Origin of the sequence: Thalassovita aquimarina (assembly GCF_018219815.1) — a bacterium.
In the GTDB taxonomy this organism is placed as follows: domain Bacteria; phylum Pseudomonadota; class Alphaproteobacteria; order Rhodobacterales; family Rhodobacteraceae; genus Thalassobius; species Thalassobius aquimarinus.
The window spans coordinates 1-55,517 of record NZ_JADMKU010000002.1 but is presented as its reverse complement, the minus strand read 5'-3'; the positions used below and the strand labels follow the sequence as shown (position 1 = coordinate 55,517).

Sequence of the window (55,517 nt, the reverse complement as noted above, 5' to 3'; positions counted from 1 at the left end):
CGTCCAGCACTTTTTGATCCACCACGCCATCGACATAAAGCAGCGCGATGGCTTCGCCACCGGTTTTTGTGCGGCCCAGGGTGAAGTTGGCGATATTGACGTTGTTCTCGCCCAGAATGCCACCCAGGGTACCGATGATGCCCGGCACGTCTTCGTTGGTGGTGTAAAGCATGTGCTCACCCACTTCGGCGTCGATGTTGATGCCCTTGATCTGGATGAAGCGAGGCTTGCCGTCGCTGAACACGGTGCCGGCGATCGAGCGTTCGCGTTCCGGGGTCACGACGGTCACCTTGATATAGCCTTCGAAGGCGCCGGATTTATCCTGGTTGGTGGTCGAAATCTGGATGCCGCGTTCCTTGGCGACGACCGGGGCCGACACCATGTTCACGTCCGGGTTCACCTTCTTCATGATCCCCGCCACCACGGCGCAGTTCAGCGCCGGCAGGTTCATTTCCGAAACCACACCGTCATAGAGGATGTTGATCGCCTTGACCGGTTCGTCGGTCAGCTGACCGATGAAGCTGCCCAAGTGACCGGCCAGGGCAACCCAGGGGCCCATGACCTTGGCTTCCTCGGCGGTCATCGAGGGCATGTTCAGCGCGTTTTCGACGGCGCCGTCCAGCAGGTAGTTCGACATCTGCTCGGCCACCTGCAGGGCGACGTTTTCCTGCGCTTCGGTGGTTGCCGCGCCCAAGTGCGGGGTGCAAACCACGTTGGGCAGGTTGAACAGCGGGTTTTCCTTCGCCGGTTCTTCCGAGAACACGTCGAAGGCGGCGCCTGCCACGTGACCCGATTTCAGCAGTTCGGCCAGCGCTTCCTCGTCGACCAGGCCGCCGCGGGCACAGTTGATGATGCGCACGCCCTTCTTGGTCTTGGCCAGGTTTTCACGGCTCAGGATGTTGCGGGTAGTGTCGGTCAGCGGCACGTGCAGGGTGATGAAATCGGCGCGCGCCAGCAGGTCGTCCAGTTCGACCTTTTCGACCTGCATCTGCTCGGCCTTTTCCTGGCTCAGGAAGGGGTCATAGGCGATGACCTTCATCTTCAGGCCGCGGGCGCGGTCGCAGACGATGCCGCCGATATTGCCCGCACCGATTACGCCCAGCGTCTTGTTGGTCAGCTCGGTGCCCATGAATTTCGACTTTTCCCACTTGCCGGCATGGGTCGAGGCGCTGGCCTCGGGCAGCTGGCGGGCGGCGGCGAACATCATCGCGATGGCGTGTTCGGCGGTGGTGATCATGTTGCCGAACGGCGTGTTCATCACGATCACGCCCTTTTTCGATGCGGCGTCCTTGTCGATGTTGTCGGTGCCGATCCCGGCGCGGCCGATCACCTTCAGGTTGGTGGCGGCGTCGAGGATGGTCGGGGTTACCTTGGTGGCCGAGCGGATCGCCAGGCCGTCATACTGACCGATGATTTCGGCCAGCTTTTCCTTGTCCTTACCCACGTCGGGCAGGAAATCCACGTCGATGCCGCGATCACGGAAGATCTGAACGGCGGTTTCGGACAGTTTGTCGGATACGAGTACTTTGGGGCCCATCGGGGCTCTCCTTCAAAGATGGTATGTCAGGGAAGGGTGGCGGGAACGTGGCCCGCCACCTGAATCAGGCGTGATCAGGCTTGCGCTTCGATCTCGGTCTGGAAGGCCCATTCGAGCCAGGGCAGCATCGCCTCGATATTCGAGAGCTCAACCGTGCCGCCGCACCAGATGCGCAGACCCGCCGGAGCGTCGCGGTAGGCGCCGATATCCAGCGCCGCGCCTTCGGCTTCCATCCGCTTGGCCACAGCCTTGGCGAACGCCGCGCCGTCCTTGATCCGGTCGTCGGTGAACTTCAGGCAGACGGAGGTGTTCGACACGGTGGCCGGGTCATGGGCCAGGAAATCGATCCAGTCGTGCATTTCGACGAAATCGGCAATCGCCTTGGTGTTGGCGTTGGCGCGGGCGATCAGGCCCTGCAGCCCGCCGACCGAACGCGCCCAGTCCAGCGCGACGAGGTAATCTTCCACGGCCAGCATCGAGGGCGTGTTGATGGTTTCGCCACGGAAGATGCCTTCGATCAGCTTGCCGCCCTTGGTCAGGCGGAAGATTTTCGGCAGCGGCCATGCCGGGGTGTAGCTTTCCAGCCGTTCGACAGCGCGCGGGCTGAGGATCAGCATACCGTGGGCTGCTTCGCCGCCCAGAACCTTCTGCCAGGAGAAGGTGGTCACGTCGAGCTTGTCCCAGGGCAGGTCCATCGCAAAGGCGGCCGAGGTGGCGTCGCAGATGGTCAGGCCTTCGCGGTCATCGGCGATCCAGTCGCCGTTCGGCACGCGTACGCCCGAGGTGGTGCCGTTCCAGGTGAACACGACATCGTTGTTGCAATCGACCGAAGCCAGGTCGACGATTTCGCCGTATTCGGCGGTTTTCACCTCGGCGTCGATTTTCAGCTGTTTCACCACGTCGGTGACCCAGCCCGAGCCGAAGCTTTCCCATGCCAGCATTTCGACCTTGCGTTCGCCCAGAAGCGACCACAGCGCCATCTCGACCGCGCCGGTATCCGAGGCGGGAACGATGCCGATCTTGTAATCTGCGGGGATACCCAGGATTTCGCGCGTACCTTCGATGGCCGCTTTAAGCTTGTCCTTGCCCACGGCGGCGCGGTGCGACCGGCCCAGTGCGGCGTCGGCAAGCTTGTCCAGGGTGAATGTGGGGATCTTGGCGCAGGGGCCAGAGGAAAAACGCGGGTTGGCCGGCCGCGTTGCCGGTTGTTCAATAGCCATGAATGCTACCCTTCCAGATAAGCGCCTCTCGTTGGGGAGAGGTGTCCCGCTGCCGGAAATAGTCGCGTTGATCCGCTTTCACAATAGCTAAAATGCCGCTATAGCGCCGCTCGAGCGTCGATTTGCGACCCCAAACAGCTACGATCGGAAACTTTCACATGTATGTCGTGACCCTCCTGAGCAATCCCGATGAGCCGCATCTGCAGGCCTCCTTGCTTGATTCGCTGCGCAATGCCTGGGGTGGTGGTGACGTGGTCTGGCTGGCCCCGGACGAGGCGGCGGAATTCGAAATTCCGCAGGTGCCCGACAACCGCTGGGACGTCTGGGAGGATGTCCAGCGCATGGGGCTGGACATGGTGGTGCAGCCGGTCGCGGGGCGCCGCAAGACGATGCTGCTGGCCGATATGGACAGCACCATGATCCGGCAGGAATGCATCGACGAGCTGGCCGACGAGGCCGGCGTCGGCGAACGGGTGTCGGAAATTACCGCGCGCGCGATGAACGGCGAACTGGACTTCGAAGGTGCGCTGCTGGAACGGGTCGGGCTGCTGAAGGGGCTGCACGAAAGCGTCATCGACAAGGTGCTGAAAGAGCGCATCACCTTCATGCCCGGCGGGCGTGAACTGATCGCGACGATGAAGGCGGCGGGCGGTTACGCGGCGCTGGTGTCGGGCGGCTTCACCGCCTTCACTCGCAAGGTCGCCAAAGAACTGAATTTCGACGAAAATCACGCCAATATCCTGCTGGCCGAGGATGGTATCCTGACCGGCGACGTGGCCCGCCCGATCCTGGGGCGCGAAGCCAAGGTCGAGGCGCTGGAACGGATTTCCAAGCACCTGCAGATCGAGGAAAGCGATGTCATCGCGGTGGGCGACGGGGCCAACGACCTGGGCATGCTGGGCCGCGCCGGAACCGGCGTGGCGCTGCACGCAAAACCCACCGTGGCGGCACAATGCGATGTGCGGATCAATTTCGGCGACCTGACTTCGCTGCTTTACGTGCAGGGCTACGCCAAGGCCGAATTCGTCACCAAGTAATCGGTCAAACACGCCCGAAAGGCAGCGGCGAAAGCCCCCGGCCAGGACCTGACCGGGGGTGAAAATCAGGCGGCCAGTTGCGCCCGAGTCTTGCCGATCATCAGCGCCGCCCGGGCCGCTTCGCGGCCCTTTTCCACGAAATGCACGCGGTAGACCGCGTTGTGATGCTTGGTTTCCTGGTACTGGTGCGGGGTCAGCGACACCGACAGAACCGGCACGCCGCTATCCATCCCGGCGCGCATCAGCCCGTCGACCACGGCCTGGGCCACGAAATCGTGCCGGTAGATGCCGCCATCGACCACGAAGGCGGCCGCTGCGACGGCGGCATAGCGCCCCGATTCAGCCAGGTCGCGCGCCACCAGCGGCATTTCGAAGGCGCCGGGCACGTCGAACACGTCGACCTGGTCTGAGGAAATCAATTCGGTAAACCCGACAAGCGCCTGATCGACGATATCGGAATGCCAGTTCGCCTTGATGAAGGCATAGCGGGTGAGTGTCATGCGTTTTCCTTTCCTATCGACACATGTCACCCAAGGCGGCAGACGACAGGAAAGGGCCGGGCGACCGGTCCTCTGTCGTTCTCTTCCATCCGGACTGTGACCGTCGGCTCTGGATTCGCACCAGATCTGCTGACCCTTGGCGGCAACCGCCAAGGCGCTCGCGGGCTTGGGGTTTCCCCCTTACCGCCGGTGGGGAATTTCACCCCGCCCTGAGAACGGGGTGACAATGCCAAGCGTCGCGGCGTTTGGCAATCAGTTCCGGCGCAGTTTTTTCAGGATGCTGAGCGAAGCGTAGCCATCGGGTTCCATCCCGATCGACCGTTGGTATCCGCGCACCGCCTGGATCGTCAGCGGCCCGATCTTGCCGTCGATCTTTTGGGTGTCAAAGCCCTGCTTGGTCAGCCGCTTCTGCAGTTCCTTGCGTTCGGCGAAACTCAGCGCGCGGTCGCCGCGCGGCCATTTCGATCTGAGTTTCGGCCCACCCTTCAGCCGGTCGCTGAGATGCCCGACCCCGATCACGTAGGCGTCGGCGGTGTTGTAGCGTTCGATCACCGAGAAATTCTTGAAGATCAGGAAGGCGGCGCCCTGCGCCCCTGCCGGCAGCAGGACCGAGGCCGCACCGTAATCGCGCACCGGCCGGCCATTCATGTCCTTGACCCCCATCCGCGCCCATTCCGAGGGCATTTTCTGAATCTTGCGGTTGGCCAGCGCATAGTTGAATCCACGCGGCAGCTGTACCTCGATCCCCCAGGGCTGTCCCTTTTTCCAGCCATGCCGGGCCAGGTAGGCGGCAGTGGAGGCCAGCGCGTCGGCGGGATCGTCGGACCAGATGTCACGCCGCCCGTCGCCGGTGAAATCCACCGCGAAGGCCTGGTAGGATGACGGAATGAACTGGGTATGGCCCATCGCGCCCGCCCAGCTGCCGGTCATGTTGCGTGGTGACGTGTCGCCCGATTGCAGGATTTTCAGCGCGTCGATCAGCTGCGCTTCGAAGAACCGCCCGCGCCGCCCGTCATAGGCCAGTGTCGCCAAAGCCTCGATCACGTTGGTCGAGCCGCGATAGGTGCCATAGGCGCTTTCCAGCCCCCAGACGGCGGCGACGACTTCCTTGTCGACGCCGTACTTGGCCTCGATCGCGCGCAGGGTGCGGCCGTGCCGCTGCAGCGCCTTGCGGCCGTTTTTCACCCGCGTGTCCGAAGCGGCGCTGTCGAGGTATTCCCAGATCGTCTTGGTGAATTCCGACTGGTTGCGGTCCTTCTGGATCACGTCGGCATTGTACTTCACGCCCCGGAAGGCGCGGTCCAGGGTGCGGTCGCTGATCCCGGCTGCGTGAGCACGTTTGCGAAAGCCCCTGATCCAGCGTTCAAAGCCAAGGTTCTTGCTGGAAACCCGCGCCGCGTTTCCATCCAGCGTGACGGTCGCCTGCTGCAGGCTTTCGGGTCTCGGTTGCGGCCGCAAGGATTGACCCAGCGGATTCGCCAGCGCGCCCTGTCCCAGCAACGCCAAGCCCGCGATACCCATCATAAATTTGCGTGTATTCATTGCCCGTGCCCTGTTCTATTGCTGAACTTGACTGCGATGGTAACTTGCTATCGCGGCTTGAGGAAGATGCCGTGATCGGGGCCGCCGAATTTGGCGGAACTGTGCTGGCGCAGGGGGCTGGGGCGGAGATGAGATATCCTTTCGACAATAGCGCGGTCAAAGACGTGATCGACAGCTATCCCCCGGCTGCGCGCGACGGCGTTTTGCGGCTGCGCGAACTGATCCTCGAAACCGCCGCCGATCTGCCCGGGATCGGGCCGGTGGAAGAGACGTTGAAATGGGGGCAGCCGTCCTACCTGACGCCGGTCAGCAAATCGGGATCGACGCTGCGGCTGGGCATCCCGAAAACCGGTGGCTTCGCCCTGTATGCCCATTGCCAGACCACGATCATTTCCACCTTCGCCGCGACGTTCCCGGGACAGGACCGGATCGAGGGCAATCGCGCAATCCTGTTCGACCGTACCAGCCAGATCGATCCCGAGCGCCACGTGCTGCTGATCCGACACGGGCTGACCTATCACCTGTAGCGGGTCAGCGCCGGGTCCGTTTGACCTTGCGCTTGATCTTGTCCGCCTTGCGCTTGGCCTTGACCGCGCGGCGCTTGGCTGGCTTGCCCCGGCCGCGGGCCGGGCCGCGCGGGACCGTTTCGCCCTCCAGGCTGACGAGCTCCAGCGCGATGCCCCCGGTGACCGGGGTCGCCTCGGTCAGTTTCACCGTCACCCGCTGGCCCAGTGACAGGGTCAGCCCGGTATCAGCCCCCATCAGGGTTCCCGATTCGGCGTCGAAGTGGAAATATTCGCTGCCCAGGGTGCGGATCGGAATCAGCCCGTCGGCGCCGGTATCGTCCATCCGCACGAAGACGCCGAACTTGGCCACGCCGCTGATCCGGCCGGTGAATTCGTTGCCCACCCGTTCCGACAGGAAGGCGGCAAGATAGCGGTCGGTGGTGTCGCGTTCAGCCATCATCGAACGGCGTTCGGTTTCGCTGATATGGGTTGCGGTCTGTTCGAGGATCTCGGCATCGCCGGGGCTGAGCCCGTCCTTGCCCCATTTATGCGCCGTAATCAGTGCCCGGTGCACGATCAGGTCGGAATAGCGCCGGATCGGCGAGGTGAAATGCGCATAGGCCTGCAGCGCCAGCCCGAAATGGCCGAAATTGGCCGGGCTGTAATAGGCCTGCGTCATCGCCCGCAGCGTCGACATGTTGATCAGTTCGTCGTAGTCGGTGCCTTCAGCAGCGGCGAGAAGCTGATTGAGATGCCGGGTCTGCAACACCTGCCCCTTGGCCAGCACCAGTCCCGAGGCCTGGGCGGTTTCGCGCAGCGCTTCTAACTTTTCGGGGCTCGGTTCCTCGTGCACACGGAACAGCAGCGGCGAGCGGCGCGTGACCAGCGTTTCGGCGGCGGCGACATTGGCGAGGATCATGAATTCCTCGATCAGCTTGTGCGCATCCAGCCGGTCGCGGAAATTGACGCTCAGCACTTTGCCTTCGTCGCTCAGCACCACTTTGCGTTCGGGCAGGTCCAGGTCCAGCGGCTGGCGCCGGTTGCGCGCCTTGACCAGCAGCGCGTAGGCCTCGTAGAGCGGATCGATCACGTCTTCCATCAGGGGGGCGCATTGGTCGTTGGGCTTGCCGTCGCGGGCGTCCTGCACTTCCTGGTAATTCAGCGATGCGGCCGATCGCATCAGCCCGCGCACGAAGCGGTGGCCGATCTTGTCGCCCGCGGCGTTGATCTGCATCCGCACCGCGATGCAGGCGCGCGGCACGCCTTCATGCAGTGAGCACAGGTCGCCCGACAGCCGGTCGGGCAGCATCGGCACCACCCGGTCAGGGAAATAGCTGGAATTGCCGCGCTTGCGGGCCTCGCGGTCCAGCGCGCTGCCCGAGGTCACGTAATGGGCCACGTCAGCGATGGCGACCCAGATGACATAGCCGCCTTCGTTCTTCGGATCGTCGTCCTCATGCGCCCAGCAGGCATCGTCATGATCTCGCGCATCGACCGGGTCGATGGTGACCAGAGGCATGTCGCGCATGTCCTCGCGGCCCGACAGGCCCGCCGGTTTCATCTTGTCGGCCTCGGCGATCACCTCGTCTGGGAAATCATCGGGGATGCCGTGCTGGTGGATCGCGATCAGCGACACCGCCTTCGGGGCGGTGGGGTCGCCCAGCCGGGTCACGATGCGCGCGCGCGGCAGGCCCATCCGGCCCTTGGGGCCGCTTTGTTCGGCTTCGACCAACTCGCCATCCTTGGCGCCGCCGGTGGCACCCGCGGGCACCTGCCATTCCTTGCCGTCGCCCTTGTCTATCGGCAGGATGCGGCCGCCCTCGGCGGTTTTCTTGAACACGCCCAGAACCTTGTGCGGGTTGGTGCCGATGCGGCGGATCAGCCGGGCCTCGTAATGGTGTTTCTCGCCCTTAACCTCGGTCAGCCGGCCAAGGATGCGGTCGCCTTCACCCAAAGCCGGGTCCGAGGCACGCGGGATCACCAGGATGACGGGTTCCTTGCCCTCGCCCTGCCATTCCATCGGTCGGGCGTAAAGATCGCCATCGGCATCCGCGCCGGTGATCTGCAGCACGCTGACCGGGGGCAGCTTGTCGGGATCGCGGTAGGTCTTCTTGCGTTTCTGCAAATGTCCTTCCGCCTCAAGCTCCTTCAGGATGCGCTTGAGGTCGATCCGCGCAGCGCCCTTGATGCCAAAGGCCTTGGCGAAATCGCGTTTCGAGGTGAGGGTCGGGTTGTCCGAAATCCATTGTAGGATTTCGTCCTTGGTTGGCAGCTTGCTCATGGTTTTGGCGTAGCATGGCGCGGGCGTGGCGTCACGCGGGAAAACAACCGCCAGCCGGCTGGTTCGGGCTAGTGCCGATGCGGGTTGTGCCCTGTGGCCAGTGCAAGGTGGTGGCCCTGATGATGCATTCCGAAACTCATCACCCCGAAGAAACCGAGCGCCCTGATTTTCGCTTTATCCCCGGCGTCGCCCGTGAACTCCATTTCAGTACCGGTGTCGAGAGGGATCGCGGTCATCCGCCAGCCGGTCACGCCATCCATGGTCCCCGCATGGGCACTGATCATCCGGGTAATCGACCCGGCCACGGATGGGTTTGGCGAGGTCACGGTGAACCGCGCGCCGCCTTCGATCGCCTCAGCTTTCACATCGGCATGTAGGGTGACATTGTCCATATCGACAAGGTGGCCGCGTAACGCGTCGATATTCACCTGATCCCAATCTGTATCGGGATCGGCCATCAGCAGGTTCACGATTTCCTGGATCGCGGCAAAGGCGGATTGGCCGGGTTCACGAGGGCCGGAACCGTCAACCTGTCCCATCATGTGGCCGTTGTGTTCATGTTCGAAGACACGGCCCATCGGTGCCTCTGCTTGATGTTGGCCGTGCATCATGTGTTCGCCATGACCTGCGTGATCCATCGGCATCGATTGCTGTGCCGAAACCGGTGTTGCAAGCATCGCGAAGGACAGGAAAAGGAAGTGGGGTCGCATGATGGGCTCCATTTGATGATCGCCGGGACCTTGCCGCAGGAGTCTTGCAGGCGATATGATAATGATCATGTCTGATACGATTTCACGCTTATTTGAAACGGCACAGCCGGTTGTCGTCGCTGAAGGCGAAAGTCTGTTTCATGTCGGCGATCCGGTGCAGCGGGTCTATTGCGTTTCGGTGGGGTGCCTTGCCTTGCGGCGGATGGCCGAAACCGGTGCCGAAATGATCATGCAGACGGCCCGCCAAGGCGCCGTTCTGGCCGAGGCGTCGCTCTATTCAGACACCTATCATTGCGACGGGATCGCGTTGGAGGCCAGTTCCTGCAAGGCAATGCCCAAGCCCATTTTCCTCGACATTCTGAACAGGGATGAGGCGCTGAGGAACGCGTGGATCGCCCATCTTGCGCGTGGCATTCAATCGGCCCGGGCGCGGGCTGAAATCCGTGGGCTGAAGACGGTGGCACGACGGCTGGACATGTGGCTGACGCTGAACGGGGACCTGCCGGAAAAGGGCGGGCGCAGCGCGCTGGCCGCGGAACTGGGCGTCAGCCGCGAAGCGCTGTACCGGGAAATCGCGCGGCGGCGCGGTTAGGCGGCGAGGCAGCCCGTCAGGGCAGACGAGCGGCGTCCAGGTCGGCGGCACGGTCCACGTCGCGCAGCGTGTCGATCCGCGCGATGCGCATTCCGGGCAGGGTCGCGATGGTGTCGGCCAAGGCGTATTCGCTGGACCAGCGCACATCGCGGAACAAGGTGGCGGGTGGTGGCGCAACACGTTTCAGCCCGACCAGCCAGTAGCCGCCGTCCGGCGCTGGGCCGAACACCGCGTCGTGATCGCCAAGGGCGCGGAAGGCGCGGGCTATATGGGCCGATGTGATGCCGGGAATGTCGGCGCCGATGATGCAGACGGGGCCCGGCGGGCGCGAACGGAACACCCGCGCCATTCGGTCGCCCAGATCGCCCGCGCCCTGCGGCATCCGTTCCAGATGCGCGGGCCAGATGCGCGAGGACAGGCCTTCGTGATCAGGTGCGACGGCCAGCACCAGATCCCAACGCGGATCCTGCAGACGGCGCAGCAGGCGGGCGGTCTGATGGCGGAACCACCAGGCGGCTCCTATCATGCCGATATCGCGGCCCAGCCGGGTTTTCACCCGCCCCGGGCGCGGTTCCTTGATCATGACGACCAGTTGCGGCCTCACGCCGGGCGCTCCACGTCGCGATGGGGAATGCCGGCATCGTCATAGACCGGGCCGCAGACCGCGAAGCCCAGCTTTTCGTAAAATCCGATCGCGTGTTGCTGCGCGCCGAGCCGGATCGTTTCGATCCCCGGCATCGCTGACAGCCGGTCGATCCCCGCCCGCACCAGCGCCGCGCCGAGCCCTGTGCCGCGCTGCGATTTCACCACGCAGATGCGGCCGATCTTGCCGATGCTCCCGTCAGTCAGCAGCCGCGCCGTGCCCACCGGCACACCGCCGACCGTGGCCAGCAGGTGCTGCGCCCGACCGTCCAGATCGTCCCATTCATCTGGTTCGGCAATCCCCTGTTCCTCGATGAACACCTCGCGCCGCAATGCGTGGCAGGCGGACAGGTCTTGGCTTTCCGAGATGTCCCAGTTCATCCGAAGTATTCCTTCAAGATGCGGCTGTAGATCGCCTTGAGCTGGTGGATCTGTTCGACCGGCACCCGTTCATCGACCTGGTGCATGGTCTTGCCCACCAGTCCGAATTCGACCACCGGGCAGTGATCCTTGACGAAACGCGCATCCGAGGTGCCGCCCGAGGTCGACAAAACCGGGATCACACCGGTTTCGGCCTCGACCGACTTGGCGACCAGATCGGAAAGTGGCCCCGGCGGGGTCAGGAAGCTTTCTCCCGATACCTTGATTTCCATGTCCACCTCGACGCCGAATTCCTCGGTGATCCGGTTCGCTTCGCCCTGCAGCCATTCGCTCAGGCTGTCGCTGGAATGGGCGTCGTTGAAGCGGATGTTCACCGTCGCGGTCGCGCGCGCGGGGATCACGTTGGTGGCCGGGTTGCCGGTATCCATCGTCACCACCGCCAGCGTCGAGGGGTCGAAATGATCGGTGCCTTCGTCCAGCACGTGAGATGACAGCCGGTCCATCAGCCGCGCCATCGCGGGCAGCGGATTGTTGGCCCGGTGCGGATAGGCGGAATGGCCCTGAACGCCGGTGAAAGTGTACCAGACGGTCATCGATCCGCGGCGACCGATCTTCATCATCTCGCCCATTTCGCTGGGGCAGGTGGGTTCGCCGACAAGGCAAGCGGACATCGCTTCGCCCTGCTCCGTCATCCAGTCGAGCAACGCGGTGGTGCCGTCCAGCGCATCGCCTTCCTCGTCCCCGGTGATGGTCAGGATGACGGCGCCGTCGGGCGGCGTGTCGCGGACGAAATCAACCGCCGCCGCGGCAAAGGCCGCAACGCCCGATTTCATGTCGGTGGCGCCGCGGCCCCAGATCATGCCGTCCTTTTCCGTGGCGCTGAACGGGCCCACCGTCCAGGCCGCTTCGTCCCCCACCGGCACAACGTCGGTATGGCCGTTGAAGCCGAAACTTTTCTCATGTGCCTTGTCGCCCCAGCGGGCGAAAAGATTCGGGATGCCTTCGCGATCGACCCTCGTGCAGGTAAAGCCGGCGTCTTCCAGCAGCGCCTGCAACAGCTGCAGCGCGCCACCTTCTTCCGGCGTGACCGAGGGGCAGCGGATCAGGTCGGCGGTCAGTACCGCGGGATTTACGGGGGAAGGAAATTTCTGGGTCATGGCGGGCTCCCTGGCTTGGCGATATGGGGTAGCGCGAAATCTGGAAAACCGCAATCGGCCGGGGTGCGGCTGTTACCGGATTGCATCTGTCCCGCTCGGGCGGGGATTGGCGATTAACAAATACTTAACGTGGTATACTTTAGGGTATATACCGTCGGAAAATTGACCCGAGGCAGGGCGCATAAACCCGAAGGCCAAAAGGCCCGGAGAGCAGAATTTCGAGAAACGAACCGGCGTCGCTGGTTTGCTGCCGTGTATGTGCGCTGCCGCAAGAGGATTGGGGCGGAGCATGCCAACGGCGCAGGAACTTACGATCGACACCAGTGCGTCCGCTGTCGAGATGGCGGAGGAAATCTTCGGCGACGGCGTCACGGTCGTCAGCGCGACCTATTCCGGCGACAGCCAGTCGTCGGGCATCTATTCAGATGGCGATAGCGTGGCGGCCGATGTCACTCCTGGCGATACCGGGGTCATCCTGTCCACCGGTCATGCCACGGATTTTACCAATGGCAGCAGCAATCAATGGGGCGGTTGGAACGGTTTGAACGGCTGGGGCAGCAACGGCAACTCCGGCAACTGGGGAAATAACGGCAACGGCAATGGCGGCAACTGGGGCAATGCCGGCAACAGCACCGACACCAACCAGGCCGCCGACACCTCGACCAATACCAGCGGCGTCAACAACAACGCCGATTTCAACGCGGCCGCCGGGACCAATACCTATGACGCCTCCTTCCTGGACGTCGAATTCATCCCCGACGGCGACACGATGACGTTCCAGTTCGTTTTCTCGTCCGAGGAATATCCCGAATTTACCGAAAGCCTGTACCAGGATTTCATCGGTGTCTGGGTGAATGACGAATTCGTCCAACTGGGAATCGGAGATGGCGATATCGATCCCGCCAACATCAATGGCGGCAACAACCAAAGCCTGTTCATTTCCAACCTGAACGACGAATACAACACGGAAATGGACGGGTTCACCGCCACCATGACCCTGACCATGTCGGTCAACCCGGGCGAGGTGAATTCGATCCGGATCGGCATCGCGGACGTGTCGGATTCGTCCTACGATTCCAATCTTCTGATCGCGGGCGGCAGCATTCAGACCACGCTGATCGCCGCCGACGACGTGGTCGATATCGCCCCCGACGGCAGCAAGGCCGTCGATGTGACCGCGAATGACGATGGGCCCGCGGGCAGCAGCCTGACCCTGACCCATATCAATGGTCAGGCGGTCACGGCGGGATCGGTGGTGACCCTGTCGAGCGGACAGGAATTGCAGGTCAACGCCGACGGCACCATCACGGTGATCGCCGATGGCGACGAGGAAAGCGCAGTTTTTTCCTACACGGTGGAATCGGATACCGGCGTGTCCGACAGTGCCTTCGTCACCATCAACCAAGTGCCCTGTTTCGTCGCGGGTACCTGCATCCGGACACCGGATGGCGGCGTTCCGGTGGAGCGGTTGCGCCCGGGCGATTTGGTGATGACACGGGATAACGGTGCCCAGCCGGTCAGTTGGGTCGGGTCGCGCGAGGTTGCGGCGCGGGGCGATTACGCCCCGGTCCGGATCGTCCGCAACACCTTCGGCAATCACCGCGAAGTCTGGGTGTCGCCGCTGCATCGCGTGTTGGTGCGCGACAGCCTGAGCGAGCTTCTGTTCGGCGATCGCGAGGTTCTGGTCGCCGCCCGGGAACTGGTCAACGGCCATTCGGTGCAACAGGTCGAAAGCGAAAGCGTGACCTATGTCCACGTCATGTTCGACGAGCATCAGATCATCTGGTCCGAGGGGCTGGAAACCGAAAGTTTCCTGCCGGGGCCGCAGATGTGTAACAGCTTCGAACGCGACACCATGACCGAGATCTGCGAATTGTTCCCCGAGCTCGATCCCGAAAGCGGCGAAGGCTACGGTCCGGCGGCGCGGCGCACCCTGCGCGGCTACGAGGCCCGGCTGATCAGCCGGGGGCTCGAGGTGGCCTGAATGAGCTGGATCGCGCTGTCTGACCAGAACCGACAGATCTTCGACCTAAGCGGTATCGGTGTTGGGAACCGCGGCCGGGTTCGGCAGGACCTGACCCCGAACAGCCTGCTGGTCAGTGGCAGCATCCTGTTCGAAACCAAGCTGCCGGGCGACGGGCGGCCCCGAAAATTGATCGGTTATCACCGCGAACACCCATGGGTCAGCAGCCTGTCGGTGCAGGAATTGCCCTCGGGCGGGATCGTTCTGGTGCTGGCGCAGGGCAAGGACGTGTTCCACACCGTGCTGGAACATGGCGCGGTGTCACAGGCCGAAACCTTGCGGGTGACCTATTCCTGGGACGCCCCGGCACGTTGGGGGCGGTTGGCGGTGGAGCGGATCGCCTCGGGACAGGTTTTCGTGCAGGACCTTTCCGATCCCAAGCCGCTGCTGCTGTCGGACCTGCGGGTGATGACGCTGGACCCGCTGCAGCGGCAGGTGGATCGCGGCGTGTCCTTCTTTGCCATTTCCACCGAAATCGAACCGGTCGGGCCGATGCCGGGCCTGTCGGCGTCAGTTCCGGTGCTGACCGCTCAGGGGTATCGCGCCGCCAGCCAGATCCGGCGCGGCGATCTGATCCGGTCACCGGGGCTCGGCAACCACCCGGTGTTGGCGGTGATCAAGCGTACGGTGCCCGCACGCGGTTCGTTCAGCCCGGTGCGCCTGCGCGCGCCCTATTTTGGGCTGCAGCAGGATATCGTCGTGGGCGCCAAGCAACGGATGCGGATCGGCGGATCGGCGGTGGAATACCTGTTCGGCAAGCAGAACGTGCTGGTACCCGCCGGGCATCTGGTCAATGGCGTGTCGGCGATCCGCCATGACGCGGTGGAAACGGTGAGCTATTACCAGTTCCTGTTGCCGGGCAACGAACCGGTGCTTGCCGCCGGTGCGCCGCTGGAAACGCTGTTCATGGGGCGGCTGCGACGCAAGCGCGACGTGATCGGGGCCAGCCTTCTGGCCGGCTACGACCGGTCGCGCCTGCCCGAACATGCCGCGGCAGCCTTCCCGGTGCTGGATCATTTCGAGGCGAACACGCTGGCCGATCTGCGCGCGGCGTGAGGCGCGGTTCTCATTCGTCTTCGAAAAACGGCGTCATCTGCGCCACGATCACCGCGTTTTCGGCCAGCGCCCGGTCCATCAATTCGCGTTCCTCGGCGTTGATGTCGTGGCCCTGTTCCAGCCGTTCGTCCAGCGTGCCGTAGCCGGTCACGTCCAGCGGCGCCATGTCGGCCTGTTTCAGGATCGCGACGGTTTCGCGCACTGCCTCGGCTTCGTCCACGCCGCTGGAATAGACCATCAACGCCGCCCCGGTCGCCCCGTCGGGCAATCCGTCGCCGTCTTTTCGGCCCACCTGCACCAGCAGGGTGTAGACCTGCTGGCGGGACGGTTTCTTTTGCTTTTTCTCGCTCATGCCCCGCCAATACGCCGCGCCGGGGTTGCGATCAAGGCCGGTCGGGCAAATCGTGCGCCGGTGTTTCGTTTTGGCGGCTCAGCGTTCCGGCGGTGTCCATTCGGGCGGCTGGATCTCGCGGCGGCGCAGCCGCAGCGCCAGGCCCAGGGCAACGCCCACCCCGATCGCCACGGTCAGATCAGCCAGCACGGTCAGAACCAGGGTCAGCACCAGTAACAACTGATCGGAGCGCCGCATGCTGAAATAACCGCGCCATTTATGCGGCTCGCTCATGTTCCACGCCGTCAGCAACAGCAGCCCGGCCAGCGCCGGCATCGCCAGGTAACCGGCAAGCGGCGCGGCCAGCATCATCACCACGAGGATGGTCAGCGCATGGATCAGGCCGGCCACCGGGGTCTTGCCGCCCGCGTTCACATTGGTGGCGGTGCGGGCGATGGCGCCGGTCGCGGGCATGCCGGTGAACAGCGACGACCCGATATTGGCCCAGCCCTGCGCCAGCACTTCGGCATTGGGCCGGTGCCTGCCGCCGCTCATCCGGTCAGCGACGATGGCGGAAAGCAGCGACTCCACCCCGGCAAGGAAGGCGATGACGAAGGCCGAGGGCAGCAATTCGGCGATCCGCTCGGCGGAAAGATCGGGCAGGGCGGGAATGGGCAGCGTGTTGGGCAGTGCGCCGTAGCGGCTGAAGATCGTGTCGACCGGCAACTGGGACAGCGCCACGATGGCCGAGGTCGCCGCCACCGCCAGGATCAGCCCCGGGAAGCGCGGCGCCAACCGGCGCAGCGTCACGATCAGCGCCATCGTCGCCAGCCCGATCAGCAGCGCGGCAAAGCTCAGACCGTCGCGCGCCGCCCACAGAGTTTCCAGCTTGGCGATGAAATCGGCGGGTACCTTATGCAGCGGCATGCCCAGCAGGTCCTTGAGCTGGCTGGTGGCGATGATGACGGCGATGCCGATGGTGAAGCCGTCGATCACCGGTTCCGGTACATGGCGAATCAGGTTGCCCAGTCGCAGTAACCCGGCGATCAGCAGGATGATTCCGGCCATGAATGTGGCCAGCACCAACCCGTCATAGCCGTGTTCGGCGATCACGCCGAAGACCACCACGATGAAGGCACCGGTCGGGCCGCCGATCTGCACCCGGCTGCCGCCCAGGGCCGAAATCAGGAACCCCGCGACGATGGCGGTGATCAGCCCCTTTTCCGGCCCCGCGCCGGACGCGATGGCGATGGCGATGCTCAGCGGCAGGGCCACCATGGCAACGCTGATCCCGGCGAAGAGGTCGGACAGGAACAGGGAACGGTTATAGGTCTGCAGTGTGGTGAGCAGTTTGGGTTTCATCGGAATGTCGCGATCTGCCGCGGTGCACGGCGGTAAGGAATGAAACGCGGCCTTCGGACAGGTTGCGCCGGGCAAAGGGCCTCGGGTCGCATATCTAGAAATTTCTTCCGCGCTGCGAAATGTCAAGGGGAATGCTGCAAATGCAAAGGGCGGCCCCGCAGGCCGCCCTTTCCGAATTCCGTGATTTGGCTGCGATCAGTCGCGCAGCAATTCGTTGATGCCGGTTTTCGACCGGGTCTTTTCGTCGACCCGCTTCACGATCACCGCGCAGTAGAGGTTGATGCCGTTCTTCGACGGCATCGACCCGGCGACGACCACCGAATAGGGCGGCACTTCGCCATACATGACTTCGCCGGTTTCGCGGTCGACGATCTTGGTCGACTGGCCGATGAACACGCCCATGCCCAGGACCGATCCTTCGCGCACGATGCAGCCCTCGACGACTTCCGACCGGGCGCCGATGAAGCAGTCGTCCTCGATGATGGTCGGACCGGCCTGCATCGGTTCCAGAACGCCGCCGATGCCGACGCCGCCGCTGAGGTGCACGCCCTTGCCGATCTGGGCGCAGCTGCCCACCGTGGCCCAGGTGTCGACCATGGTGCCTTCATCCACGTAGGCGCCGAGGTTGACGAAGGACGGCATCAGGACGACGCCGGGTGCGATGAAGGCCGATTTGCGCACGACGCAGTTCGGCACCGCGCGGAAGCCCGCGGACTTCCACTGGTTCTCGCCCCAGCCCTTGAACTTGCTGTCGACCTTGTCCCACCAGCCGGAACCCTGCGGGCCGCCGTCCTGGATTTCCATGTCCTTCAGCCGGAAGCCCAGCAGGACCGCTTTCTTGGCCCACTGGTTCACGTGCCAGTCGCCGTTTTCCTGTTTTTCAGCGACGCGCAGCGATCCGCTGTCCAGCGCGTTCAGCGTATCTTCGATGGCCTCACGGGTTTCGCCGGTGGTGGCCGGGGTGATGGTGTCGCGTGCGTCCCACGCGGCTTCGATCGCTTGTTCCAGTTGGGCGTTCGACATGATCGCGGTCTCCTTCGGAAATGGGTTGCATCGTCTTTGAACGATTTGGCCGCGCGGCTCAAGGCGCAAACCGACGCGCCTTGAGCGTAGAGCGGCGCGATCAGGCCTCTGGCAGCGCGCCCAGGGCGGCAAACATGTCGCGGTCGTCGCCGGTGCCCGCATTGGGCGCGGTCAGCAGAACATCGCCGTAAAACACCGAATTCGCCCCGGCAAGGAAGCATAGCGCCTGTTCGGCCGCGGAAAAATCCGATCGTCCGGCGGACAGCCGGACACGGGTTTTCGGCATGGTGATCCGTGCTGTGGCGACCATGCGCAGCAGGTCGAAGGCCTGCACCTTGTCGCGCCCTTCCAGCGGCGTGCCGGGAATCGCGATCAGCGCGTTGATCGGCACGCTTTCGGGATGCGGATCGAAACCCGCCAGAACCTGCAGCATCGAGGCGCGGTCGCGCCAGCTTTCGCCCATGCCGATGATCCCGCCGCAGCACAGGTCGATCCCTGCATCGCGGCAATAAGACAGCGTTTCCAAGCGGTCCCGGTAGGTCCGGGTGCCGATGATTTCGCCGTAGAATTCCGGGCTGGTGTCGAGGTTGTGATTGTAGGCGGTCAGCCCCGCATCGGCCAGCGCCTGGGCCTGGTGCGGTTTCAGCATGCCCAGCGTGACGCAGGCCTCCATCCCCAATTTGCGCACGCCCCGGACCATGTCCAGCACGTTGTCGAATTCTTCGCCGTCGCGGACCTGGCGCCAGGCCGCGCCCATGCAGAACCGTTCGGCACCCGCCTGTTGCGCGCGCTTGGCCAGCGATACGACATGCCCGGGATTCATCAGTTTTTCGCGGTCCAGTTCGACCTCTTTGTGATGTGCCGATTGCGGGCAATAGGCGCAATCTTCGGGGCAGCCGCCGGTTTTGATGCTCAGCAGGCTGGCTTTCTGGATGTCCTCGGGGTCGTGATGGCGGCGATGGATTTCGCTGGCCCGCCCCACAAGTTCAAGCAAGGGGAGGCGCAAAAGCGCCTCCACCTCGTCCACGGTCCAGTCGGACCGTATGTCCTGGGTCAGGTCAAGCATCCGAACCGGTTCCGCGCAGCTTGGCCATCAGCACCTTGGGCGCGCCCATGATCAACATTGCGGCCAGCGCCACCTTGACCAGATCGCCCGCGATGAACGGGGTGAAGCCGTAGGTCAGCAGCTTGTCGGCCGGTACGAATTGCGCCAGCCATGCCAGCCCCAGAGCATAGATCGCCCCCAGGCCCAGCAGCATGGCGGGCAGGGTGGCCAGTTTCGGCAGCCGGTCGGCTGCGAAGCCCACGATTGCGGTCGCGGCCAGGAATCCGGCCAGGTAACCGCCGGTGCCGCCCAGCATGTAGGCAAGTCCGATGCCCTTTTCCGGCGTGCCGGCGAAAACCGGCAGGCCCGCGGCTCCAGCGGCGAGATAGGCCAGCATGGTCGCGGTACCCAGGCGCAGGCCGAACCCCGCCGCGAGGAACATCATCGCCGCCACCTGCAGCGTCATCGGCACCGGCCAGAACGGCACCTGGATCTTGGCGCTCGCGGTCAGCAGCGCGACACCGGCCAGAACGCGCAGCGCCTTCCCGGTCAGTGAAGCGCCAGAAGCGGCGGATTGGGTGTTTTGCGTGGAATTCATCTCTCATCCCTCTTTATAGATAATTTCACGTCCGTTATCCGGCGTATAATTGCATTCATAGATAATTTTTCAAGGCGGAATTTGAGAGGGGCGGAATTCCGTGCCCGATCAGGGGATTAGCGGCGTGAAATCCGGTCTGCGCGGCGCAGGTGGCGGCGCAACAGGTCGGCTGCACCTTCGACATCGCGGCGCCTCATCAGCATGAGAATTGCAGCGTGTTCCTTGTCTTCGCGCTGCTGCCATCCACTTTGCCAGCTCGCCAAAAGATGCCGCGCGCTGGCGATGTGTAGGTCGTCGATCGTGGCCATCAGCCGCGGCATGCCGCAAGGGGCGAGGATTGCACGGTGAAAGGCGCGGTTTCGGGCTTCCCACGTTGGCAGGTCCTCGGCCGCGTCGCAGGCTTTGCGCGCGGCGTCAGCCTTGGCGAAATCGGCGTTGGTCATCTGGAAACAGGCATGGTGCAGGGCCAGGTCTTCCAGTGCCACACGCATTTCGGTGATCTCGCGCAGCTCGGCCGGGTCCAGCGCGGTCACCCGCATGCCGCGCCGGGGTTCGCTGACCGCCAGGCCATGGGCCTGCAGCTTTAGCAGCGCTTCGCGCACCGGCACGTGGCTGGTGTCGAATTCACGCGCGATATGATCCTGCCGCAGCTTTTCCCCCGGGGGCAGTTCGCCCCGGATGATGCGTTGGGACAGGCGATCATAGATGCGGTCGGCGGTGATGGCGGTCGTGTTTGGCATGGATTATCTATAATTTTGGGAAAGATCATTCACAAGCGAATAATTGGCGCTGACAATCAGCATCCCTGACGCGGGATCTGGGCACGGCTTCGCTGGTTTCCCCGGCGGTTCCGCGCTAGGTGTTGCTCAAATGGTTCCAGTAAGGAGGATCGCACAATGAAAGACGATCGTCGCAGCGTATTCCGCGATGCCCCCAGCGATATCGAAACCTCGCGCGGGGTGCCGGATACACCGCAGACGCGGGCACCGTCCTACCGGCTGGCATTCAACGACGACGATTTTCTGTGCCGCGACGAACTTCGCCCGGTGCGGTTGCAGCTGGAATTGCTGAAGCCGCAGATGCTGCTGGACGAATACGGGGTGGAAAGTACCGTTGTCCTGTTCGGCGGCGCGCGCATCCCCAGCCCCGACAAGAAGGATACGGCGAAGACCGAAACCCTTGCCGAGCTCAGCAAGTACTACGAGGAGGCGCGTGAATTTTCCCGGCTGATGACGCTGAAGGGGCTGGGTAACGGCAAGCATGACTACGTTATCTGCACCGGCGGCGGCCCGGGCGTGATGGAGGCGGGCAACAAGGGCGCGGCAGAGGCGGGGGGGATATCCATCGGGTTGAACGTGGTCCTGCCGCATGAACAGGCGCCGAACGAATACGTCACGCCGGACCTGTGTTTCAATTTCCACTACTTCGCCATTCGCAAGATGCATTTCCTGATGCGCGCAAAGGCCGTTTGCATTTTCCCCGGCGGATTCGGCACGTTGGATGAACTGTTCGAAAGCCTGACGCTGATTCAGACCGGCCGGATGGAACGGGTGCCGTTCCTGTTGTTCGGCGAATCCTTCTGGCGCCGGATCGTAAACTGGGAAGCGCTGAAGGACGCCGGGACGATTTCGCCCGATGACCTGGACCTGTTCCGCTTCGTTGAAACGGCGCAGGAAGCAGTCGATGTCATCAACGATTGGCGATGGGCCGGAACCAAGCGCGATTTCATGCCCGGGCGCTGAGCGTCAGTGCAGCAATTCGGCCGGAACGTCACAGAGTTCTTCCCGCGATCCGAACCTGGAAACCACGTCGCAATGGTCGGTGTTCCGGATGGCATAGCCATAGCCGATCAACCGGTGTTTCCATTCACGGACCGAAAGGGATTTTTCCCGTTCGGATCGGATCAGGGCCAGCAATTCGGCATTCTGATCGGTTGGGCTATTCGCTTCGTCGATAAACATGACAATCTTCCTGCGTTGAAAAGTGCTGGAAGATTGATGCCGTCCGACTGCGGCTGAAAATGCGCCGGAAAAGGGCGATTGTGTGAAATTGGAAAACAATCGCCGCCCGGGTCGCCTTATTGTTGCGAAATTCCCGTTTCCGCAGCGATCTGGGCGCGGGATTTCCGGGCTCGTTCGGTCGCTGATTTCAGCTGGCCACAGGCCGCCATGATATCTTCGCCGCGCGGGGTGCGGATCGGGCTGGCATAGCCGGCCTTGTAGATGATGTCGGCGAATTTTTCGATCCGGTCCCAGTCGGACCGCTGATAGGGCGACCCGGGCCATTCGTTGAACGGGATCAGATTGATCTTGGCCGGGATGCCCTTGATCAGCTTGACTAGGCGGCGGGCGTCTTCGTCGCTGTCGTTCACATCCTTCAGCATCACGTATTCAAAGGTGATGCGTTCGCTGTTGGACAGTTTCGGATAGGCGCGCAGCGCGTCGAGCAGCGCTTCGATGTTCCAGCGCTTGTTGATCGGCACCAGTTTGTCGCGCACCTCGTCGGTGGTGGCGTGGAACGACACGGCCAGCAGGCAGCCGATTTCCTCGGCGCATTTGGCGATCTCGGGCACCACGCCCGAGGTCGACAGCGTGATGCGGCGGCGCGACAGCGAAATGCCTTCGCCATCCATCGCGATCTTCATCGCGTCGCGCACGTTGTCGAAATTGTACAGCGGTTCGCCCATGCCCATCAGCACGATGTTGGACAAAAGCCGCGGGCCCGCCTCGCCGGTGCCGACGCCCGGTTCGGGCCATTCGCCCAGATCGTCGCGCGCCATCATGATCTGGCCGACGATTTCACCGGCGGTCAGGTTGCGGACCAGCTTCTGGGTGCCGGTATGGCAGAAGGAACAGGTCAGGGTGCAGCCGACCTGGCTGGACACGCACAGCGTACCGCGATCGGTTTCGGGGATATAGACCACCTCGACTTCGTGACCGCCGGCGATGCGCACAAGGTACTTGCGGGTGCCATCGGCGCTGACCTGTTTCGACACCATTTCGGGGACTTCGATGACGAAATGTTCGGCCAGCTGGGCGCGGTAGGCCTTGGCCAGGTTGGTCATTTCGGCGAAATCGCGCACACCCCACTGATAAATCCACTGCCAGATCTGGTTCACCCGCATCTTGGCCTGTTTTTCCGGAGTGCCGATCGCCAGCAGCGCCTCGCGCAGCTTGTCGCGGGTCAGCCCGACAAGGTTGACCGGCCCCTCGGGCAGTTTCCGGGGGATCGTCATTACATCCTGGGTGATCGGGGCGTCAGCCGACATTTTGCGCGGTCCTTTTTGGGATGAATGCGCTTCATATAGGATTCGAACGGCAAAGCCAAAAGATAAGTGCGACATAAAAAAACGGCCCCGAAAGGCCGCCTTGTCCTGCCGCGCAGCTTTGCCTTACTTGCAGCGTTTCTCGGCCTCTTCAACCGCGGCGGTGAAACCCAGCAGCGAAAACGTGTCCTTCGTCTGGGTGCCGCGCGACGACCGGGCGGTCAGCACCGCCGATTTGCCGCGCTTCATCGCGGTGATGATCTTTGCGTCGTCCGACGGCGAGGCGGGCCACGCCCATTCGCCTTCGGTGAACAGGTCGTAACTGCTCTCATCGATGGTCAGGTTGACGCTGGATCCCTTGGCGAAGGGATAGCCGCCGGTAAAGGTGACCTGTCCGTTGGCGCCGGCGCCGGGGCGGTAGAACGCCATCAGCAGGATGTCGCTGCGGCGCACCGCGACCACGCGGCCATCCTTGGTGTTCACGGTTTCCTTCGGCGACGACACCGCCCAGCATTCGCGCGGGTCGTTTTCTTCGAAAACGCTCCAGTCCGTCTTGGCGGCAACCTGATTATCGCTCGTCTGCTGTGCCCACGCACCCGTGGCGACCAGCACCATCGCGGCCCCGGCAATGCCGCTTACAAAACGTGAAATCATCCGATCCAGCCTCCAGCTGTCTTTGCCTCAATTCCTGCTTGCCTTTTCGCGCGCCTTGGTGTGGCGTCTTGGGGCGAAAGGGCATTTCGCGCTCGACAATGATATATTAGCGCGAAAGCCGCCACCCGTGAAAGGGGAATTGGCGGAAAATCGCACAGATTTGGAAACGAGGAAAAGCATGGCAAACCCGGTCCCGATGGCGGAAATCTGGCGTGGCGATTTCTTGGAAAGCGTCCATCATGGGCACGCGGTGATTTGTGACGACAGCGGCCAGATCGTCGAAGCCTGGGGCGATCCGCAGGCGGTTGTGCTGCCGCGGTCCTCTTCGAAGATGATCCAGGCGCTGCCGCTGGTCGAAAGCGGGGCCGCGGATGCGTACCGGTTGTGGGATGAGCATCTGGCGCTGGCTTGCGCGTCGCACAATGGTGCCGCGATCCATACCGAACGGGTGCAGGGCTGGCTCGACCATATCGGACGGACCGAGGACGATTTCCGCTGTGGCGCGCAGGAACCGCGCGACATCGAGATGCGCAATGCGCTGATCTGTTCGGGGAAGGAACCCTGCCAGATTCACAACAATTGCTCGGGCAAGCATGCCGGGTTCCTGACCCTGAACAGGCACCTGGGCGCCGGGTCCGAATATGTAGAGATCAGCCATCCCGTGCAGCAAGCCTGCCTTGAGGCGTTCGAGGATGTCTGCGGCGAAGAAAGCCCGGGACATGTGGTCGACGGGTGTTCGGCACCCAATTTCGCCGTGTCGCTGCAGGGCATGGCCCGCGCGATGGCGTATTTCGCTGCTGCCGAAGAAAGGCCGGGTGTACGCGCCGAGGCGGCGGTGCGGTTGCGCCGGGCGATGGTGGCCTACCCCGAACTGGTGGCGGGGGAGGGCCGCGCCTGTACCGAGTTGATGCGTGCGGCGCAGGGGCGCGTGGCGCTGAAAACCGGGGCGGAGGCCTTTTTCATTGCCATCATCCCGGAACGCAAGCTGGGGGTGGCGCTCAAGATCACAGACGGATCGACGCGAGGTGCGGAATGCGCGATTGCCGCGATTCTGGTGAAGCTGGGCCTGTTGGACGCGAACCATCCGGCGACCCTGAAGCGGATGAATGCGCCGATCCGCAATTGGCGTGGGATCGAAACCGGGGTCATCCGGCGCGCCGCCGGTTTCTGCTGATCCGAACTGGCCGGCGCACGTGCGGGCGCGCCGCCAATGGTGTCAGGTCCGCGCCGCGCGGCCGGGGTGGTGCCTTTGCGCCTTCGGCGAATGTCCTTGGGTCATGAAAGGCCTAGAGCGCTTCGCGGAACGCGTTCAGCAATTCGGTGTAGACGGTGCGCTTGAACGGCACGATGTTTTCGACCAGGTGGTCTGGCGACAGCCAGCGCCAGCGGGAAAATTCCGGGTGGTCGGTTTCGATGTTCACGTCACTGTCGCGGCCCTGAAACCGGGCCAGGAACCATTTCTGTTCCTGGCCGCGATACTGGCCATGCCAGATGCGGGGCACCAGATCGTGCGGCAGGTCGTAGGGCAGCCAGCCTTCGGTTTCCGCTTCGATCCGCACCAGATCGGCGGGGAGGCCGGTTTCTTCCCACAGTTCGCGCAGCGCCGCCTGACGCGGGGTTTCACCCTCGTCGATGCCGCCCTGGGGCATCTGCCAGGCCGGGCCGGGCGTGTCGATGCGCTGCCCGACGAAGACCTGGCCGTCGGAGTTCACCAGCATCACGCCGACGCAGCGGCGATAAGGCAGTTTGGCGATGGTTTCGGGTGTCATCGGCGTTCTGGATCCCGGGATGATTGCGCCCCCGCACCGATGGCGCGGGGGCGGGGTTGCGATGGTGGAGCGAGGATCAGTCCTGATCGGAGATCTTCGACAGGCCCTTGAGCAGGTCGACCGCATAGGCGAGCTGATAATCTTCCTCGCGCAGCTTGGCGGCCTCTTCGGCCTTGGCGCGTTCGTCCTCGATCTGTTTGATCTCGTCCTCGCTCAGGCTGTCGTTGGACAGGCTGCCGCGCAGGTCCGCTTCGGAACGGGTGCGGCGGGTGGTGTCGTCCTCTTCGGTCTCGGCGGCGCGGCGGGGTTGCTCCACAACGATATCGGGCGACACGCCCAGGTTCTGGATCGACCGGCCCGACGGCGTGTAGTAGCGCGCCGTGGTCAGCCGCATCGCGCCGTCGCCGCGCAGCGGCATCACCGTCTGCACCGACCCCTTGCCGAAGCTCTTGGTGCCGACCACGATGGCACGGTGATGATCCTGAAGCGCGCCGGAAACGATTTCCGAGGCCGAGGCCGAACCGCCATTGATCAGCACGACGACGGGTTTGCCCATCGCCAGATCGCCCGGCGTGGCGTTGTAGCGGTCGCCTTCGGCCGGGTTGCGGCCGCGGGTCGAAACGATTTCGCCGCTTTCCAGGAAGGCATCGGAAACCTGGATCGCCTGGGTCAGCAATCCGCCCGGGTTGTTGCGCAGGTCGACAACGAAGCCGTTCACGTTATCCATGCCGCCCAGATCCTCGACCGCCTTTTTCAGCCCCTCTTCGAGGCCCGGATAGGTTTGGTCGTTGAAGGTGGTGATGCGCAGCACCACGGTGTTGCCTTCGGTGCGGGTGCGGACCGCCTGCAGCTTGATGGTGTCGCGGATGATCGAGACATCGAACGGTTCCGCTTCGCCTTCGCGCACCACGGTGATGATGATTTCGCTGCCGACCGGGCCGCGCATCAGGTCCACCGCATCGTCGAGCCCCAGCCCCAGCAGGCTTTCGCCATCGACATGGGTGATGAAATCGCCGGCTTCGATCCCGGCCTCGGCTGCCGGGGTGCCGTCGATCGGCGACACCACCTTGACGAAGCCCTCTTCCTGGGTGACCTCGATTCCAAGGCCGCCGAACTGGCCGCGGGTCTGGACCCGCATGTCTGCGGCATCGTCGGGCGACAGGTAGCTGGAATGCGGATCGAGCGAGGTCAACATGCCGTTGATCGCCGCCTCGATCAGCTTTTCCTCGTCCACCTCTTCGACATACTGGGCACGGATGCGTTCGAAGATATCGCCGAACAGGTCAAGCTGTTCGTAGACATTCGTCTGTTTCGCGGCTTCCTGCGCCAGCAGCGGCCCCGCCACCTGCGTGGTGGCAATGAACCCGGCCAGAGTGCCGCCAAGCGCGGCCATGACGAATTTCTTCATCGCTCAGTTATCCTTCCCGGTTTTGAACCACGTTTCCGGATCGACCGGTACGTTGTCTTCTCTGATCTCTATATAGAGCGTTTCTGTCGCCTCGGCACCAGCCCCCTTGTCCGCCTGGGACAGAATGGCGCCGATTTCGGCATCCTGCCCTCCCATCAGGCCGATCGGGCTCCCCGAGGGCAGCACCTGCCCGGTTTTTCCATAAACCACATCGAGACCGGCGAAAACGAACAACAGTCCGGCCCGGGGTTCAAGGATCATCACATTGCCGTAATCAAGCAGCGGCCCCTGGTAGCGGATCGTCGCGGCTGTCGGTGTGGTGACCAGAGCGCGTGGCCGGGTGGCCAGGATGAGGCCGGGCCGGGTGATGCCGGTGGCGTCGGCCTCGCCCGCGCGGCGCAGGATGACCCCCTGCGCCGGCAGTTGCAGCTGGCCCTTGCGGTGGGCGATATCGGGCAGGCTTCCGGGGGCTTCGTTTTCGGCGATTTCCGTCAGCCCGCTGGCAAAGCCCGTCAGCGTTTCGGTCGAGGCGATTAGGATCGCGGTTTTCACCGGATCTTCGGTGAAGCGGCGTGGCAGGTCAGTGCGGTCGGCCATCGCCTGGCTCAACTGGGTGCGGGCCTGCTGCACCCCGTCGAGCCCCTTTTCCAGCGTCGCCACCGCGTTCTGTTGCAGCCCCCTCAGCGTCGAAACCTCTTCCAGCTGTCTGCGCAAAAGGTTCGCCTTGTCGGTCAGGGCCGGGGTGACATCGGTCAACAGCATACCGGAACGCGCGGTATCGGCAGGGCCGTCCGGGTGCAGCATCAGGACCGGCGCCGGCGTGGCCGACATCGATTGCAGCGCGCCAAGCAGTTGGGCGATTTCGGCCTCACGGGCTTGCAGTTCGTTGGCCAGCTGCGCCTCGCGCAGCGACACCCGCCGCAGCCCTTCGCGCATCGCTTCAAGTCCGTCTTCGTAGGCGCGCAGCGTTTCGGACAGCGCCTTGACCCGGTCGCGGGCGCTGTCGGCCTTCGACAGCGCGGCCGCGGCCGAGTCGAGCCGTTCCGCCGCCGCTTCGGCCAGCGCAGCCGGGTCGGGTTCTGCCCAGGCGGGCAGAGCGCTGGCAAGGCAGAGGGCGGTGAGACAGGCGCGGATCATTCCAGCAGGCTTTTCCCGGTCATTTCGGGCGGCTGCGGCAGGCCCATCAGTTCCAGCAGGGTGGGGGCCAGATCGGACAGACGGCCCTCGCGCAGCTTGGCACCCTCCGGCCCGCCGACCAGGATCACCGGCACCGGGTTGATCGTGTGGGCGGTATGCGGCCCGCCGGTTTCGGGATCATACATCTGTTCGCAATTGCCGTGATCGGCGGTGACGATCATCGCGCCGCCCGCCTTTTCCAGCGCCGCGATCACCTGGCCCAGCCCTTGGTCCACCGCTTCGCAGGCCTTGATCGCGGCGTTCAGGTCGCCGGTATGGCCTACCATGTCGGGATTGGCGTAATTAGTCACGATCAGGTCATAGCCGTCCTCGATCGCCCCAACGAAATGTTCGGTCACCTCACCGGCGGACATTTCCGGCTGCAGGTCGTAGGTCGCCACCTTGGGCGAGGGCGCCATGTAGCGGTCTTCGCCCTGTTCGGGTTCTTCCTTGCCGCCGTTCAGGAAGAAAGTGACATGGGGGTATTTCTCCGTCTCGGCCAACCGGAACTGCCGTTTGCCCCGCTTGGCGACCCAGGCGCCCAGCGTGTTGACGATGTCGCGGGCCGGGAACACGGTGTCCATGTAGGCGTTATGGCCTTCGGAATATTCCACCATCCCCAGCAGCGCGGCCCAGCCGGGCCGGGTGCCGGTGTCAAATTCGCTGAACCCCGGTTCCCCGACGGCGCGCAGGATTTCCCGCGCCCGGTCTGCGCGGAAGTTCAGGCAGAAGACCCCGTCGCCATCCCTGGCGCCCGCGTAATCGCCGATCACGGTGGCGGTGATGAATTCGTCGCTTTCTTCGCGCTGATAGGCGGTGTCGACTGCAGCGTGGGCATTGGCCGAACGACCGCCCTCGGCCTTGATCATCGCGTTGTAGGCTTCCGACACGCGTTCCCAGCGGTTGTCGCGGTCCATGGCGAAATAGCGCCCGGTGACGGTGCCGATCCTGGCCCCTTCGGGCAATGCCGCTTCCAGTTCCCCGAAATAGGTAAAGGCCGATTTCGGCGCCACGTCGCGCCCGTCGGTGACCGCGTGCAGCACAACCGGAACGCCGGCGTCGGTGATCGCCCTGATTGCGGCGATGATGTGGTTGAGGTGCCCGTGCACCCCGCCATCCGATACCAGCCCCATCAGATGCGCGGTGCCGCCGGTCGCCTTCAGCTTGGCGATGAAACCCTGCAGCGCTTCGTTGGAAAAGAAACTGCCGTCTTCGATCGCCAGGTCGATCTGGCCCAGGTCCATCGCCACCACGCGGCCGGCGCCGATATTGGTGTGACCGACCTCGGAATTGCCCATCTGCCCGGTGGGCAGGCCGACATCGGGGCCGTGGGTGATCAGCTGGCTATGCGGGCATTCCGCCATGATCTTGTCGAAAACCGGTGTCTCGGCCAGCGCCGGAGCGTTGGCTGCCGTTTCGGCGCGAAGCCCCCAGCCATCGAGAATGCACAGAACAACGGGTTTGGGATGTGTCATGATCGGCCCTTCGTGAAGTTACACGCTATCTAAGGGCCCTGCCCGCAAGGGGCAAGCGTTCAGACCCGATGGTACGGGCTTCCGCCCAGGATCGAGGCCGCGCGGTAGAGCTGTTCGCTCAGCATCACCCGCGCCAGCATGTGCGGCCACACCATCTTGCCGAAGGACAGCGAAAAATCCGCCTTGGCGCGCAGCGCGGGGTCGATCCCGTCCGCGCCACCGATGACGAAGGCCAGATCGCCCCGCCCGGCATCGCGCCAGTTCGCCAGCTTGTTCGCGAAATCGGGCGAAGACATCAGCTTGCCGCGTTCGTCCATGGTGCAGATCACCGCGCCTTTGGGGATCGCGCGTTCCAGAAGGGCGGCTTCGGCAGCCATGCCGCCGCCCTTCTTGTCTTCGACTTCGTGGATGGTCAAAGGCCCCAGCCCCAACCCGCGACCGGTGCGGTCGAACCGGGTGAGGTAATCGTCGATCAGCGCGCGTTCCGGGCCGGCCCGCAACCGGCCCACCGCGCAGATATGAACCCGCATCAGGCCTGGGCGGGGGACGCCCCGGCGGGCTGCCACATCTTTTCGATCTGGTAGAACTCGCGCACCTCGGGCCGGAAGATGTGAACGATCACGTCGCCGGTATCGATCAGCACCCAGTCACCGGTATCCTTGCCCTCGATCCGGCTGGCGTGACCCATTTCCTGCTTCAGGCGGTCGACCAGTTTTTCCGCGATGGCGGCCACCTGGCGCGACGACCGGCCGGAACACACGACCATGTAATCGCCGATCGAAGACTTCCCGCGCAGGTCGATCTGCACGATGTCTTCGGCCTTGTCATCTTCGAGAGAGCTCAGGATACGCGCAAGCAGTTGCTCGCTTGTCACGCTTGCGGGGGCCTTGGTCACAGGATCCCCCAGTTCAGCGGCACGTGCCGCATCATGGTTAAGAGACAGGACATTGTCCTCCTTGCTTCACACGCCGCAAACAGTCCCGGCGCCGGACCTTTCCAGAATACCATTTCATATGGAAAATCTCAATGTCGGGTTCAAGGGCTAACCGGACCGGCAAAGCGTTGCCAGGCCTGAAAAACGGTGCGTCGGTGCCGGTCGCGCAGTTTTGTCCGGGGGGTGGCCTGTGGTTTGCGTGGCGGGACTTCGCCTTCGGAGGGTGCATGGTCTGTTGAGACCCGTTCGCTGCGCTCCTCAAACGGTAAGGCTCGTGCAGGAGGGACAGGCCCCCTTCGCGTGCAATTCGCGCATTCAGCGCTTCATTTCTTTTCAAAGACGACTATCGCCTCTCCGATGCGGATGCCAAACCGCGAAACATAGGCTCGGTTCAACAACCGGTCGTCGGCCAGTAGCCACATCCAATCATCGAAATCGACGCGCATCGTACCTTTGCGCACCGGCAGGTCGATACGATAGGTCCAGTTGAACGTGTCGCCGTTCTCCTGACCGGTGGCTTTGCCAATCACACCGGGCGCGGTGCCCTTCCAAGTGTCTTTACCGGTTTTTTCAAGGGTCCAGATGCGCTGCTCGGTTTCGCCATCATCATACGTGAAATCTTCGACCAGTTTCAGAATGCGGCCATCCCAAGTGCCGGCGATCTGGACATCGAACCGGCGTTGGACGTTGCCGAACACATCCTGGAACTGACCGTGGGCCACCGATTTGCCCTCAAAGAATTCCTCAAGGTTGAGTGTACGATCTGAAAGGGGTTTGTCCCCCAGATCCGGGGGGCCGGAACAGGCTGTCAGCGCGGTGATGACCAAGAAAGCAAAGGCTTTGTTCCTGTTCCTGTTCCTTTTCATCTCGTTTCACGGTTCGGATCATTGCCGGATCGGACCTGTTGGCGGTCCCGCGGCGCTATTCGGTCAGGCGCGCCGGCCTTGGTCGCCTGCGCAGCAGGTAGCCCAGTGCGAGCGCCAGGATGCCGATCGCGGACAGCCCGATCACGGCCCAGTTTCCCGCAGGCAGGTTTGCCGCGATCACCCCGGCAAGAGCCCACATGACGGCAAGCGGATAGGCCCATTCTGCCGGGCGAAAGGACTGCACGATCATCGCGGCGACCAACACGGCGGCGAGCATTGTCAATGCAGCGGACTGAGCGGTTAGCACGCCATATCCGCCAAGAACCACACCGGTGCCGACCCCTGTCGCCGCCGTCAGCCAACCGGCATACAGCGCCACCGGGCGGGCCTGCCAAACCGGCGTGTCGGACCCGGCGCGCAGCATTGCGGCGATCGCAAGGGCTGCCATTGCGAATATCACGACTGTTGCCAGAATGGGCGAAGTATTGGCCGCGGCAATCCAGAAGGTGCCGATGCCGAGGCTCACCAGCAGCGGGCCGCGCATGTTTTGCCACTGCGGATCATGTGGCGCATTCAAAAGACCCCAGAGCGCCCCGAGGATCAGCCAGATGTAGATCACGCCCCAGATGCCGAAGGCCCAGCCTGCCGGCTGAACCGGCCAGAAATCCAAGAATACGGGAAACTGCTCGGGCCTGTAGCCCGCGAAATCCCGGGTGAGGAGCGGAGAGAGGGCAAACGCGATTGAAGCCAGCGCAACCGCAGCCGCGAGAATGGGTGATTTCCGTTGCATCATGTCAGGCGTTCCTTGTCCTCAGCCGAGAGGTGTTCAGCGCTGCGTGTCCGGCGCCGGACGTATCGTTGCGACAAGCTCGGCCACCTTGACGCCGAATTTGCGCATCTCGGATTTGTTCATGATAACGCCGTTTTCCGTGAGGTAGAGCCAATCGGTGGCCGTCAGGGTGTGACCGCCCGTGTCCTCTGGCAATACGATCTTGTATTCCATCTTGATGGTCGAACCGGAGATGACGCCGCGCGCTTCGCCGACGATATCATCGGCCGTGGCGGTGAAGGTATTGCTATCTTCGAGTTTCAGAAACCATTTCCGGCTTTGTTGCTTGCCGTTGGAATAGGTGAATTCTTCGGACAGCGTGCCGGTGTCGTCATCCCATTCCCCGACCATTCGGGCGACAAAGCTGTTGGTCATCTTGCCATTCGGCCCATAGATCAGTCCTTCGGACAGGATCTCGCCCGAGAGATGCGTCTTGAGCGAAAAGGCCGGGCCGGTGTCGGCATAATCCGCAGGGCTTTGGGCGCGAAAGCTGAACAACATGTTCTTGGCGATCATGGCCAGAACGATGAGAAAGAGCAGGGCAGCGAGGAGTTTCATGAGTTTGTGTCCTCTGTGGGAAGCGCAAGGACGAGGGCCAATGCGCCGAGTTTCAATATGCAGGGAATGACGGCGTAGGATATGTTCAATGTTGTGAGCGCCTCGGCGCTGTTCGGTACGCCGGGGGTGAAGCCGCTGCGCTCCAGCACCGGGAGAACCGCAAAGGCGGCAAGCGCCAGACCGAGTTTTCCGGCAAATGACCAGATGCCGAAGGCCAGCGATGCCTTGAGGCCGGCCTTTGTTAGCGCAACGGAGAACATCGCGGGCAGAATCACCATGTCGGCCCCGAGTGCCGAACCCGAAGCCAGGCAAACCAGGGCGAATCCCGCCATGTTGCCTGGCGCGAGAAACGCCGCGCCGACGAAACCCAGAACGGCCAGCGGCATCGCGATCAACAGCGTGGTTTTCGGCCCCGCCCGCCGGCTCATCCGCGCCCAGAGCGGTACGCTCAAACCGGCGCTGAGGAAGAAGAGGATCAGCAGAGGACCGGCCTTGCCCGGCAGTTGCAGGCGGTCTTCGACGAAGAACAGGAACAGGGTTGATGTGATGGCAACGGGCAGGCTGTTGACCAGCGCCAGTGCCAAAAGCCGGAGCGCCCCCGCCTGACCGAGGCCCGCCAGCGACAGCCGTTCCCCCAATATGGGCGGGCGGCGCCAGATCGGCATGGAGATGACGGCCGCGGTTAAGGCAAGCGCTCCGAGGAAGAGACCGAAGGCGGGATAGCCTTGCGCCCCGGCCCCCAGAGCGACAAACACGGCCGGGGCGATGGCGGCGATCACAACGCCTGTCAACATGCCGCCCTCGCGAAAGGCGGCAAGCGTCATCAGCGCATCTGGCGTCAGCGTTCGGGCAAGGGTTGCGCTGCGCCCGTAGAGCAGGATCATGCCCAGGCTATAGGCCGAGAACAGCAGCACGAGGATCGCCACAAGTTGCGCCGTCACATAGGGGCCTGACCGCGGGGTGAAGAGCATGGGGAAACCGATAGCCAAGCCGATGGCGGCGCCAGATGCAAACAGGCTTTGAGCCCGTGGCCAGCGGTCAATCGCCCAGCCGATCAGCGGGTCCTGCACCAGGTCAATCAGCCGGATCACCAAGAGGATGGTTCCGATCGTGCCCAGCCCGATCCCGAGATTCACCGAGGCGAAACGCGGCAGATGGATATAGAGCGGTATGCCGGCCGCAGCCAGCATCAGCGCATAGAGGCTGACACGCGGGTAAAGCATCATTCGCCCTTAAGTTTCCGGGTGAAAGACTTCGAACGGGTGTTTTCCCCAAGAAAGATCGCCATGAACCGGGTTTTGATCTGCGGATGACTGAGCGTGCAGACGCGTTTTCCGTTGTGCCAGAATCCGATCTGGTTTTGGCCCTTGGACACGGCGAAAAAGCGATCGCCCTTGCGCACGTCATTGAAGCAACGTTCCAGTTGATCACGCACCGGCACCGCGTCCCCTGTGCGCTTGAACTCGCGCATCGTGCTTTCGACGAGGTCACGTTCGGACAGACTGCGCAGGTACTTCAGCTCGAGACCGAAATCCTTGTTCCAATCCAGCGGGGCGCCGGCTTCGGTGAACAGCCGCGCCTCATAAATCGGGAGCCCGACAAAACGAAAGGTCGCGGTGCCGCGCAATTCGGCATCGGGCAGCGCGGCTTCGACCGTGGAGTCCTGTGCAAAGACAGGCGCGAGGATTAGTGCGGATGACAGAACGATATTACGCATGCGCCAGCTCCACCTGGACGACATTCGTGTGCCCGACGGCAAAGGAAACGGCGCAAATTTCGAGATAGTATTGCCAGTTGCGAAAGAAATCCTCGCCATAGCTCATGTCTTTGATCCGGCGCTTTTGAGCGCTCAGGCGTTCGGCCCAGATCCGGCAGGTTTTGGCGTAATCCTGCCCGAAGGCGAAACTTTCGCGGACCTGAAGACCGGCCGCCTTGGCCTGATTTTCGAACACGCTGTCCGACAGCAGCATGCCGCCCGGAAAGACGTATTGGCGAATGTAGTCCGACGAGGTCTTGTAAACGTCGAAAAAGCTATCCTTGACGGTGATCGCCTGCAGCAGAACGCGCCCGCCCTCGGCCAGGTTTCGTTTGAGCACCGAAAAATAACTTGGCCAGTAGCGTGCTCCGACGGCTTCGATCATTTCGATCGAAACGATGTTGTCATATTGCCCGTGCACGTCGCGATAGTCGCGCAGCTGAATATCGGCGCGGCCATCAAGACGGCATTCGGCATAGCTGTGATGATTGCGCGAAATGGTTACGCCAGTCACATCGCGGCCTTCCCGTGCCGCGTGTTCGGCGAACCCGCCCCAGCCACAGCCGATTTCCAGCGTGCGTGCCCCTTCGCCCAAACGCGAAAGGGCCCGCGCGTTCTTACGGGATTGCGCGCGCGACAGGTCGTTGTCGGCGCCCTCGAACAGGCCCGAGGAATAGGTCATCCCATCATCCAGCCACAGCGCGTAGAATTCATTGCCGACATCATAGTGCGAACGGATGTTCTTGCGGGCTCCACGGCGCGAATTGGCCCGCATCACGGTGTCTACCAGACGGAACTTGGCCCGGTTGAACGGGCTGGCCTGATCGTAGGCGCCGAAATGGTCGCGATTGCGCATTGCCAACGTCATCAGCGTCTCGATCGAGGGCGTGTCCCACAGGCCTTGAACGTAAGTTTCGCCAAGCCCCACCTGGCCGTGCGCCGCCATCGCCGAGACCGCAGACCAATCGCGAATGACCATTTCGGCCTCGGGGCCCGAGGTGCCGAAGTTGTACCGTTCGCCTTGTGGCGTGCGCAGCGTCAGTCGCCCTTCACGCAGACGCTCGCAGGTCGACAGGAAATTCGATTTCAAGGCCTTGTTGGTCAAACGCATTTTCCATTCCTTCGAATTGGTTGCTTTCGGTGAGCATGCGGACAATGCGCATTGCGCTGGCAATGCCGTCTTCGTGGAAACCGTGACGGTTCCAGGCCCCGGCAAACCATGTCCGGTTTTGGCCCTGCATCTGGCGAATATCCCGCTGCGCCTTGAGCGCTGCCTTGTCGAAGACCGGGTGGGCGAATTCGACCGCATCATAGATCGCCTCTTGCCGGATTTCGCTGGACGGGTTCAGCGTGACGAAAAGCGGGTCGCTTTCGGGGATGCTCTGAAGCTTGTTCATCCAGTAGGTGACGCCGATGGCACCGTCCTGCGAACGATAGGCCCAGCTTGACCAGCAGGATCTGCGCTTGGGCATCTGGCTGGGATCGCAATGCAGCACGGCCTTGTTGGGCTGATAGCGGATGCTGCCAAGGGCCTCGGATTCTGCCGCCGTTGCATCAGCCCCCAAAATGGCCAGCGCCTGATCCGAGTGGCAGGCCAGGATCAGTTCGTCGAAGGTTTCGGACGGACCTTCGCCGGCTTTGATGCTGACCGCAAACGCGCCGCGCTGGGCATGATGAACCGGGGTGCCGGTGCGAATGGTGCAGCCGCGCGCGATCAGAGCCGTCTCCAGTCTGCGAACATATTCGATGCTGCCGCCCTTGACCGTCCACCATTGATGGCGGCCCGCACCGGCCAAAAGGGCGTGGTTGCGGAAGAACTGCACCAGTGATCTTGCCGGGAACTGGTCCACCTCGCCGACCGGCGTTGACCAGATCGCGCCGCACATGGGCATCAGGTAGTTGTTGCGGAACCAATCCCCCAACCTCAGTTCGTCGACCAGTTCGCCGATGGTCTTGTCGTCGTCCTTGGCCGCAGCCTCGGCGCTTTTGCCAAAACGCATGATGTCGGCGATCATCTTGTAAAATTGCGGCCGCAGAAGGTTGCCCTTCTGCGCGGTGATGGCGCCCAGATTGCTGAGGCCATATTCAAGCCGGCCGTTATTGATGCTGGCGCCGAAGCTCATTTCGCTTTTGATCACCGGCACGTCGAGGTCGCGGAAAAGACGGGTCAGGTAGGGATAGGTGACGTAGTTGAAGACGATGAAGCCGGTATCGACCGGCTGATCCCCGTTTTTGCCGGCCATCACGGTGCGTGCATGACCGCCCAGCTTTGGGGCGGCTTCAAACACGGTGACATCATGGTGAGGCGCCAGATAATAGGCGGCGGACAACCCAGAGATGCCGCCTCCGACGATGGCGATCTTCTTGCGTGGGCCCTGAGTTTGATCGAACATACTGTCCTCGTCTTGTATCCGTTATGAAGGGGATACGTGAGGTCCGGCGGTTCGGATCAAATTCGCGTGCAAAAAGAATCCATGCGGGAAGTGATCCAAAGGACACGCGTGCGCGTATCAGACCTATCATGCTGGAACACATTCAAGCTCGAACCCATCACGCCCGGCGTGGCACGCTGAAAAACGCTTTCAGCTATGGCGTAGATTACGTGCTGACCGACCTGGGCGCCACGAAGCCCTGGCTGATCTCGCGCAACCGTTTCAATATTTGGTCGCTTTGGGATCGCCGGCATGGCGGGCCGCGGGGGGATGGCCGCGGCGCGGCGTGGTTCAAGGAGGTTCTGAGAGAGCATGGTTTCCAGACGGACGGCGCGCGGCTTCTGTTGCTTACCCAGCCTAGTTTCCTGTGGTTTCACTTTAACCCGGTCAGTTTCTGGATCGCGCTGGTCGATGGGGCGCCGCGCGCCTTTGTGGCCGAGGTGAACAATACCTTTGGTCACCGCCACTGCTATTTCTGCGCGCATGACGATTTTCGCCCGATCCGGAGAAGCGATGTTCTGATCGCCGAAAAATTGATGCACGTGTCGCCGTTTCAAACGGTTGCCGGTCAATACCGGTTCAACTTCGCCATGGATGAGACCGGGATCGATATCCGCATTGCGTTCGAGAATGGCGATCAAGGCGTGCTGGCTACTCTGCGCGGCAACCGCCGCCCGGCAACCAGTCGTTCATTGTTGTGGGCCGCGCTGCGACGCCCGATGGGCGCGCTGCGGATTCTTGCCCTGATCCATTGGCAGGCCGCCATCCTTTACCTCAAACGGGCGCCGTTTTTGAAGAAACAACCCGAACCCGAGAGTTTGATGTCGGACAGCCAGACCTTTGGCAGTGCAGGAAAATGACGGATTTTTCCGGCAAAACATTTTGGTTGATCGGTGCCAGTGAAGGGTTGGGGCGCGCTTTGGCCCAGAAGCTGAGTTCCGAAGGGGCGCGGCTGATCCTTTCGGCCCGCAATGCCGAACGGCTCGAGAGCCTCAGCGCTGAATTGAAGCATGCGCGCGCTCTGCCGCTGGATGTAACCGATAACGACGCCGTGCGCCGGGCAGCAGCCGAGGCCGGCGACCTGCACGGCATTATATACAACGTCGGATCCTATGAACCGATGCGCGCCACCGAGTGGGATCGGGATACGGCCCTGGCGATGTGCGATGTCAATTTCACCGGTGCGATGCGCGTGCTTGGTGAAATCGTGCCAGGTTTCGTAGAAAAAGGACAAGGCGACATCACGTTGATTGGGTCGCTGGCTGGGTATCGCGGGCTGCCTGCCGCCATCGGTTATGGGGCGAGCAAGGCCGCGCTGATCAGCCTGGCCGAAACCATGCGTTTTGATCTCAAGGGCAGCGGCGTGAAGGTACGGCTGGTCAATCCCGGCTTTATCAAGACCCGCCTGACTTCGAAAAACAGTTTTCGCATGCCGATGCTGATGACACCCGAGGACGCCGCGGAAAAGGTGCTGAAAGCCATGCGCAAACGTCGCTTTCGCACCGATTTTCCGGCTCCATTTTCATGGTTCATCCGTAGCTTGGAATACCTGCCTGACTTCATCGCCTATCGCGGAAAATGACCTGCCAGCGGGATAACCGGAGGCGGTCGATCCCGTCCAATCGACGGCCCACACAGTAGCCGGACCATCATGAACCCATCCACGTGGATCGGGGCCTGATCGCCAGTTCCCTTCGAAGCCTTCATGTTTCAGCAGTAACTTGTGCGCGCTCGGTGGCCGAGTTGCAGGTTGCACGAAAAACGAAGGCCGATGCGTTCAGAAAATGAACGCACCGGCCAAACGTATTATGTGTCAGATGGTTCTGACAGGCACCTGTTGTTAGGAGCAAGCAGGGCGTTTGCCAGGCAGCAGTACCTTGTCGACCACGTGGATCACGCCATTGTCGGCCTTGATGTCTGCGATGATCACATTCGCCATCTGGCCGGTGCCGTCGGCAATTTTCACACCGTCCGCCCCTGCCGTGATGCACAGGCGTTCGCTTGCCAAGATCGGTTTGAAGTAGTTCGATCCGGCGGGGATCATGTCTGACGGCAGGTTCCGGTCATCGACGTGATATAGCAGCACGTTGGTCAGCTGGTCCTTGTTTTCGGGCTGGAGCAGCGTTGCCACGGTACCCTCGGGCAGTGCCGCGAAGGCATCGTTCGTCGGGGCGTAGACGGTGAACGGGCCCGGCCCGGACAGGGTTTCAGCGAGGTCTGCGGCCTTAACGGCGGCGACGAGTGTCGAGAAGCGTTTGTCCCCTGCTGCGATTTCAACGATGTTGTTGGCCTGGGCGGCGGCGGTGGTAAGGCTCAGCGCGACGGCGGCAACAGCGGTTTTGAAAGCGGTTTTCATTCGAAGGTCTCCTTGTCGATGGGCATGTTCCGCCCGGTCTCAATTGATGATCGTACAAGGGATACGCTGCCGCGCTCCGGGTGGATCACAAGCTCACGGTTTCGTGGTCTAACTTATTGAATTAAAAAAAGAACCACCGAAAATCGGTGGTTCAAAATCCTGCCTGAAATGGGTGCGCCTCAGATCCGGAAGAGCGGCTGCAACAGCCGAGGCACCAGCGCGCGAAAGCGCAGGCGCGCGTCGGTCACCGCCAAGCAGATACAGGCCTCTCCCTCGTCGGCAACCGGCGTGTGCTCCAGTTCTTCGTCGGCAATTTCCAGATCGCCAACGCCGAAGCGCCCGGTTTCGTCGCTGAAGCTGCCCTGCAGGACCAGCGTCAATTCCAACCCGTTATGGCTGTGATTGGGCACCGCCTGCCCCGGCGGTATATAAAGCAGTCGCACCGAACCATTGGCATCCGCCGACATGATGTCCTGTCGCACGCCCATGCCCAGTTTCTTCCAGCGCGGTGCGCGGCCTTTCAGGGCCTCCATCACCGGGCCGGGGTAGATCCCGTTCCGTTCATAAACCGGTTCCGGCGTGAACGGAGCATCGAGCTGGGCAAGGATATTGTCCTTAAGCGTCGACGATACGGCGACGGCACCCGTTTCTTCCAGAACGGCGCCGCCGACGGCCTGATGGGCTTCCAGTGCCGCACGGCACTGCGCACAAAGCGACACATGGCTGGCCACGGCAACGGCAAAGGCATACGGAAGGTTACCCGCCGCATAGGCCGCCAACATGGCGTCGGGGGTATGGTGGGTTATGGCACTCATGACTTGAGGTCCTTTAACTCATGTCTCAGGCGTTCCAGGCCAAGCCTGATACGCGACTTTATGGTTCCCAGCGGAAGGCCGGTCTGGGCGCTGATCTCCTGATGGGTCAGTTCGCCCAGATAGGCCTTCTCGATGATTTCTCGCTGCTCGGGCTTGAGCGTGGCGAGGGCTTGTTTCAATTGTCCCGCTTCCTGTTCGAGGCCCAGGATCTGGCTGGCATCGATGTCCGTGCCCGCCTCTTCCTTCAGCTCTTCCGGCATCGGGCGGTTTTCTTTGCGTGCGATGTCGATCTGGCGGTTGCGGGCAATCTGATAAATCCACGCAGAAACCTGTGCGCGGTGCGGATCAAACGTCGCCGCCTTGCGCCATATCGTCAGCATCACGTCCTGAACTATTTCTTCCGCTTGATGGGCTGATGCGCCCGAACGCATGATGAAACCTTTGAGACGCGGTGCGAAATGATCAAAGAGCGCGGCAAATGCAGTGCGGTCCCGGTTGTCCCGGACGGCGATCATCCAGACGGTCTGCTGCGAAATGTCGGCTCTGCTTTGCAACACGAGTTTGCTTTCGTCACGGTGCACCGGTGGAACACGCGATTTTCGGTGCAGGCTGTCTAAGGTCTGTGTCAACATAACCCCAATACGAGGCGCCGTGAAACACGGATCATTTATTCGGTGAAAAATCTTGTTGGAAAATCAGGTGGGCGGTGGGCCGCACCGGGCACTTCCTTCCGGTCGTCAGCCGCGCGGCTGCCGTCAGGTCATGGGTGTGTGTCCCGTTTCTGTTTGAGTGTATCCCGGGATTCCAGCGTGCGGGGCCCAACGGTTTCGGCATGAAGGCGCGGCGAAACCAGCGTGCCCGGAAACGGGCGCCTCTTATGATCACTCCGCCTTTGTCTGCAACTGCGACCCGGGAAGCAGCGACACCTCGCGCTGCGGGAAGGGGATCGTGATGCCGTTTTCCTGGAACGCATCCCACAGGGCCAGGAAGACATTGCCGCGGATATTGGTCAGCCCGCCGGTCGGGTCCTCGATCCAGAACCGCAGGACGTAGTCGACTGAACTGTCGCCGAAGCCGACGATGTGACAGACCGGCGGTTTGATCGTCAGCACCCGGTTGACGCTTTTCGCGGCCGCCACCGCTATGTCGCGCACCTTGTGGGGGTCGTCGTGATAGGCGGTGCCGAAATGGATATCGAGCCGCACGTAATCGTTGGAATGCGACCAGTTCACCACCTGTCCGGTGATCAGGTCCTCGTTCGGGATCAGGAATTCCTTGCCGTCGCGGGTGACCACGCTGACATAGCGCGCGCCGAGCGCCTCGATCCAGCCGAAGGTGGTCCCGAGCGAAATCACGTCGCCGGGTTTGATCGACTTGTCCATCAGGATGATGATGCCGGACACCAGGTTGGACACGACCTTCTGCAGGCCAAAACCCAAGCCCACGCCGATGGCGCCGGACAGGAAGGCCAGCCCGGTCAGGTCGACGCCCACCGCCTGCAGCCCGATGAACACCGCCGCGCCATACAACAGCACCTGCAGGAACTTCATCAGCAACACCTGCATCGAGGGGCTGATTTCCTTGTTGCCGCGGATGCTGTCGGCGCTTGCGCGGGACAGGAAACGGGCCAGTGCGAACAGCACTGCCAAGGATGCCACCGCCTGCAGCAGCAGCCACATTGACAAATGCGTGCCGCCCAGGTCAATCGCGGCGCTGTCGAGAAGCAGTCGCGTATCCTCGGTCAGGCCGAGGATCGACAGCGTCACCCAGATCCAGCCGCAATAGCGCACCACCTGGCGCAGGAATTTGTTGCCGATCAGCCGGGTCAGCACCGCGATGACCAGCCAGGCGAAGGCCAGTTGCGCCAGGATGCCCAGCATGTAGGACCGGCTGGGCCAGGTGGTTTCGCGCATGATCCAGACCGTTGGCCAGATCAGCGTGACGAACAGGATCAGCCGTAGCCGCCGGTGCAGCACCACAAGGATACGCAGCCGCCAGTTCGGCCAATGCCCCTTGCTGCGCATCCAGTCGTGCAGCCGCGGCCCGATCAGGTGCATCAGCAGATGGGCGGTCAGGAACAGGCCAAGCGCGATCAGGATCTGATAGGCGTTCCATGGTCGCATCAGGCCGGAAATGAAGCGCTCGGCATCCGACCACAGCCCGAGCGCCAGTTCCTCGGTGCTTTGCGGCAGTGCGGTTTCGGCTTCGGTTTCCTCCATGGTGCCAGCGTTGCACGGGGACCCCGATCGGGCAAGACACTTGTAAGACTCGCGCGGAGAGGCTATTTGCCGGTCCATGACACGGATTTTCGACATGGATGATCGCGCGCGCCTGCCCTGGCGGTTCTTCGGCGCCATGCACACTGTTCTGGCCCGCCTATAAGGCGCGCCCACCCCTGTCACGCCTATATTCACCGAAGACAATCCACGGGAGAGGACCATGACCGCCCCGAAGACACTCTATGATAAAATCTGGGATGCGCACGTCGCTGACGAAGCCGAAGACGGCACCTGCCTGCTTTATATCGACCGCCACCTGGTGCACGAAGTGACCAGCCCGCAGGCGTTCGAAGGCCTGCGCCTGGCCGGCCGCGAAGTGCATGCGCCCGACAAAACCATCGCCGTTCCGGATCACAACGTGCCGACCACGGCAGGCCGCGAAGATCCCGAGCAGATGACCGAGGACAGCCGCATCCAGGTGTCCGCTCTGGACAAGAACGCCAAGGATTTCGGCATCAACTATTACCCGATGAGCGATGTTCGTCAGGGCATCGTGCATATCGTCGGCCCGGAACAGGGCTGGACCCTGCCGGGCATGACCGTGGTCTGCGGCGACAGCCACACCGCGACCCACGGCGCCTTCGGGTCGCTGGCGCACGGTATCGGCACCTCGGAAGTGGAACACGTGCTGGCGACCCAGACGCTGATCCAGAAGAAATCCAAGAACATGAAGGTGGAAATCACCGGCAAGCTGCATCCCGGTGTCACCGCCAAGGACATCACGCTGTCGGTGATCGGCAAGACCGGCACCGCCGGCGGTACCGGCCACGTCATCGAATATTGCGGTGAAGCGATCCGCGACCTGTCGATGGAAGGTCGCATGACCGTCTGCAACATGGCGATCGAGGGCGGTGCGCGCGCCGGTCTGATCGCACCGGACGAAACCACCTTCGAATATATCAAGGGCCGCCCGCATGCGCCGAAAGGCGCAGCGTGGGAACAGGCGCTGGCCTATTGGAAGACACTTTTCTCCGACGAGGGCGCGCATTACGACAAGGTCGTGACCATCAAGGGCGAAGACATCGAACCGGTCGTCACCTGGGGCACCTCGCCCGAAGACGTGCTGCCGATTTCCGGTGTTGTTCCCTCTCCCGAGGATTTCGAGGGGGGCAAGGTTGAGGCGGCTAAGCGTGCCATCGAATACATGGGGCTGACCCCGGGCCAGAAGCTGACCGATATCGAGATCGACACGGTTTTCATCGGATCCTGCACGAATGGCCGGATCGAGGATCTGCGCGCCGTGGCCGACGTGGTCAAGGGCAAGAAGATCAAGGACGGCATCCGCGCGATGATCGTGCCGGGATCGGGTCTTGTCCGCGCCCAGGCGGAAGAAGAGGGCCTGGCCGATATCTTCCTCGAAGCCGGGTTCGAATGGCGCCTTGCGGGCTGTTCTATGTGTCTGGCGATGAATCCCGACCAGCTGGCGCCGGAAGAACGCTGCGCCTCGACCTCGAATCGCAACTTCGAGGGCCGTCAGGGTTATAAGGGCCGCACCCATCTGGTGAGCCCCGCCATGGCCGCCGCTGCCGCGCTGACCGGCAAGCTGACCGATGTACGCGAGCTGATGTAAGGAGCCAGCGATATGGAAAAGTTTGAAAAACTCACCGGTATCGCGGCGCCCATGCCGCTGGTGAATATCGACACCGACATGATCATCCCCAAGATTTTCCTGAAGACCATCAAGCGGTCCGGGCTTGGGGTGAACCTGTTCGACGAAATGCGCTATGACCGCGACGGCAACGAAATTCCCGATTTCGTGCTGAACAAGCCGCAGTATCGCGACGCCGAGATCCTCGTGGCGGGCGACAATTTCGGCTGCGGATCGTCGCGCGAACACGCGCCTTGGGCGATCAAGGATTTCGGCATCAAGTGCGTGATCTCGACCAGCTTTGCCGACATCTTCTTCAACAACTGCTTCAAGAACGGCATCCTGCCGATCGTGCTGCCGCGGGAACAGGTCGACCTGCTGATGAAGGATGCGGAAAAAGGGGCGAACGCCCGGATGACCGTCGATCTGGAAGCGCAGGAAATCACCACCTCGGATGGTGAGGTGATCAAGTTCGAGGTGGATGCGTTTAAAAAGCATTGCCTGCTGAACGGTTTGGATGACATCGGCCTGACGATGGAAAAGGCCGACGCGATCAAGTCCTACGAAGACAAGATGGCGCAGGAACGGCCTTGGGTCTGACCCGCTTCGAAAGCCGCCCTCCGGGGCGGCTTTTTTCTTTCCGGGGGTGGATGTGATCCCCGTTTTTTTTTACCCTTCGATCGGGGCCGCCGGGGGATTTTCCCGCCTATGGGGCCGAACCGATCCACCCCCTAGATATTCCCAAAAAGTCCAATTGTGGCAGCCGAAATGATGCAAGCCGGCACCACTTCACCCGGTAAGACGGTGCGTTTTCAGCCATTTGGTCCATCCGTTCTTGAGCCGAAGCCCGAAACAAGGCAGGATTGGGGCAAGAATGAGGCAGTCCGCCAACGTAGCGGGATCAAGTTGGAACCAGGATGCGGCAAAGAACTGCATCCGGCCAGGTTGAAGGGATCGAGAAGTGATCGAACATGTGGCACGCGCGGCAAGCCGCGCAATCCTTGTAGCGTTTCTTATCGCTATGCCGTCCATGCTGTTACCCGGAACAGCAGGTGACGCCTCGGCGCTGATCGTGCTGGTGGCGATCCTCGCGGGTGCGATGATCTTCTTCGAATATATCGCCGAATATCCTTCCGTGATCGAATTCCGCTATGCCGCGCCGTTCAACCGGCTGCGCTTCACCACCGTTCTGATCGTGGTTTTCATTCTGGCGATGATCCTGCGCGCCGGGGCCTATCCGTCGCAGATATCGCTGGTGCTGATCGCCTTTGCGCGGATCCTCGGGAACCTGTTGGATTTCCCGTTTTCGCCGATCCGGCTGGCCTTGCTGACGCTGGCGCCCGATACGCCGGCGAACGTGGTCGATACCCTGCGCATGGTGGCGGCGATGGCCTATGCGATTTCCGGGATGGCGGTGCTGTTCTTTTTCATCGCCGTCCATCTTGGCAACTGGCCGCGCGGGAACGGCGCCTTCAACGTCTGGGTCAACCTGCCGATGTTCGATCCCACCCAGGGAGACGTGCTGACCCGGTTGACGCGGGATGCCCGGCTTAACGTTATGTTAGGCTTCATCTTGCCATTCTTGATCCCCGCGGTGGTCAAGGGAATCTGGGGTTGGATGGAGCCGAAAATCCTGGCGGAACCGCATGCTTTGATCTGGTCGGTGACGATATGGGCCTGTTTGCCAAGCCTGATGATGCTGCGCGGGATCGCGTTGGGGCGCGTGGCCGACATGATCGGCGAAAAGCGGCGCCGCGCCTATGCCGAATCCAAGGCGCGTGTCGCCTGATCCTTTGCCTTTTGCCGGTGCTGCCTGGGGCGGCCGCAATGGCCGACACGATCCGCATCGCCAGTTTCAATACCGAGCTGAGCCGGCAAGGACCCGGCCTGTTGCTGCGCGATATCGCCAGGGGTGATCCGCAGGTTCGGGCGGTGGCCGCCGTTCTGGCCCGGGCCGGGGCCGACATCGTGGCGTTGCAGGGGATCGATTACGATCACGGCGCTGTTGCCCTGTCAGAATTGCGCGACCGGATTGCCGAGGCAGGAACCGATTATCCGCATCTTTTCGCCTTGCGCCCCAACAGTGGCTGGCAGACCGGGATCGATCTGGATGGCGATGGGCGGATTGGCGGGCCGCGCGATGCGCAGGGCTATGGGCTGTTTGCCGGGCAGGGGGGGATGGCGATTCTGTCGCGCTTTCCAATCGACCGGGACGGGGTGCAGGACCTGTCCGGGCTGTTGTGGGCCGATCTGGACCGCGCCGAGGGACCACGGGCCTCTGGCGTGCTGGAGGCAGAGGCAGCAACTGTGCAGCGGCTCAGCTCGGTCGGGCATTGGGTTGTGCCCGTGGAGGTGTCGCGGGAGCGGCGGATTTCGGTCATGACCTTCCATGCGACGCCCCCGGTGTTCGACGGGGCCGAGGATCGCAACGGCTATCGCAATGCCGACGAACTGCGCCTGTGGACGGCCTATCTGGATGGCGACATGGGCGAACCGGTGGCCGGGCCGTTCGTCCTTGCCGGCGATGCCAATGCCGATCCCGAGAGGGGCGAGGGGCAAAAACCGGCGATCAGGGCGCTGCTGGGCGATCCGCGCTTGCAAAATCCGCAGCCGCGTTCCCCATCTCATGATGCCGCAACGGTTTCATGGAAGGCGACCGGCCCGATGCGGGTGGATTATGTTTTGCCCTCGGCCGGCTTGCGGGTGCTGGGTGCCGGGGTTCTGTGGCCCGATCCCGGCGACCCGTTCGCGGCGGTGACTGACGCGGCCAGCCGGCATCGGCTGGTCTGGGTCGACCTTGCCGTGCCGGACTAGTGCTCAGGCGGCGGCGCGCTGCATCCGGGACGGTTTGTCATCGGGCAGCAGCGGCGCCACGGCCTTGGCCAGGGCGTCTTCGACCGGGGTGGGCCGGAATTCCGGCAGCAGGGCGCTGAACCGTTCCCCGTCAAGGCGATGCGGCAGGTTCCACAGATACCGCATTTCGAAGATTCCGTTCAGCATCGGCATGAAGGGCCGGGCGAAGTTCATTGGCCACCAGACCATTTTCTTCAGCTTGATGTCGCGGCCGGTAACCTTCGAAATCGCCGCCACCAGTTCCTCGCCTGTCAGGGTGTAACCGGGGAAGGGCACGTCTTCGAACCGCGCAAGCTGATCCCGCTTTTCCGCCAGCATCACCGCCGCCCGCGCCACATCGGGCAGATAGCCCCAGGCATGGGGGATGTCGGTGCGACCGGGATAGGAGAATTTTCCTTTGGCCAGGTTTTTGCCCATGATCATGTCGAACCAGTTGCCCGAGGCGTCGGTATCGAGGTAATCGCCCGATCGCACGATGATGGTGCGCACCTCGTCGCGGCGATAGGCCTGTTCCATCTCGATCCGGATTTTGCCCAGCGGGTTCTGCGCCAGATGCCGCGTGCTGCTTTTCCAGCAATAGGGCGCATCGGGACCGAAGACATAGACATTGCCGGGGATGATCACCGTGGCGTCATTCGTCAGGGCGGCCTTGCGGACCTGGTCATGCAGGCCGGGCACCAGTTTTGCCCATTGGTGATAGGGCGGATTCCATCCATTCACGATGACGTCGACGCCGCGTGCCGCTGTCGCCAGGTTGTCGCGGCTGCGGTCGAATGTGCGGACGTTCCAGCCAGCGGCGGTGAAGGCTTGGGCGGCGTTGGTGCCGAAGCGGCCAGTGGCGCCCAGGATCAGGACAGTCTGTTCCATAGTCGGGTTCCTTTCTGAAATCTCTGCGGGCAAAATAGGCTGTTCCGATGTGAATGGATATTGCCTGAAATCGAAGGTTGTGTATTCATTTCTGCATGGAAAACCTCGATCAGACCGACTGGGCGCTTGTGCGCAGTTTCCTTGCCGTGGCCGAACAGGGATCGCTGTCGGCGGCGGCGCGGCAACTGGGGCTGAGCCAACCGACGCTGGGACGACAGATCAAGCAGATGGAAACCGACCTTGGCGTCACGCTGCTGATCCGGCAACCGCGCGGATTCGACCTGACCGAGGCGGGGCAGGCGATCCTGCCCGCCGCCCGCCGGATGCAGGACGCGATGCGCGAAATCGCCCTGGCGGTGGCGGGGCGCGATGCCGGAACCAGCGGCACTGTCAGGATCACCGCGAGCGAGATCATGGCGCTGAATTACCTGCCCGACATCGTTGCCGATATCCGCGATGCCCTGCCGGGGATCACCATAGATCTGGTCGCCTCGGATCGTAGCGACAACCTGCTATTCCGCGAAGCCGATATTGCCGTGCGCATGTATCAGCCGCAGCAGCTGGAGATCGTCACCCGCAAACTGGGTGAAATCCAGTTGGGGGTCTGTGCCGCGACATCCTATCTGCAAAAACACGGCCGCCCGGAAACGGTGCAGGACATGATGGACCATGATCTGGTCGGTTATGACCAAAGCGAACTGATTCTGCGCGGCATGCGCGATCTGGGGTGGCCCGCGACACGGGACTGGTTCACCACCCGCTGCGACGATCAGAATGCGTATTGGCAGCTGATCCGGTCCGGTTGCGGTGTGGGGTTTGGTCAGCGCAACATGATCGATGCCGATCCGCTGGTCGAAGCGCTGGATATCGGGGTGACGATCCCTCCGCTTCCGGTCTGGCTGGCCGCACCGCAGGCGTTGCGCCACGTGCCACGGATCGCGGCGGTCTGGGACCGTCTGAGCGACGGTCTTTCCCCCTTCGTTTCTTGATCTTTCCGGCTGCAAAGGATAGGCGTTTGCCTGAATTGAAAACCGAGGAACAGTGATATGACCAACCCTTCGCTTCTTATTCTGCCCGGTGACGGGATCGGCCCCGAGGTGATGGCCGAGGTGCGCAAGATCATCGGCTGGTACGGCGACAAGCGCGGGCTGAATTTCGATGTCAGCGAAGGTCTGGTCGGGGGCTGCAGCTATGACGCGCACGGCACCCCGCTGACCGACGAAACCATGGAAAAGGCGCAAGAGGTGGACGCGGTCCTGCTCGGCGCCGTTGGCGGTCCGAAATACGACGATCTGGATTTCAGCGTGAAGCCGGAACGCGGGCTGCTGCGCCTGCGCAAGGAAATGGACCTTTACGCCAACCTGCGCCCGGCACAGTGTTTTGACGCGCTGGCCGATTTTTCGTCGCTGAAAAAGGACGTGGTGGCCGGTCTGGACATCATGATCGTGCGCGAACTGACGTCGGGCATCTATTTCGGCGAACCGCGCGGCATCTTCGAGGAAGGCAACGAACGGGTCGGCATCAACACCCAGCGGTATACCGAGAGCGAGATCGAGCGCGTTGCGCGCTCGGCGTTCGAACTGGCCCGCAAGCGCAACAACAAGGTCTGCTCGATGGAGAAGGCCAACGTGATGGAATCGGGTATCCTGTGGCGCGCCGTGGTGTCGGAAGTACACGAAAAGGAATACCCCGACGTCGAGCTGAGCCACATGTACGCCGATGCCGGCGCGATGCAGCTGTGCCGCTGGCCCAAGCAGTTCGACGTGATCGTGACCGACAACCTGTTCGGCGACCTGCTGTCGGATGCCGCCGCGATGCTGACCGGCTCGCTTGGCATGCTGCCCTCGGCCAGCCTCGGCGCGCCGATGGCCAATGGTCGCCCGAAGGCGCTTTACGAACCGGTGCACGGCTCCGCTCCCGACATCGCCGGCCAGGGCAAGGCGAACCCGATCGCCTGTATCCTCAGCTTCGCGATGGCGCTGCGCTACAGCTTCGATGAAGGGACCGAGGCCGACCGGTTGGAAGCGGCGGTCGAAAAGGTACTGGCCGACGGTGTGCGTACCGCCGACCTGCTGGGCGAAGAAGGCGTCAACCCGGTGTCGACCAGCGAAATGGGCGACGCGATCGTCGCGGCTCTGGAAGCCAGCCTGTAAGCTGACTTCCTGATGGTTTTGAACGGCCCGCCATGATGGCGGGCCGTTCGCGTTTCAGAGAGGGACGAAGCGGGGTTTCGCGCGTTCTGGCATCGCAGCGTTGTCACCAAGCAATACCCCGGGTCACGACGCGATGGGGAGTTCCTGTCGATTGTTCAGCAGCGCCAGGATCTGGGATTCGAGAGCCTTGAGTTCCACCGGCTTGGCAAGATAGCCGTCCATCCCCGCAGCGATGCATTTTGCCGCTTCGCCCTGCAGGGCGTTGGCGGTGATCGCGATGACGGGCAACCTTTGCCGATCCGCCTGCCGTTCCTCGGTGCGGATCGCCGCCAGCATTTCGAAACCGTCCATGCGCGGCATATGACAATCGGTCAGGACAAGGCTGAAGTCACCCATCTGCCACTTGGCAAATCCTTCCATCCCGTCAGAGGCCAGTTCGTGCGGGTAGCCGAGGATTTCCAACTGTTTGCTGAGGACGGCCTTGTTGATTTCGTTGTCTTCGACGACCAGGATACGGTGGTCGCCGGGGACATGATCGGGGCCGGTACCGGCGGTGTCGTGCTCCGCGGTTTCGGATGCGCGCGCCACGCGGCCGCTCAGTTCCGCCAGCGCGTGATAAAGCTCGCTCGTGATCATCGGGAAAATCTGGATCCGGTAGGTGTTGGGGGCAATCAGCCCCAACCGGTCTGATCGTACCGGGCTGCAATGGATGAAGCTGGCGCCGGGGAAAAGTTCCTCGAACCGTTTCTGCAGCGGATCGCGTTTGGTGGCGTCCATGGGCGGGAAAATGATGACCGCGCGGTTCATCCGGTCGGGGGCCTGCCGCTCGGCGTATTCCATGTCGTCGATGAATTCGTTCTGAACTCCGCCGGCACCCAGAATATGTTCCATACCTTCACGGATCAGCTCGTCCTTGACGCCGAAGCAGACCACCTGCAATCCGGTCAAGTCGGGAAGGCGGCTGGGCCCGTCGGCAGGTTCCAGCGGCAGGGTGATGACGGCCTTGGTGCCTTCGCCTTCCTCGCTTTCGATCCTGATATCGCCGCCCATCAAATGGATCAGATTCTTGCTGATGACGAGGCCCAGCCCGGTCCCGCCGACGCGGCGACGGCTGGATTGTTCCCCCTGCATGAAGGGTTCGAACAGGTTTTCCTTGACCTCGTCGCTCATCCCGATCCCGTTGTCCTTGACCGTGATGACAAGCAGCTTGTCGCGGTGGTTGCGCGCCTTCAGAACAACGGTGCCCTTGTGCCCGGTCAGGTTTTTGGCCGAATACTTGATCGAATTGCTGAGCAGGTTCAGTAGGACCTGGCGCAGCCGTCCCGAATCCGCCATGACCCATTCCGGCAGTTTCCGGTCGATCAGCAGCCGAAGTTCCCCGCCCTTTTCATCGGCCATGGTCTGCATCGTCTGGGATACGCCTTCTAGCAGGGGCCGGATTTCGACCTTGGTCTTCTCCACGTTCAGTTTGCCGGCATCGATCTTGCTGGCGTCGAGAATGTCGTCGAGGATGCGCAGCAACGCGAAGGCCGAATTCCGGATCGTCGTGACCGGCCGCTCTTGCTGCGGACTGAGATCCATCGTTTCCAGAATCTCGATCATGCCAATGACGCCATTCATCGGCGTACGGATTTCGTGGCTCATATTGGCCAGAAATTCGCCCTTGGTGCGGGCCGCGCTGTTGGCCTCGCGAAGTGCTGCCTTCGCCTGCGCATGGGCGCGGCTGTTGAGGAAGGACGAATACATCATCTGTATCAGCAGCAGGGAAGCGACGGTGATGCGGATGCCCCATTCTATTGTTCGTGCTTGTTCCTCGGTCAGCGGTGGGGTTGGAACCCCCTTCTGAAATCCGAAGAAATCCATGCTCAGCGCGAAGAAGCCGATTGCGGTCTGGAATGCCACGATCGAAATGAGAGTCTTTCGTTCCTCGGACAGGGAAAAGAGAAGGAACGGAAACCCGATCAGAAAGAAAAAGAAAACTTCGGGCGTGGCGTCGCCGCCATAGGAAAACGTAATCTTCAGGACAGCCAGGGCGCTCGCGACGTTCCAGTACACCCGGGCCAGGTAATCCCATCGCAACCCATGCAAAATGCAGGCGGGCAGGGTGGCCGCTGCCACCCAAAGGGCGGCCTTTATCAGGTCGGTGTTGCCGATCCAGATAAAATAACCAAGCCACAAAGTCAGCAGGACCGCGGCCTGAAGCTGGTGAAATTTACTCAGCCTGATCCGCTCGTTCAGTCTCGGAAAGGCATGGGATCGCGTACCTAGCATCAATGTAAAAGCCGCCCGGGAAGAAATAATTGTTTCAGATGGTCTGATTTTATTTGTTACGGCACATTCCGCGTACTCTTAACGGTGACGTAGCGTATGCTCTCACGATGCTGTGTAGTGCCAATGTGGATGCAATTGGCAAGCGTCGGGAGTGTTCAGCTCAACAAGGTGTCGAGCTTGTCTCTCAACGCGCTGATCTCAACGGGTTTCGCCAGGTAGCCATCCATGCCCATACCGATGCATTTTTCCGCTTCGCCCGCGAGCGCATTCGCGGTGATCGCGATGATCGGCGTATGGGGGCCGTTTCGTTCGGCTTCAAGCCGCCTGATTTCGCTGGTCAGCTCGAAACCGTCCATCAACGGCATGTGGCAATCGGTCAGGACCAGATCGTAAAGCCCGCTGCTCCATTTCTGCAATGCGTCGCGGCCGTTCGACGCGATGTCATGCGGGTATCCGAGGATTTCCAGCTGGTTGCTCAGAACGATCTGGTTGATCTCATTGTCCTCGGCGACAAGGATCATCAGGTTCTTGGCTTCGGCCAGCCCGGTGTCGGTTTCCTCGATCGCGCTGGTGTTGAGCACACCGCCTTCGCGCAGGAGTTTGGTAATGTTTCCGGAGCGCCCGCTGAGAACGGCAATGGCATGCAGCAGTTCGCTGGTCATCATCGGGTAGATCTGGATCAGGTAGCAGTTTTCGCTCTGCAGCCCGTAACGGGCCGATCGGGTGGAGGAAAACCGTACGAATTTCGCATTCGGGGCCCGTGCGGTCACCGCGATCTGCAGGGCTCTGGACCGGGCGTCGTTGGTGGTCGGCAGCAGGACGATCGGATTTTGCGTGATGGCTTTGTCAAGGCGCGCGATGTCCTCGACCACCCGAACAAAGGTGACATGCGCACCGGCCTTCGACAAGAGCCGCTCCATGCCGCTGCGCGCGGCTTCGTCCAGCAGATCGAAGCAGATTGCTTCCAGCCCCGACAGGTCAGGCATTCGGCTTGGTCCGTCGACGGCTTCCAGCGGCAGGTCGACGGTCACGGAAGTCCCTTCACCGGGGCTGCTGACGATGTCGATGGTGCCGCCCATCAGTTCGATCAGGCTGCGGGTGATCACCAATCCCAACCCGGTGCCGCCGACGCGCCGGTGTGACGTAACATCCGCTTGGGTGAAAGGATCGAATAGTTTGGCAAGGAATTCCTGGCTCATGCCGATGCCGTTGTCGCAGAAGCTGAAGCGCAGGTTTCCGCCGGGGCCTTTTTCCGCCAGCATCTTCACTTCGCCCTGTCGATCTGTCAGTTCCTTGGAGGAATATTTCACACCATTGCTGAGCAGGTTGAGAAGGATCTGCCGCAACCGCCCGGGATCGGTCGCTATCCATTCCGGCAGATCCGGGTCGATCAGCATGCGGATATGAACACCCATCTGGTCGGACGTTGTCTGCAGGGTTTGCGCGGCCCCTTCGACAAGCGGGCGCAGTTCGACCTTGGACGTTTCCAGGTCGAGCTTGCCCGCGTCGACCTTGCTGGCGTCCAGGATGTCGTCGATGATCCGCAGCAGTGAAAAGGCGGAGTTGCGGATCGTTCCGACAACCCGCGTCTGCTGATCGGTCAGATCCGTGGTTTCCAGCACCTCGATCATCCCGACCAGCCCGTTCATGGGGGTGCGGATTTCGTGGCTCATGTTGGCCAGAAACTCGCCTTTTGCCCGCGTCGCCTGTTTCGATTGCCGCAAGGCCCTGTCAGCAGCATCGGTTGCCATCTGGGTAACCCTGACGAAATAGGCGATTTCGGAAATGATCAGGATCGCGATGGTGAGCTTCAAGCTGAACGCCAGCAGTTCCGGTGACGTCTGGGTATGCGGTGCCGCGGGGTATGCGAACCAAGAAGTATTCTGATCAAGCCAGTCGAACGCGAATGCCAGTGTCGCGGCCAGCAGCACGATTGCCTCGAACACGATGAGGGTGTGGCGTTCCTTTTCCCAGGAAAAGAACAGGAACGGCAGGCCAAGCAGGAACAGCAGGATCAGATCCGTGTTGCCCACACGGCCAAGATAGTAGGTACCCACGAAGAAGGTCGCGATCTGCACGGCAAGCCAGTACACGCGTGCCACGTAATGCCGCCCGAGCCGGAACAGGATCAGTGCGAAAACCTGGTTGACGATGCTGAAGGCCAGAATCCCGGCCCGTTCGAAATCCTGCGTGAAGGTGAAATAGGCGATCCAGGGAAGCGTGAGTATGAGCCAGGCAACGGCGGCAAATCGGCTTGTCTTGATATGTCGGTCGAGAGATCGCGAAAAATCGAAACCTGCTTGTTGCTGCATCATTTCAGCGCACCCGATACTTTACCCATACTCAATCTACGCAAAGTTTGGCGATGATCGCCCGCAATTTTGCAGCTTTCAATAAATCTTGTCGTTTTTGCGCGGATTCTACCGCGGGAGTCCATGCGAATTTTCCAAGGTTCGGGCGTGTCGCTAGGAATTCTGTCCCAGTACGAAGGGGGGCGTTGTTTTTGCGCGATCGGGTGCTTGACATTGCCTGACGAATTGTCGATAGAGCGACCACTTCGCGATTGCCGCCTGCAAGCATTCCCGCGCTTGCGTTTCCCGGGCGTCGATCCGGATCGGAGTGTAGCTCAGCCTGGTAGAGCACTGTCTTCGGGAGGCAGGGGCCGGAGGTTCGAATCCTCTCACTCCGACCACTAAAACAAGGCGCCTTCGGGCGCCTTTTTCGTTTTTAAGACAGTGCTCCTAGGTTCATTGAACCTGAGCGCTAGCCGAACTCCAACGCACTGGCGGCCTTGCGGAGGTGCTCCGGGCTGTAGCGTGCGTAGGTGGACGCCGTGATCCGCGAATCCGAATGGCCAAGATACTGAGCGATCTCGTCCATCGGGATGCCCGCTTCGGCCATGTGGACCGCTGCCGTGTGGCGCAGCACGTGGGGCGATGCGTCGGACAGTCCAGCATCAACTGCGGCCGCTTTGAAGCCCTTCTTGATGGACTTCACGGGGCCACCCGCCCATTCCACGACGTAGTTGGACAACGCCGCTCTGCGCGCCTCCATGAGCGCGGCACGCAGGCTCTGAGTCATGGGGACGATGGCTCTTCCCTTTCTCTGCCCCTCGCCAGTGCGGAGGTTGATCTGATCGCGCTCGAAGTTCACCCGGTCCCAAGTGAGCTCTAACACGGCCGTTACCCTAGCTGCCGTGGACAACATCAGCCGGATCGCCAGCTTGATGTGAGGTGCGCAGTCGACTGCGAGTATCTGTGCAATCTCCTCACGCGTCAGATACCGCTCCTTGGGCGCAGGCTTGCTCGGACGCTCGATGTAGGGCGCCCTCTCGATTAACCCTGTCTTCTCGGCCCAGTTCAAGCAGGTCCTAAGTTTGCCGAGCTGCGTCCAAATCGTTCCGTCCTGAATACCAGTCTGCTTGCGGTCAGCGATGTAGGCCTTGCAGTCCTGCACGCTGATCTGATCGGGGCGGAAGGCACCGAACCAGGGCAGCACAGAGCGTCCCGTGTATTCCATGCTTTCATGGACAGGGCGACCAACGACGGTCTCGCTGTAAGCCTTCTGACGTTGCCCCCTGAATTCAGGCCATTGCGGTGTTAGTGATCCGTCCAAGTAAAGGATGGACCATGAAACGCAGATTTAGCGACGAACAGATCATCGGGATGAT

54 protein-coding genes, 1 tRNA gene and 1 riboswitch (1 of these 56 running past the window's edge) are annotated in these 55,517 nt (G+C 62.2%); of the genes, 16 read left to right on the top strand and 39 right to left on the bottom strand.

Annotated elements, in window-relative coordinates:
* Both serA and IT775_RS02790 read right to left on the bottom strand, forming a co-directional pair.
* A protein-coding gene (gene serA, locus IT775_RS02795; RefSeq protein ID WP_212699559.1) for a phosphoglycerate dehydrogenase crosses the window boundary here: on the bottom strand, positions 1–1,537 show its 5' portion. 59 nt of this gene lie to the left of the window's left edge; 1,537 of the gene's 1,596 nt are visible here — the first part of the coding sequence; the start codon lies at positions 1,535–1,537; its stop codon lies beyond the left edge, outside the window.
* A gap of 74 nt (positions 1,538–1,611) precedes the next feature.
* Positions 1,612–2,757, bottom strand: coding sequence for a phosphoserine transaminase (locus IT775_RS02790; protein ID WP_212699558.1), 1,146 nt, complete (start codon positions 2,755–2,757; stop codon positions 1,612–1,614).
* Between the two features lie 158 nt (positions 2,758–2,915).
* Between IT775_RS02790 and serB the strand changes: the two genes are divergently transcribed.
* Entirely contained in the window at positions 2,916–3,794 is an 879-nt protein-coding gene (serB, locus tag IT775_RS02785; protein ID WP_212699557.1) for a phosphoserine phosphatase SerB, read from the top strand.
* Positions 3,795–3,859: 65 nt separating this feature from the next.
* Here the strand turns inward: serB and IT775_RS02780 are convergent, their stop codons facing one another.
* Together IT775_RS02780 and IT775_RS02775 are read right to left on the bottom strand one after the other, a co-directional pair.
* Positions 3,860–4,294, bottom strand: a complete 435-nt coding sequence (locus IT775_RS02780; protein WP_212699556.1) for a 6,7-dimethyl-8-ribityllumazine synthase — start codon at positions 4,292–4,294, stop codon at positions 3,860–3,862.
* 73 nt (positions 4,295–4,367) lie between these two features.
* A riboswitch (FMN riboswitch) is annotated at positions 4,368–4,515 on the bottom strand.
* Positions 4,516–4,546: 31 nt separating this feature from the next.
* Positions 4,547–5,836 (bottom strand): lytic murein transglycosylase, encoded by a 1,290-nt coding sequence (locus tag IT775_RS02775; RefSeq protein WP_246525269.1) that lies wholly within the window; start codon positions 5,834–5,836, stop codon positions 4,547–4,549.
* A 128-nt stretch (positions 5,837–5,964) separates the two neighbouring features.
* Here IT775_RS02775 and IT775_RS02770 point away from each other — a divergent pair, with 128 nt between their 5' ends.
* Positions 5,965–6,363: a DUF1801 domain-containing protein gene (locus tag IT775_RS02770; RefSeq protein WP_212699555.1), complete on the top strand. Its 399-nt coding sequence runs from the start codon at positions 5,965–5,967 to the stop codon at positions 6,361–6,363.
* 4 nt (positions 6,364–6,367) lie between these two features.
* On the opposite strand, the gene rnr is transcribed toward IT775_RS02770, so the two are convergent.
* Together rnr and IT775_RS02760 are read right to left on the bottom strand one after the other, a co-directional pair.
* Positions 6,368–8,623, bottom strand: coding sequence for a ribonuclease R (gene rnr / locus IT775_RS02765; protein ID WP_212699554.1), 2,256 nt, complete (start codon positions 8,621–8,623; stop codon positions 6,368–6,370).
* Between the two features lie 68 nt (positions 8,624–8,691).
* Positions 8,692–9,333: a hypothetical protein gene (locus tag IT775_RS02760; protein ID WP_212699553.1), complete on the bottom strand. Its 642-nt coding sequence runs from the start codon at positions 9,331–9,333 to the stop codon at positions 8,692–8,694.
* 67 nt (positions 9,334–9,400) lie between these two features.
* On the opposite strand from IT775_RS02760, the gene IT775_RS02755 reads away from it, so the two are divergent.
* Complete coding sequence (locus IT775_RS02755) at positions 9,401–9,925, top strand: Crp/Fnr family transcriptional regulator (RefSeq protein WP_212699552.1); 525 nt, start codon at positions 9,401–9,403, stop codon at positions 9,923–9,925.
* A gap of 16 nt (positions 9,926–9,941) precedes the next feature.
* Here the strand turns inward: IT775_RS02755 and IT775_RS02750 are convergent, their stop codons facing one another.
* The 3 genes from IT775_RS02750 to dapE are packed head-to-tail and all read right to left on the bottom strand — an operon-like array spanning position 9,942 to position 12,105.
* Positions 9,942–10,529 (bottom strand): TIGR04282 family arsenosugar biosynthesis glycosyltransferase, encoded by a 588-nt coding sequence (locus IT775_RS02750; protein WP_212699551.1) that lies wholly within the window; start codon positions 10,527–10,529, stop codon positions 9,942–9,944.
* Positions 10,526–10,948, bottom strand: a complete 423-nt coding sequence (locus tag IT775_RS02745) for a GNAT family N-acetyltransferase (protein ID WP_212699550.1) — start codon at positions 10,946–10,948, stop codon at positions 10,526–10,528. The genes IT775_RS02750 and IT775_RS02745 overlap by 4 nt, the downstream gene beginning before the upstream one ends.
* Positions 10,945–12,105, bottom strand: coding sequence for a succinyl-diaminopimelate desuccinylase (gene dapE / locus IT775_RS02740; RefSeq protein WP_212699549.1), 1,161 nt, complete (start codon positions 12,103–12,105; stop codon positions 10,945–10,947). The genes IT775_RS02745 and dapE overlap by 4 nt, the downstream gene beginning before the upstream one ends.
* A gap of 289 nt (positions 12,106–12,394) precedes the next feature.
* On the opposite strand from dapE, the gene IT775_RS02735 reads away from it, so the two are divergent.
* Positions 12,395–14,089, top strand: a complete 1,695-nt coding sequence (locus IT775_RS02735; RefSeq protein WP_212699548.1) for a Hint domain-containing protein — start codon at positions 12,395–12,397, stop codon at positions 14,087–14,089.
* Positions 14,090–15,184 (top strand): Hint domain-containing protein, encoded by a 1,095-nt coding sequence (locus IT775_RS02730; protein WP_212699547.1) that lies wholly within the window; start codon positions 14,090–14,092, stop codon positions 15,182–15,184. It begins immediately after the preceding gene.
* 10 nt (positions 15,185–15,194) lie between these two features.
* Here the strand turns inward: IT775_RS02730 and IT775_RS02725 are convergent, their stop codons facing one another.
* The 6 genes from IT775_RS02725 to IT775_RS02700 form a co-directional block, all read right to left on the bottom strand.
* Positions 15,195–15,536 (bottom strand): hypothetical protein, encoded by a 342-nt coding sequence (locus tag IT775_RS02725; protein ID WP_212699546.1) that lies wholly within the window; start codon positions 15,534–15,536, stop codon positions 15,195–15,197.
* A 78-nt stretch (positions 15,537–15,614) separates the two neighbouring features.
* Positions 15,615–16,877, bottom strand: a complete 1,263-nt coding sequence (locus IT775_RS02720) for a SulP family inorganic anion transporter (RefSeq protein ID WP_212699545.1) — start codon at positions 16,875–16,877, stop codon at positions 15,615–15,617.
* Positions 16,878–17,072: 195 nt separating this feature from the next.
* On the bottom strand, positions 17,073–17,900 hold the full coding sequence (gene dapD / locus IT775_RS02715) for a 2,3,4,5-tetrahydropyridine-2,6-dicarboxylate N-succinyltransferase (RefSeq protein WP_212699544.1): 828 nt from the start codon (positions 17,898–17,900) through the stop codon (positions 17,073–17,075).
* Positions 17,901–18,000: 100 nt separating this feature from the next.
* Positions 18,001–18,966, bottom strand: coding sequence for a biotin synthase BioB (gene bioB / locus IT775_RS02710; RefSeq protein ID WP_212699543.1), 966 nt, complete (start codon positions 18,964–18,966; stop codon positions 18,001–18,003).
* Positions 18,959–19,543 carry a biotin transporter BioY gene (locus IT775_RS02705; RefSeq protein WP_212699542.1) on the bottom strand — a complete coding sequence of 195 codons (585 nt, stop codon included), beginning with the start codon at positions 19,541–19,543 and terminating at the stop codon, positions 18,959–18,961. The genes bioB and IT775_RS02705 overlap by 8 nt, the downstream gene beginning before the upstream one ends.
* 116 nt (positions 19,544–19,659) lie before the next feature.
* Positions 19,660–20,283 (bottom strand): GntR family transcriptional regulator, encoded by a 624-nt coding sequence (locus IT775_RS02700; protein WP_212699541.1) that lies wholly within the window; start codon positions 20,281–20,283, stop codon positions 19,660–19,662.
* Positions 20,284–20,439: 156 nt separating this feature from the next.
* Between IT775_RS02700 and IT775_RS02695 the strand changes: the two genes are divergently transcribed.
* Entirely contained in the window at positions 20,440–21,285 is an 846-nt protein-coding gene (locus IT775_RS02695; protein WP_212699540.1) for an LOG family protein, read from the top strand.
* A gap of 3 nt (positions 21,286–21,288) precedes the next feature.
* Here IT775_RS02695 and IT775_RS02690 read toward each other — a convergent pair whose 3' ends face one another.
* The 3 genes from IT775_RS02690 to IT775_RS02680 all read right to left on the bottom strand — a co-directional run bounded on the left by IT775_RS02690 (position 21,289) and on the right by IT775_RS02680 (position 23,462).
* Positions 21,289–21,504 (bottom strand): hypothetical protein, encoded by a 216-nt coding sequence (locus tag IT775_RS02690; RefSeq protein ID WP_212699539.1) that lies wholly within the window; start codon positions 21,502–21,504, stop codon positions 21,289–21,291.
* 116 nt (positions 21,505–21,620) lie between these two features.
* Positions 21,621–22,811: a dual-specificity RNA methyltransferase RlmN gene (gene rlmN, locus IT775_RS02685; protein WP_212699538.1), complete on the bottom strand. Its 1,191-nt coding sequence runs from the start codon at positions 22,809–22,811 to the stop codon at positions 21,621–21,623.
* A 123-nt stretch (positions 22,812–22,934) separates the two neighbouring features.
* Entirely contained in the window at positions 22,935–23,462 is a 528-nt protein-coding gene (locus IT775_RS02680; protein ID WP_212699537.1) for an invasion associated locus B family protein, read from the bottom strand.
* 178 nt (positions 23,463–23,640) lie between these two features.
* Between IT775_RS02680 and IT775_RS02675 the strand changes: the two genes are divergently transcribed.
* Positions 23,641–24,636, top strand: coding sequence for an asparaginase (locus tag IT775_RS02675; RefSeq protein ID WP_212699536.1), 996 nt, complete (start codon positions 23,641–23,643; stop codon positions 24,634–24,636).
* A 112-nt stretch (positions 24,637–24,748) separates the two neighbouring features.
* Here IT775_RS02675 and IT775_RS02670 read toward each other — a convergent pair whose 3' ends face one another.
* From IT775_RS02670 to IT775_RS02610, 13 genes are all read right to left on the bottom strand, one after another.
* Positions 24,749–25,231: an RNA pyrophosphohydrolase gene (locus tag IT775_RS02670; RefSeq protein ID WP_212699535.1), complete on the bottom strand. Its 483-nt coding sequence runs from the start codon at positions 25,229–25,231 to the stop codon at positions 24,749–24,751.
* Positions 25,232–25,307: 76 nt separating this feature from the next.
* Positions 25,308–26,639: a S41 family peptidase gene (locus IT775_RS02665; RefSeq protein WP_212699534.1), complete on the bottom strand. Its 1,332-nt coding sequence runs from the start codon at positions 26,637–26,639 to the stop codon at positions 25,308–25,310.
* Between the two features lie 3 nt (positions 26,640–26,642).
* Positions 26,643–27,776 (bottom strand): murein hydrolase activator EnvC family protein, encoded by a 1,134-nt coding sequence (locus IT775_RS02660; RefSeq protein ID WP_212699533.1) that lies wholly within the window; start codon positions 27,774–27,776, stop codon positions 26,643–26,645.
* Complete coding sequence (gene gpmI, locus IT775_RS02655; protein WP_212699532.1) at positions 27,773–29,290, bottom strand: 2,3-bisphosphoglycerate-independent phosphoglycerate mutase; 1,518 nt, start codon at positions 29,288–29,290, stop codon at positions 27,773–27,775. Before gpmI ends, IT775_RS02660 begins: the two co-directional genes overlap by 4 nt.
* A gap of 59 nt (positions 29,291–29,349) precedes the next feature.
* A complete protein-coding gene (gene rlmH, locus IT775_RS02650) occupies positions 29,350–29,820 on the bottom strand; it encodes a 23S rRNA (pseudouridine(1915)-N(3))-methyltransferase RlmH (RefSeq protein WP_212699531.1) in 471 nt (156 codons plus the stop codon).
* Complete coding sequence (rsfS, locus tag IT775_RS02645; RefSeq protein ID WP_246525299.1) at positions 29,820–30,197, bottom strand: ribosome silencing factor; 378 nt, start codon at positions 30,195–30,197, stop codon at positions 29,820–29,822. Before rsfS ends, rlmH begins: the two co-directional genes overlap by 1 nt.
* Positions 30,198–30,547: 350 nt before the next feature.
* Complete coding sequence (locus tag IT775_RS02640) at positions 30,548–31,090, bottom strand: DUF3833 domain-containing protein (RefSeq protein ID WP_212699530.1); 543 nt, start codon at positions 31,088–31,090, stop codon at positions 30,548–30,550.
* A 55-nt stretch (positions 31,091–31,145) separates the two neighbouring features.
* On the bottom strand, positions 31,146–31,883 hold the full coding sequence (locus tag IT775_RS02635) for a hypothetical protein (RefSeq protein ID WP_246525267.1): 738 nt from the start codon (positions 31,881–31,883) through the stop codon (positions 31,146–31,148).
* A gap of 33 nt (positions 31,884–31,916) precedes the next feature.
* Positions 31,917–32,477, bottom strand: a complete 561-nt coding sequence (locus tag IT775_RS02630) for a DUF3833 domain-containing protein (RefSeq protein WP_212699529.1) — start codon at positions 32,475–32,477, stop codon at positions 31,917–31,919.
* Positions 32,474–33,700, bottom strand: a complete 1,227-nt coding sequence (locus IT775_RS02625; RefSeq protein ID WP_212699528.1) for an MFS transporter — start codon at positions 33,698–33,700, stop codon at positions 32,474–32,476. Before IT775_RS02625 ends, IT775_RS02630 begins: the two co-directional genes overlap by 4 nt.
* Complete coding sequence (locus IT775_RS02620; RefSeq protein WP_212699527.1) at positions 33,700–34,194, bottom strand: hypothetical protein; 495 nt, start codon at positions 34,192–34,194, stop codon at positions 33,700–33,702. The genes IT775_RS02625 and IT775_RS02620 overlap by 1 nt, the downstream gene beginning before the upstream one ends.
* The gene (locus tag IT775_RS02615; RefSeq protein ID WP_212699526.1) at positions 34,187–35,344 is read right to left on the bottom strand and encodes an SAM-dependent methyltransferase; all 1,158 of its coding nucleotides are present in this window, start codon (positions 35,342–35,344) and stop codon (positions 34,187–34,189) included. Before IT775_RS02615 ends, IT775_RS02620 begins: the two co-directional genes overlap by 8 nt.
* Positions 35,283–36,626 (bottom strand): NAD(P)/FAD-dependent oxidoreductase, encoded by a 1,344-nt coding sequence (locus IT775_RS02610; protein ID WP_212699525.1) that lies wholly within the window; start codon positions 36,624–36,626, stop codon positions 35,283–35,285. The genes IT775_RS02615 and IT775_RS02610 overlap by 62 nt, the downstream gene beginning before the upstream one ends.
* Positions 36,627–36,754: 128 nt before the next feature.
* Between IT775_RS02610 and IT775_RS02605 the strand changes: the two genes are divergently transcribed.
* Positions 36,755–37,525: a DUF1365 domain-containing protein gene (locus IT775_RS02605; protein ID WP_212699524.1), complete on the top strand. Its 771-nt coding sequence runs from the start codon at positions 36,755–36,757 to the stop codon at positions 37,523–37,525.
* Positions 37,522–38,247, top strand: a complete 726-nt coding sequence (locus IT775_RS02600; RefSeq protein ID WP_212699523.1) for an SDR family NAD(P)-dependent oxidoreductase — start codon at positions 37,522–37,524, stop codon at positions 38,245–38,247. Before IT775_RS02605 ends, IT775_RS02600 begins: the two co-directional genes overlap by 4 nt.
* Positions 38,248–38,505: 258 nt before the next feature.
* On the opposite strand, the gene IT775_RS02595 is transcribed toward IT775_RS02600, so the two are convergent.
* The 4 genes from IT775_RS02595 to IT775_RS02580 form a co-directional block, all read right to left on the bottom strand.
* A complete protein-coding gene (locus IT775_RS02595; RefSeq protein WP_212699522.1) occupies positions 38,506–39,021 on the bottom strand; it encodes a fasciclin domain-containing protein in 516 nt (171 codons plus the stop codon).
* A 179-nt stretch (positions 39,022–39,200) separates the two neighbouring features.
* The gene (locus IT775_RS02590) at positions 39,201–39,836 is read right to left on the bottom strand and encodes a ChrR family anti-sigma-E factor (RefSeq protein ID WP_212699521.1); all 636 of its coding nucleotides are present in this window, start codon (positions 39,834–39,836) and stop codon (positions 39,201–39,203) included.
* On the bottom strand, positions 39,833–40,468 hold the full coding sequence (locus tag IT775_RS02585; protein WP_212699520.1) for a sigma-70 family RNA polymerase sigma factor: 636 nt from the start codon (positions 40,466–40,468) through the stop codon (positions 39,833–39,835). The genes IT775_RS02590 and IT775_RS02585 overlap by 4 nt, the downstream gene beginning before the upstream one ends.
* 249 nt (positions 40,469–40,717) lie before the next feature.
* A complete protein-coding gene (locus IT775_RS02580; RefSeq protein ID WP_212699519.1) occupies positions 40,718–42,055 on the bottom strand; it encodes a mechanosensitive ion channel family protein in 1,338 nt (445 codons plus the stop codon).
* A 220-nt stretch (positions 42,056–42,275) separates the two neighbouring features.
* Here IT775_RS02580 and leuC point away from each other — a divergent pair, with 220 nt between their 5' ends.
* The 4 genes from leuC (at position 42,276) to IT775_RS02560 (ending at position 46,517) form a co-directional block, all read left to right on the top strand.
* Positions 42,276–43,685 carry a 3-isopropylmalate dehydratase large subunit gene (gene leuC / locus IT775_RS02575; protein WP_212699518.1) on the top strand — a complete coding sequence of 470 codons (1,410 nt, stop codon included), beginning with the start codon at positions 42,276–42,278 and terminating at the stop codon, positions 43,683–43,685.
* A 12-nt stretch (positions 43,686–43,697) separates the two neighbouring features.
* Positions 43,698–44,303, top strand: coding sequence for a 3-isopropylmalate dehydratase small subunit (gene leuD, locus IT775_RS02570; RefSeq protein WP_212699517.1), 606 nt, complete (start codon positions 43,698–43,700; stop codon positions 44,301–44,303).
* A 430-nt stretch (positions 44,304–44,733) separates the two neighbouring features.
* Positions 44,734–45,492, top strand: coding sequence for a hypothetical protein (locus IT775_RS02565; protein ID WP_246525265.1), 759 nt, complete (start codon positions 44,734–44,736; stop codon positions 45,490–45,492).
* A 38-nt stretch (positions 45,493–45,530) separates the two neighbouring features.
* Positions 45,531–46,517 (top strand): endonuclease/exonuclease/phosphatase family protein, encoded by a 987-nt coding sequence (locus IT775_RS02560; RefSeq protein WP_212699515.1) that lies wholly within the window; start codon positions 45,531–45,533, stop codon positions 46,515–46,517.
* A gap of 3 nt (positions 46,518–46,520) precedes the next feature.
* Here the strand turns inward: IT775_RS02560 and IT775_RS02555 are convergent, their stop codons facing one another.
* Positions 46,521–47,423, bottom strand: a complete 903-nt coding sequence (locus tag IT775_RS02555) for a Rossmann-fold NAD(P)-binding domain-containing protein (protein WP_212699514.1) — start codon at positions 47,421–47,423, stop codon at positions 46,521–46,523.
* Between the two features lie 95 nt (positions 47,424–47,518).
* Here IT775_RS02555 and IT775_RS02550 point away from each other — a divergent pair, with 95 nt between their 5' ends.
* Together IT775_RS02550 and leuB are read left to right on the top strand one after the other, a co-directional pair.
* On the top strand, positions 47,519–48,412 hold the full coding sequence (locus tag IT775_RS02550) for a LysR family transcriptional regulator (RefSeq protein WP_212699513.1): 894 nt from the start codon (positions 47,519–47,521) through the stop codon (positions 48,410–48,412).
* A 57-nt stretch (positions 48,413–48,469) separates the two neighbouring features.
* Complete coding sequence (gene leuB / locus IT775_RS02545; RefSeq protein WP_212699512.1) at positions 48,470–49,576, top strand: 3-isopropylmalate dehydrogenase; 1,107 nt, start codon at positions 48,470–48,472, stop codon at positions 49,574–49,576.
* A gap of 123 nt (positions 49,577–49,699) precedes the next feature.
* On the opposite strand, the gene IT775_RS02540 is transcribed toward leuB, so the two are convergent.
* On the bottom strand, positions 49,700–51,847 hold the full coding sequence (locus tag IT775_RS02540; RefSeq protein ID WP_246525295.1) for a hybrid sensor histidine kinase/response regulator: 2,148 nt from the start codon (positions 51,845–51,847) through the stop codon (positions 49,700–49,702).
* A gap of 155 nt (positions 51,848–52,002) precedes the next feature.
* Positions 52,003–54,159 carry an ATP-binding protein gene (locus IT775_RS02535; protein ID WP_212699510.1) on the bottom strand — a complete coding sequence of 719 codons (2,157 nt, stop codon included), beginning with the start codon at positions 54,157–54,159 and terminating at the stop codon, positions 52,003–52,005.
* Between the two features lie 303 nt (positions 54,160–54,462).
* Between IT775_RS02535 and IT775_RS02530 the strand changes: the two genes are divergently transcribed.
* A tRNA-Pro gene (locus IT775_RS02530) sits at positions 54,463–54,539 on the top strand.
* Between the two features lie 71 nt (positions 54,540–54,610).
* Here the strand turns inward: IT775_RS02530 and IT775_RS02525 are convergent.
* Positions 54,611–55,366 (bottom strand): tyrosine-type recombinase/integrase, encoded by a 756-nt coding sequence (locus IT775_RS02525; protein WP_246525263.1) that lies wholly within the window; start codon positions 55,364–55,366, stop codon positions 54,611–54,613.
* Positions 55,367–55,517: the final 151 nt, after the last annotated feature.

Bases quoted from the DNA above. Each gene is read 5' to 3' on its own strand.
- leuB (WP_212699512.1), top strand. From the start codon at position 48,470: ATGACCAACCCTTCGCTTCTTATTCTGCCCGGTGACGGGATCGGCCCC.
- IT775_RS02615 (WP_212699526.1), bottom strand. From the start codon at position 35,344: ATGCGTTTGACCAACAAGGCCTTGAAATCGAATTTCCTGTCGACCTGC.
- IT775_RS02555 (WP_212699514.1), bottom strand. From the start codon at position 47,423: ATGGAACAGACTGTCCTGATCCTGGGCGCCACTGGCCGCTTCGGCACC.
- IT775_RS02580 (WP_212699519.1), bottom strand. From the start codon at position 42,055: ATGGAGGAAACCGAAGCCGAAACCGCACTGCCGCAAAGCACCGAGGAA.
- IT775_RS02550 (WP_212699513.1), top strand. From the start codon at position 47,519: ATGGAAAACCTCGATCAGACCGACTGGGCGCTTGTGCGCAGTTTCCTT.
- IT775_RS02590 (WP_212699521.1), bottom strand. From the start codon at position 39,836: ATGAGTGCCATAACCCACCATACCCCCGACGCCATGTTGGCGGCCTAT.
- IT775_RS02695 (WP_212699540.1), top strand. From the start codon at position 20,440: ATGAAAGACGATCGTCGCAGCGTATTCCGCGATGCCCCCAGCGATATC.
- IT775_RS02700 (WP_212699541.1), bottom strand. From the start codon at position 20,283: ATGCCAAACACGACCGCCATCACCGCCGACCGCATCTATGATCGCCTG.
- IT775_RS02680 (WP_212699537.1), bottom strand. From the start codon at position 23,462: ATGATTTCACGTTTTGTAAGCGGCATTGCCGGGGCCGCGATGGTGCTG.
- rlmN (WP_212699538.1), bottom strand. From the start codon at position 22,811: ATGTCGGCTGACGCCCCGATCACCCAGGATGTAATGACGATCCCCCGG.
- IT775_RS02670 (WP_212699535.1), bottom strand. From the start codon at position 25,231: ATGACACCCGAAACCATCGCCAAACTGCCTTATCGCCGCTGCGTCGGC.
- IT775_RS02745 (WP_212699550.1), bottom strand. From the start codon at position 10,948: ATGAACTGGGACATCTCGGAAAGCCAAGACCTGTCCGCCTGCCACGCA.
- IT775_RS02525 (WP_246525263.1), bottom strand. From the start codon at position 55,366: ATGGAATACACGGGACGCTCTGTGCTGCCCTGGTTCGGTGCCTTCCGC.
- IT775_RS02730 (WP_212699547.1), top strand. From the start codon at position 14,090: ATGAGCTGGATCGCGCTGTCTGACCAGAACCGACAGATCTTCGACCTA.
- dapD (WP_212699544.1), bottom strand. From the start codon at position 17,900: ATGTCGAACGCCCAACTGGAACAAGCGATCGAAGCCGCGTGGGACGCA.
- IT775_RS02540 (WP_246525295.1), bottom strand. From the start codon at position 51,847: ATGCTAGGTACGCGATCCCATGCCTTTCCGAGACTGAACGAGCGGATC.
- IT775_RS02675 (WP_212699536.1), top strand. From the start codon at position 23,641: ATGGCAAACCCGGTCCCGATGGCGGAAATCTGGCGTGGCGATTTCTTG.
- serB (WP_212699557.1), top strand. From the start codon at position 2,916: ATGTATGTCGTGACCCTCCTGAGCAATCCCGATGAGCCGCATCTGCAG.
- IT775_RS02790 (WP_212699558.1), bottom strand. From the start codon at position 2,757: ATGGCTATTGAACAACCGGCAACGCGGCCGGCCAACCCGCGTTTTTCC.
- dapE (WP_212699549.1), bottom strand. From the start codon at position 12,105: ATGACCCAGAAATTTCCTTCCCCCGTAAATCCCGCGGTACTGACCGCC.
- IT775_RS02605 (WP_212699524.1), top strand. From the start codon at position 36,755: ATGCTGGAACACATTCAAGCTCGAACCCATCACGCCCGGCGTGGCACG.
- IT775_RS02640 (WP_212699530.1), bottom strand. From the start codon at position 31,090: ATGAAAAGGAACAGGAACAGGAACAAAGCCTTTGCTTTCTTGGTCATC.
- leuD (WP_212699517.1), top strand. From the start codon at position 43,698: ATGGAAAAGTTTGAAAAACTCACCGGTATCGCGGCGCCCATGCCGCTG.
- rnr (WP_212699554.1), bottom strand. From the start codon at position 8,623: ATGAGCAAGCTGCCAACCAAGGACGAAATCCTACAATGGATTTCGGAC.
- IT775_RS02635 (WP_246525267.1), bottom strand. From the start codon at position 31,883: ATGATGCAACGGAAATCACCCATTCTCGCGGCTGCGGTTGCGCTGGCT.
- leuC (WP_212699518.1), top strand. From the start codon at position 42,276: ATGACCGCCCCGAAGACACTCTATGATAAAATCTGGGATGCGCACGTC.
- IT775_RS02735 (WP_212699548.1), top strand. From the start codon at position 12,395: ATGCCAACGGCGCAGGAACTTACGATCGACACCAGTGCGTCCGCTGTC.
- IT775_RS02610 (WP_212699525.1), bottom strand. From the start codon at position 36,626: ATGTTCGATCAAACTCAGGGCCCACGCAAGAAGATCGCCATCGTCGGA.
- IT775_RS02775 (WP_246525269.1), bottom strand. From the start codon at position 5,836: ATGAATACACGCAAATTTATGATGGGTATCGCGGGCTTGGCGTTGCTG.
- IT775_RS02760 (WP_212699553.1), bottom strand. From the start codon at position 9,333: ATGCGACCCCACTTCCTTTTCCTGTCCTTCGCGATGCTTGCAACACCG.
- IT775_RS02560 (WP_212699515.1), top strand. From the start codon at position 45,531: ATGGCCGACACGATCCGCATCGCCAGTTTCAATACCGAGCTGAGCCGG.
- IT775_RS02690 (WP_212699539.1), bottom strand. From the start codon at position 21,504: ATGTTTATCGACGAAGCGAATAGCCCAACCGATCAGAATGCCGAATTG.
- IT775_RS02725 (WP_212699546.1), bottom strand. From the start codon at position 15,536: ATGAGCGAGAAAAAGCAAAAGAAACCGTCCCGCCAGCAGGTCTACACC.
- IT775_RS02595 (WP_212699522.1), bottom strand. From the start codon at position 39,021: ATGAAAACCGCTTTCAAAACCGCTGTTGCCGCCGTCGCGCTGAGCCTT.
- IT775_RS02585 (WP_212699520.1), bottom strand. From the start codon at position 40,468: ATGTTGACACAGACCTTAGACAGCCTGCACCGAAAATCGCGTGTTCCA.
- IT775_RS02630 (WP_212699529.1), bottom strand. From the start codon at position 32,477: ATGAAACTCCTCGCTGCCCTGCTCTTTCTCATCGTTCTGGCCATGATC.
- bioB (WP_212699543.1), bottom strand. From the start codon at position 18,966: ATGCTTGACCTGACCCAGGACATACGGTCCGACTGGACCGTGGACGAG.
- IT775_RS02770 (WP_212699555.1), top strand. From the start codon at position 5,965: ATGAGATATCCTTTCGACAATAGCGCGGTCAAAGACGTGATCGACAGC.
- IT775_RS02625 (WP_212699528.1), bottom strand. From the start codon at position 33,700: ATGCTTTACCCGCGTGTCAGCCTCTATGCGCTGATGCTGGCTGCGGCC.
- IT775_RS02535 (WP_212699510.1), bottom strand. From the start codon at position 54,159: ATGCAGCAACAAGCAGGTTTCGATTTTTCGCGATCTCTCGACCGACAT.
- IT775_RS02720 (WP_212699545.1), bottom strand. From the start codon at position 16,877: ATGAAACCCAAACTGCTCACCACACTGCAGACCTATAACCGTTCCCTG.
- IT775_RS02780 (WP_212699556.1), bottom strand. From the start codon at position 4,294: ATGACACTCACCCGCTATGCCTTCATCAAGGCGAACTGGCATTCCGAT.
- rlmH (WP_212699531.1), bottom strand. From the start codon at position 29,820: ATGCGGGTTCATATCTGCGCGGTGGGCCGGTTGCGGGCCGGCCCGGAA.
- IT775_RS02660 (WP_212699533.1), bottom strand. From the start codon at position 27,776: ATGATCCGCGCCTGTCTCACCGCCCTCTGCCTTGCCAGCGCTCTGCCC.
- IT775_RS02565 (WP_246525265.1), top strand. From the start codon at position 44,734: ATGCTGTTACCCGGAACAGCAGGTGACGCCTCGGCGCTGATCGTGCTG.
- IT775_RS02755 (WP_212699552.1), top strand. From the start codon at position 9,401: ATGTCTGATACGATTTCACGCTTATTTGAAACGGCACAGCCGGTTGTC.
- gpmI (WP_212699532.1), bottom strand. From the start codon at position 29,290: ATGACACATCCCAAACCCGTTGTTCTGTGCATTCTCGATGGCTGGGGG.
- IT775_RS02705 (WP_212699542.1), bottom strand. From the start codon at position 19,543: ATGAATTCCACGCAAAACACCCAATCCGCCGCTTCTGGCGCTTCACTG.
- IT775_RS02620 (WP_212699527.1), bottom strand. From the start codon at position 34,194: ATGCGTAATATCGTTCTGTCATCCGCACTAATCCTCGCGCCTGTCTTT.
- IT775_RS02665 (WP_212699534.1), bottom strand. From the start codon at position 26,639: ATGAAGAAATTCGTCATGGCCGCGCTTGGCGGCACTCTGGCCGGGTTC.
- IT775_RS02600 (WP_212699523.1), top strand. From the start codon at position 37,522: ATGACGGATTTTTCCGGCAAAACATTTTGGTTGATCGGTGCCAGTGAA.